Origin of the sequence: Bradyrhizobium macuxiense, assembly GCF_001542415.1 — a bacterium.
Lineage (GTDB): Bacteria > Pseudomonadota > Alphaproteobacteria > Rhizobiales > Xanthobacteraceae > Bradyrhizobium > Bradyrhizobium macuxiense.
In genome coordinates, this window is sequence record NZ_LNCU01000070.1 from 1 (window position 1) to 57671 (window position 57671).

Annotated in this window: 51 protein-coding genes, 1 tRNA gene and 4 pseudogenes; 19 read left to right on the forward strand and 37 right to left on the reverse strand. The window is 59.4% G+C overall.

Features of this window, described 5'->3' with window-relative positions; all coding sequences use genetic code 11:
* Positions 1-84: 84 nt before the first annotated feature.
* Positions 85-2814: a hybrid sensor histidine kinase/response regulator gene (locus tag AS156_RS19425; RefSeq protein WP_066507564.1), complete on the reverse strand. Its 2730-nt coding sequence runs from the start codon at positions 2812-2814 to the stop codon at positions 85-87.
* A gap of 191 nt (positions 2815-3005) precedes the next feature.
* Entirely contained in the window at positions 3006-3653 is a 648-nt protein-coding gene (gene chpT, locus AS156_RS19430) for a histidine phosphotransferase ChpT (RefSeq protein ID WP_066507643.1), read from the reverse strand.
* A 140-nt stretch (positions 3654-3793) separates the two neighbouring features.
* On the opposite strand from chpT, the gene cysQ reads away from it, so the two are divergent.
* Positions 3794-4621: a 3'(2'),5'-bisphosphate nucleotidase CysQ gene (gene cysQ / locus AS156_RS19435; protein ID WP_066507650.1), complete on the forward strand. Its 828-nt coding sequence runs from the start codon at positions 3794-3796 to the stop codon at positions 4619-4621.
* A 1-nt stretch (position 4622) separates the two neighbouring features.
* Here the strand turns inward: cysQ and AS156_RS19440 are convergent, their stop codons facing one another.
* A complete protein-coding gene (locus tag AS156_RS19440; protein ID WP_066507653.1) occupies positions 4623-5129 on the reverse strand; it encodes a YHS domain-containing (seleno)protein in 507 nt (168 codons plus the stop codon).
* A gap of 110 nt (positions 5130-5239) precedes the next feature.
* Between AS156_RS19440 and AS156_RS19445 the strand changes: the two genes are divergently transcribed.
* From AS156_RS19445 to AS156_RS19475, 6 genes are all read left to right on the forward strand, one after another.
* Positions 5240-5845 carry a DUF1134 domain-containing protein gene (locus AS156_RS19445; protein ID WP_066507655.1) on the forward strand — a complete coding sequence of 202 codons (606 nt, stop codon included), beginning with the start codon at positions 5240-5242 and terminating at the stop codon, positions 5843-5845.
* A gap of 138 nt (positions 5846-5983) precedes the next feature.
* A complete protein-coding gene (locus tag AS156_RS19450) occupies positions 5984-7267 on the forward strand; it encodes a coiled-coil domain-containing protein (RefSeq protein WP_066507658.1) in 1284 nt (427 codons plus the stop codon).
* Between the two features lie 143 nt (positions 7268-7410).
* Positions 7411-7485: transfer RNA gene (locus AS156_RS19455), tRNA-Val, on the forward strand.
* Between the two features lie 368 nt (positions 7486-7853).
* On the forward strand, positions 7854-8021 hold the full coding sequence (locus tag AS156_RS46060; RefSeq protein ID WP_082747605.1) for an IS3 family transposase: 168 nt from the start codon (positions 7854-7856) through the stop codon (positions 8019-8021).
* 458 nt (positions 8022-8479) lie between these two features.
* Positions 8480-8734 carry a helix-turn-helix domain-containing protein gene (locus AS156_RS19470; RefSeq protein WP_066507665.1) on the forward strand — a complete coding sequence of 85 codons (255 nt, stop codon included), beginning with the start codon at positions 8480-8482 and terminating at the stop codon, positions 8732-8734.
* On the forward strand, positions 8734-10044 hold the full coding sequence (locus AS156_RS19475) for a type II toxin-antitoxin system HipA family toxin (protein WP_066507668.1): 1311 nt from the start codon (positions 8734-8736) through the stop codon (positions 10042-10044). The genes AS156_RS19470 and AS156_RS19475 overlap by 1 nt, the downstream gene beginning before the upstream one ends.
* A 17-nt stretch (positions 10045-10061) precedes the next feature.
* Here the strand turns inward: AS156_RS19475 and AS156_RS19480 are convergent, their stop codons facing one another.
* The 5 genes from AS156_RS19480 to AS156_RS46070 form a co-directional block, all read right to left on the reverse strand.
* Entirely contained in the window at positions 10062-10697 is a 636-nt protein-coding gene (locus tag AS156_RS19480; protein ID WP_066507671.1) for a molybdopterin cofactor-binding domain-containing protein, read from the reverse strand.
* A gap of 79 nt (positions 10698-10776) precedes the next feature.
* Positions 10777-10962 (reverse strand): hypothetical protein, encoded by a 186-nt coding sequence (locus AS156_RS19485; RefSeq protein ID WP_066507674.1) that lies wholly within the window; start codon positions 10960-10962, stop codon positions 10777-10779.
* 127 nt (positions 10963-11089) lie between these two features.
* Entirely contained in the window at positions 11090-11341 is a 252-nt protein-coding gene (locus tag AS156_RS46065) for a PilZ domain-containing protein (RefSeq protein ID WP_136626312.1), read from the reverse strand.
* Between the two features lie 355 nt (positions 11342-11696).
* On the reverse strand, positions 11697-11900 hold the full coding sequence (locus tag AS156_RS19490; RefSeq protein ID WP_066507677.1) for a cold-shock protein: 204 nt from the start codon (positions 11898-11900) through the stop codon (positions 11697-11699).
* Between the two features lie 332 nt (positions 11901-12232).
* Entirely contained in the window at positions 12233-12670 is a 438-nt protein-coding gene (locus AS156_RS46070; RefSeq protein WP_082747606.1) for a DUF2934 domain-containing protein, read from the reverse strand.
* 79 nt (positions 12671-12749) lie between these two features.
* Between AS156_RS46070 and AS156_RS42925 the strand changes: the two genes are divergently transcribed.
* The 3 genes from AS156_RS42925 (at position 12750) to AS156_RS19510 (ending at position 15687) form a co-directional block, all read left to right on the forward strand.
* A complete protein-coding gene (locus AS156_RS42925; RefSeq protein ID WP_160331117.1) occupies positions 12750-13166 on the forward strand; it encodes a hypothetical protein in 417 nt (138 codons plus the stop codon).
* 466 nt (positions 13167-13632) lie between these two features.
* Positions 13633-14562, forward strand: coding sequence for a TauD/TfdA dioxygenase family protein (locus AS156_RS19505; protein WP_066507912.1), 930 nt, complete (start codon positions 13633-13635; stop codon positions 14560-14562).
* Positions 14563-15006: 444 nt separating this feature from the next.
* Positions 15007-15687, forward strand: a complete 681-nt coding sequence (locus AS156_RS19510) for a DUF938 domain-containing protein (RefSeq protein WP_066507684.1) — start codon at positions 15007-15009, stop codon at positions 15685-15687.
* 308 nt (positions 15688-15995) lie between these two features.
* On the opposite strand, the pseudogene cysN reads toward AS156_RS19510, so the two are convergent.
* The 15 genes and pseudogenes from cysN to AS156_RS19585 all read right to left on the reverse strand — a co-directional run bounded on the left by cysN (position 15996) and on the right by AS156_RS19585 (position 31509).
* Positions 15996-17874, reverse strand: a pseudogene (gene cysN, locus AS156_RS19515) (sulfate adenylyltransferase subunit CysN).
* Entirely contained in the window at positions 17874-18773 is a 900-nt protein-coding gene (gene cysD / locus AS156_RS19520; RefSeq protein WP_066507685.1) for a sulfate adenylyltransferase subunit CysD, read from the reverse strand. Before cysD ends, cysN begins: the two are co-directional and overlap by 1 nt.
* A gap of 290 nt (positions 18774-19063) precedes the next feature.
* Positions 19064-20227 (reverse strand): nodulation protein NoeE, encoded by a 1164-nt coding sequence (noeE, locus tag AS156_RS40915; RefSeq protein ID WP_082747607.1) that lies wholly within the window; start codon positions 20225-20227, stop codon positions 19064-19066.
* 517 nt (positions 20228-20744) lie between these two features.
* Positions 20745-21005: pseudogene (locus tag AS156_RS19530) on the reverse strand (transposase); the annotation flags it as partial.
* A gap of 1550 nt (positions 21006-22555) precedes the next feature.
* Positions 22556-22723: a cbb3-type cytochrome oxidase assembly protein CcoS gene (ccoS, locus tag AS156_RS19545; RefSeq protein WP_066507700.1), complete on the reverse strand. Its 168-nt coding sequence runs from the start codon at positions 22721-22723 to the stop codon at positions 22556-22558.
* Positions 22723-23451 (reverse strand): HAD-IC family P-type ATPase (locus AS156_RS44640; RefSeq protein WP_245312963.1); only part of this gene is annotated, 729 nt, incomplete at its 5' end. The genes ccoS (AS156_RS19545) and AS156_RS44640, both read right to left, overlap by 1 nt.
* A 1-nt stretch (position 23452) precedes the next feature.
* Positions 23453-24908: pseudogene (locus tag AS156_RS19550) on the reverse strand (heavy metal translocating P-type ATPase); the annotation flags it as partial.
* Positions 24909-24919: 11 nt separating this feature from the next.
* Positions 24920-25420, reverse strand: a complete 501-nt coding sequence (locus AS156_RS19555) for a FixH family protein (RefSeq protein ID WP_066507702.1) — start codon at positions 25418-25420, stop codon at positions 24920-24922.
* Positions 25421-25436: 16 nt separating this feature from the next.
* Positions 25437-26894 (reverse strand): cytochrome c oxidase accessory protein CcoG, encoded by a 1458-nt coding sequence (gene ccoG / locus AS156_RS19560; RefSeq protein WP_066507704.1) that lies wholly within the window; start codon positions 26892-26894, stop codon positions 25437-25439.
* 97 nt (positions 26895-26991) lie between these two features.
* Positions 26992-27864 (reverse strand): cytochrome-c oxidase, cbb3-type subunit III, encoded by an 873-nt coding sequence (ccoP, locus tag AS156_RS19565; RefSeq protein ID WP_066507707.1) that lies wholly within the window; start codon positions 27862-27864, stop codon positions 26992-26994.
* 6 nt (positions 27865-27870) lie between these two features.
* The gene (locus tag AS156_RS19570; RefSeq protein WP_066507917.1) at positions 27871-28035 is read right to left on the reverse strand and encodes a cbb3-type cytochrome c oxidase subunit 3; all 165 of its coding nucleotides are present in this window, start codon (positions 28033-28035) and stop codon (positions 27871-27873) included.
* A 10-nt stretch (positions 28036-28045) separates the two neighbouring features.
* Complete coding sequence (gene ccoO / locus AS156_RS19575) at positions 28046-28780, reverse strand: cytochrome-c oxidase, cbb3-type subunit II (RefSeq protein ID WP_066507709.1); 735 nt, start codon at positions 28778-28780, stop codon at positions 28046-28048.
* An 8-nt stretch (positions 28781-28788) separates the two neighbouring features.
* Entirely contained in the window at positions 28789-30441 is a 1653-nt protein-coding gene (ccoN, locus tag AS156_RS19580; RefSeq protein ID WP_066507712.1) for a cytochrome-c oxidase, cbb3-type subunit I, read from the reverse strand.
* Positions 30438-30680, reverse strand: coding sequence for a hypothetical protein (locus tag AS156_RS42200; RefSeq protein ID WP_136626314.1), 243 nt, complete (start codon positions 30678-30680; stop codon positions 30438-30440). The genes ccoN and AS156_RS42200 overlap by 4 nt, the downstream gene beginning before the upstream one ends.
* 505 nt (positions 30681-31185) lie before the next feature.
* Entirely contained in the window at positions 31186-31509 is a 324-nt protein-coding gene (locus AS156_RS19585) for a hypothetical protein (protein ID WP_245312965.1), read from the reverse strand.
* A gap of 354 nt (positions 31510-31863) precedes the next feature.
* Here AS156_RS19585 and AS156_RS19590 point away from each other — a divergent pair, with 354 nt between their 5' ends.
* Complete coding sequence (locus AS156_RS19590; RefSeq protein WP_066507717.1) at positions 31864-33294, forward strand: PAS domain S-box protein; 1431 nt, start codon at positions 31864-31866, stop codon at positions 33292-33294.
* Positions 33291-33899, forward strand: coding sequence for a response regulator FixJ (fixJ, locus tag AS156_RS19595; protein ID WP_066507718.1), 609 nt, complete (start codon positions 33291-33293; stop codon positions 33897-33899). Before AS156_RS19590 ends, fixJ begins: the two co-directional genes overlap by 4 nt.
* A 244-nt stretch (positions 33900-34143) precedes the next feature.
* Here fixJ and AS156_RS19600 read toward each other — a convergent pair whose 3' ends face one another.
* The 7 genes from AS156_RS19600 to AS156_RS46230 all read right to left on the reverse strand — a co-directional run bounded on the left by AS156_RS19600 (position 34144) and on the right by AS156_RS46230 (position 43580).
* Positions 34144-35379, reverse strand: a complete 1236-nt coding sequence (locus AS156_RS19600; RefSeq protein ID WP_245312967.1) for a glutamine synthetase family protein — start codon at positions 35377-35379, stop codon at positions 34144-34146.
* A gap of 95 nt (positions 35380-35474) precedes the next feature.
* Complete coding sequence (locus AS156_RS19605; RefSeq protein ID WP_066507722.1) at positions 35475-36761, reverse strand: ATP-grasp domain-containing protein; 1287 nt, start codon at positions 36759-36761, stop codon at positions 35475-35477.
* Entirely contained in the window at positions 36758-37684 is a 927-nt protein-coding gene (locus AS156_RS19610; RefSeq protein ID WP_082747609.1) for an EamA family transporter, read from the reverse strand. Before AS156_RS19610 ends, AS156_RS19605 begins: the two co-directional genes overlap by 4 nt.
* 97 nt (positions 37685-37781) lie before the next feature.
* Positions 37782-38594, reverse strand: a complete 813-nt coding sequence (locus AS156_RS19615) for a gamma-glutamyl-gamma-aminobutyrate hydrolase family protein (protein ID WP_066507724.1) — start codon at positions 38592-38594, stop codon at positions 37782-37784.
* Complete coding sequence (rtxC, locus tag AS156_RS19620; protein ID WP_066507726.1) at positions 38591-39649, reverse strand: dhydrorhizobitoxine desaturase; 1059 nt, start codon at positions 39647-39649, stop codon at positions 38591-38593. The genes AS156_RS19615 and rtxC overlap by 4 nt, the downstream gene beginning before the upstream one ends.
* A 30-nt stretch (positions 39650-39679) precedes the next feature.
* Positions 39680-42157, reverse strand: coding sequence for a 2-aminoethylphosphonate--pyruvate transaminase (locus AS156_RS40925; RefSeq protein ID WP_245312969.1), 2478 nt, complete (start codon positions 42155-42157; stop codon positions 39680-39682).
* 1012 nt (positions 42158-43169) lie between these two features.
* Positions 43170-43580, reverse strand: a complete 411-nt coding sequence (locus AS156_RS46230; RefSeq protein ID WP_488226048.1) for a DUF7146 domain-containing protein — start codon at positions 43578-43580, stop codon at positions 43170-43172.
* Positions 43581-44372: 792 nt separating this feature from the next.
* Between AS156_RS46230 and AS156_RS19635 the strand changes: the two genes are divergently transcribed.
* A complete protein-coding gene (locus AS156_RS19635) occupies positions 44373-44888 on the forward strand; it encodes a MarR family winged helix-turn-helix transcriptional regulator (RefSeq protein WP_066507730.1) in 516 nt (171 codons plus the stop codon).
* A gap of 852 nt (positions 44889-45740) precedes the next feature.
* Here AS156_RS19635 and AS156_RS40930 read toward each other — a convergent pair.
* From AS156_RS40930 to AS156_RS45805, 5 genes are all read right to left on the reverse strand, one after another.
* Positions 45741-45926 (reverse strand): hypothetical protein, encoded by a 186-nt coding sequence (locus tag AS156_RS40930; protein ID WP_082747610.1) that lies wholly within the window; start codon positions 45924-45926, stop codon positions 45741-45743.
* Positions 45927-47125: 1199 nt separating this feature from the next.
* Positions 47126-47356: a cbb3-type cytochrome oxidase assembly protein CcoS gene (gene ccoS, locus AS156_RS45800; RefSeq protein WP_347336637.1), complete on the reverse strand. Its 231-nt coding sequence runs from the start codon at positions 47354-47356 to the stop codon at positions 47126-47128.
* 245 nt (positions 47357-47601) lie between these two features.
* Positions 47602-48018, reverse strand: a complete 417-nt coding sequence (locus AS156_RS42210; RefSeq protein ID WP_136626315.1) for a hypothetical protein — start codon at positions 48016-48018, stop codon at positions 47602-47604.
* Between the two features lie 176 nt (positions 48019-48194).
* Entirely contained in the window at positions 48195-48458 is a 264-nt protein-coding gene (locus AS156_RS19640) for a hypothetical protein (protein ID WP_066507731.1), read from the reverse strand.
* Positions 48459-48941: 483 nt separating this feature from the next.
* A complete protein-coding gene (locus tag AS156_RS45805; RefSeq protein WP_201456069.1) occupies positions 48942-49145 on the reverse strand; it encodes a hypothetical protein in 204 nt (67 codons plus the stop codon).
* A gap of 60 nt (positions 49146-49205) precedes the next feature.
* On the opposite strand from AS156_RS45805, the pseudogene AS156_RS40940 reads away from it, so the two are divergent.
* Both AS156_RS40940 and AS156_RS19645 read left to right on the forward strand, forming a co-directional pair.
* Positions 49206-49407: pseudogene (locus AS156_RS40940) on the forward strand (ATP-binding protein); the annotation flags it as partial.
* A 12-nt stretch (positions 49408-49419) separates the two neighbouring features.
* Entirely contained in the window at positions 49420-49818 is a 399-nt protein-coding gene (locus AS156_RS19645) for a response regulator transcription factor (RefSeq protein WP_245312971.1), read from the forward strand.
* Positions 49819-49972: 154 nt separating this feature from the next.
* On the opposite strand, the gene AS156_RS43385 is transcribed toward AS156_RS19645, so the two are convergent.
* Positions 49973-50170 (reverse strand): hypothetical protein, encoded by a 198-nt coding sequence (locus AS156_RS43385; RefSeq protein WP_201456077.1) that lies wholly within the window; start codon positions 50168-50170, stop codon positions 49973-49975.
* 30 nt (positions 50171-50200) lie between these two features.
* On the opposite strand from AS156_RS43385, the gene AS156_RS19650 reads away from it, so the two are divergent.
* Positions 50201-50488, forward strand: a complete 288-nt coding sequence (locus AS156_RS19650) for a hypothetical protein (protein WP_347336639.1) — start codon at positions 50201-50203, stop codon at positions 50486-50488.
* A 656-nt stretch (positions 50489-51144) separates the two neighbouring features.
* Here the strand turns inward: AS156_RS19650 and AS156_RS19655 are convergent.
* Positions 51145-51501 (reverse strand): hypothetical protein, encoded by a 357-nt coding sequence (locus AS156_RS19655; RefSeq protein ID WP_082747640.1) that lies wholly within the window; start codon positions 51499-51501, stop codon positions 51145-51147.
* A 1698-nt stretch (positions 51502-53199) separates the two neighbouring features.
* Here AS156_RS19655 and AS156_RS19660 point away from each other — a divergent pair.
* The 3 genes from AS156_RS19660 to hemN all read left to right on the forward strand — a co-directional run bounded on the left by AS156_RS19660 (position 53200) and on the right by hemN (position 56256).
* The gene (locus AS156_RS19660) at positions 53200-53793 is read left to right on the forward strand and encodes a helix-turn-helix domain-containing protein (protein WP_066507922.1); all 594 of its coding nucleotides are present in this window, start codon (positions 53200-53202) and stop codon (positions 53791-53793) included.
* A 170-nt stretch (positions 53794-53963) separates the two neighbouring features.
* Positions 53964-54608, forward strand: coding sequence for a hemerythrin domain-containing protein (locus AS156_RS19665; RefSeq protein ID WP_066507923.1), 645 nt, complete (start codon positions 53964-53966; stop codon positions 54606-54608).
* A gap of 295 nt (positions 54609-54903) precedes the next feature.
* On the forward strand, positions 54904-56256 hold the full coding sequence (hemN, locus tag AS156_RS19670) for an oxygen-independent coproporphyrinogen III oxidase (protein WP_066507742.1): 1353 nt from the start codon (positions 54904-54906) through the stop codon (positions 56254-56256).
* The last annotated feature ends 1415 nt before the right edge of the window (positions 56257-57671 follow it).

The window sequence follows — 57671 nt, forward strand, 5'->3', positions numbered from 1 at the left end:
CAGCTGCCCGCCGATCACGGCGGTGACGTATTCGGCCATGGTGCCTTCGCCTGCTTCGGTCTTGCTGGTCATCGCATCTGTTCCTTACGCAGCGTTCCGCAGCTCGACGGTCTGCTCCTTCAGCGCCGCGATCAGCCCGGGACGGTCGAACTTGGCGACATAGTCGTGGAAGCCGGCCTGCCGGCCGCGCTCGATCGCCGCCGGCGACACCATCGCCGACAGCGCGATGATCGGCAGCCCGGTCAGGTTGCTGTCGCCGCGGATCACCTCGGCGAACTCGAAGCCGTTCATCTCGGGCATCTCGATGTCGGTCAGCACGACGTCGAAGGCCTGCCCCGAGCGCAGCACCGCGAGCCCCTCCTGCGCGGTCGGCGCGGTCCGCACCCGGTAGCCGGCGGCCTTCAGCACCGGCGCCAGCATGTTGCGGAAGAAGGCGCTGTCGTCCACGAGGAGCACGGACTGCGCATTGGCCGACGGCCGCATCTCCTTGCGCGAGAACCAGTCGGCAAACGCCATCGGCAGGAAGTGGCCGACGTCGATCACCTCGGTGGCCTGGCCCTTGATCACCGCCGAGCCCAGAATGCCGTCCTGCGAGCCCGCGACCTCAATGTTGAGCCGCTCCTCGACGATGTCGATGATCTCGTCGACCACGAGCCCCATCGAGCGGCCGTCGTCGGCGAACACCAGGATCGGCTGCGCGCCTTGCGTCTGCACCTCGACGCCAGCCATCTGCACCAGCGGCATCAGCTGCTCGCGGTACTGCACCATGTAGCGGCCGTTCGAGAGCTCGATCTTGTCGGTGGCGATCTCTTCCAGCCGGGTGACGAGGCCGAGCGGCACCGCCTTGGGCTGCGAGGTGCCGGCGCGGAACACCAGGAGCGAGGTCAGCTGCTCGCCGCTGGCGGCGTGCGCGGCGGCGCTGTCGTCGGCCATGTCATGGGCCGAGGCGCCGGAGGCGCCCAAGGCTTTGGCAATGCCGTTGGGGTCGATGATCATGATGACGGCGCCATCGCCCAGAATGGTGTTGCCGGAGAACATGTCGATGTGGCGCAGCTTGGTCGACATCGGCTTGACCACGATCTCCTCGGTGTGGAACACGCCGTCGACCACGATGCCGAAGGTCTGGCTGCCGACCTGCGTCACCACGATGAAGCCGTTCTCGGCCTCCGCGGTCGCGCCGTCGTCGATCTTCAGGAGCTTCTTGAGATGGATCAGCGGCAACAGCTTGTTGCGCAGCCTTAAGACCGCGGTGTCCTTGATGCGCTCGATGCGGTGCTCGGAGTTGGCGCGGGCCCGCACCAGCTCGACGACGGACAGTTGCGGGATCGCGAAGCGGTCGCCGCCGGCTTCCACGATCAGGGCGGAGACGATCGCAAGCGTCAGCGGGATCTTGATGGTGACGGAGGCGCCCTCGCCGGCCACGCTCTTGATGTCGATGGTGCCGCCGATCTGGTCGATATTGGTGCGCACCACGTCCATGCCGACGCCGCGGCCGGACACCGAGGTGACCTGGGCCGCCGTCGAGAAGCCCGGCGCGAAGATGAACTTGTGGATCTGGGCTTCGGTCATCTTCTCCAGTTCGGTCTCGGTGACGAGACCGCTCGAGAGTGCCTTGGCCTTGATCCGCTCGGTGTTGAGGCCGCGGCCATTGTCGGCGATGCAGATGATGATGTGGCCGCCCTCGTGATAGGCGCTTAGACGGATGGTGCCCTGCTCGCCCTTGCCGCTGGCTGCCCGCTCGGCCGGGGTCTCCAGCCCATGGTCGGCGGAGTTGCGCACCATGTGCGTCAACGGATCCTTGATCAGGTCGAGCACCTGGCGGTCGAGCTCGGTATCGGCGCCGTGCATTTCCAGTTCAATCTGCTTGCCGAGCTCGCCGGAGAGGTCGCGGACGATGCGCGGCAGCTTCTGCCAGGCATTGCCGATCGGCTGCATGCGCGTCTTCATGACGCCCTCCTGCAGCTCGGCGGTGACGTTGGAGAGCCGCTGCAGCGGCACCTTGAACTCGGTGTCCTCGTTGCGCCTGCTGATCTCGAGCAGCTGGTTGCGGGTCAGCACCAGCTCGGAGACCATCGTCATCAGGTGTTCGAGGGTGTCGACGTTGACCCGGATCGACTGGTTGGCGATCTTGTCGCCGCCCTCGGCCTCACCTTCCGCGGCGGCGGTCTTGCGGGCCGGCTTCCTGGCGGGCTCGGCGGCGTCAGCCGCGGGTGCTGCGGCTACAGGCTTGGCGACCGGCGCCGGCGCGACCACTTCGGTGGCGGTCTCGCGGAAGGCGCGCTCGAGCTCGTCGAGCGAGACCTCGCCCGGACGCAACGGGCGCTCCAGCGTCTGCGCCACCAGCGTGCCCTCGGCCATCGCCGGCTGCACTGACGGCGCCTCGACGACGGGCACGGATGCTTCATCAGCAGAAGTCTCGCCGGCGGCCATCATGGCCATGCCGTGTTCGACCATGGCTTCCAATCGATCGATCAGGTCGCGGTCATTGCCTTCGGGCTCGGCTTCGGTGGCCTCTAGCCCCGCCAAAATCTCCTTGATGCGGTCGATCGAGGACAGGATCAGCGTCACGGCCTCCGCCGTCACCGGCATGCCGTCGCGGAACTTGCCCATCAACGTCTCGCCGGCATGCGCCAAGGCTTCCAGCCGCGGCAGCCCGAGGAAGCCGCAGGTCCCCTTGATCGTGTGCACCAGGCGGAAAATGTTATCCAGGATCTTCGCGTTGTTCGGATCCTGCTCGAACTGCACCAGCTGGTTGTCGACCGTGTCCAGGCTCTCGCTGCTCTCCGTCAGGAACTCGCGCAACAGATCGTCCATGAAAACCAGCCTTTGAAAACGCGGTGGCGCGCGACATCGACGCGCCTTACGAAACCGGGCCAGCTTCCCTGCAAAGCGTTTAATATTGGTTGAGTAATTGCAAAAGAACGGGATCAACAAGGAGATAAGGCCGCGCGATTGAACGCGCGGCCCCTGGTAACCGTTGATTAACAGAGTGGCGGCGGCCGCGTTCAGGACGCGACGATAAGCACCTTGTCGCAGTCGAGCGTGAGCGTCACCTTGAGTCCGCAGGCCTCCGCCAGCAGCCGCGTGTAATGCGGCTGCACCGCATGCGCATCGACCGTGTTCGACGACGTTGCGTTGAGGAGATCGACGATGTTCTGCGGCACGCGGGCATTGAGACCGGCGGACGTGATGCGGAAGCTGATCGCCTCGCCCTCACCAACCGGATCCACGGTGAGCGTGCCGCCGCGTGGAATCGTCTGCTGTGCGATCACAAGCATGTTCAGCAGCAGCTTGACCCGGTTCTTGGGCAGCAACAGCCGCGGCAAATTCCACGTCAGCGTGACCTTACCGTCCTCGATATGCCCCTTCGCCATATTCTGGGCATCGCCGAGGTCGATCTGGGCGCCGGAGGAACCGGCCGCGCCGAACGCCAATCGGCAGAACTGCAGCCGTGCCGACGCGGTTTTTGCGCTCTTGCGGATCAGATCGAGCGCGAAATCGCGATCTTCAGGTTTGGGATTGTCGTCGAGGACCTCAAGCCCATTGACGATCGCGCCAACGGGACTGATGAGATCGTGACAGACTCGCGAGCACAACAGCGCCGCAAGTTCGAGTGCATCGGGAGCGGGACCGGGAGACGAAGTGCCAGACATAGATTGTTCCTGGAAAGCCGCACACCGCGGGAGGAGTGCGAATCACGCATGCCTGTCGGCTTGATACACTGCGAAGACGCATGCTGCCAGCTTGCGGCAGGATTGATAAGGGAAAGACGAACAGGATATGAGATCCGCCCATGAATGAGGCAAAATCGCCCGCAGTCGACTGCGATAAAGCCGCCACGCTGCTCGAATCACTGACCGAGTTGGTGATCCGGGCCGGCGACGCGATTCTCGCGGTCGATCGTCCCGCGATGAAGGTTACCGGCAAGGATGATGGTTCGCCGGTCACGGAGGCGGATCTCGCCGCCGACCGGATCATCGTCGAGGGGCTGGCGCGGCTGGCGCCGCGAATATCGTTGCTGTCCGAAGAGCGTGTTCATCTGGCGAAGCCACCCTACAAGGACAGTTTCTTCCTGATCGATCCACTCGACGGCACCAAGGAGTTCGTCGCCGGCCGCAACGAGTTCACGGTCAATGTAGCGCTGGTCACACACGGCGCACCGCTGCTCGGCATAGTCGGCGCACCTGCGCTCGGATTGATCTGGCGTGGCATCGTCGGCAAGGGCGCGGAGCGGCTGACGCTACGCGACAGCAAGGTTTCGCAGGCGGTCCCGATCAAGACGCGCCCGTGTCCACCGCGCGGCGCGCCGTGGACCGCCGCGGTCAGCCGATCGCATGGCGATGCACGCACCGAAGCCTTCATCGATGCGCGCGGCGGCGCCGAGCGCGCGGTGCTCGGCTCTGCGGTCAAATTCGGCCGTGTCGCCGAGGGGGCGGTTGATATCTATCCCCGCCTTTCGCCGACGTCCGAATGGGATGTCGCGGCCGGCGCTGCAGTCGTGGTCGCGGCTGGTGGAACGGTAACGGATTCGCACGGGAGCCCGCTGCATTTCGGGCTCGGCCGTGACGACTTCCTGGTGCCGGAATTCATTGCCTGGGGCGACCCGGCTGCGGCGTCCTGATCTATTGCGCCAGATTCTCTTCCAGCGCCGGCCAGCGCGCCGCAGCCTCCTTCAGGAAGTGCGCGGGATCGGCGGCGAAGGCGTCACGGCTCTTTTCCCGATTGAAAAGATAGAGCCTGTTCCCGGCAACCACCCAGAACCGCGGATTGCCCGCGCAGGTCACGCCGCGCACCAGGTCGGTCGGGTCATAACCACCAAACTGAGGACCATAGATTTCTGGATGTGCCACGAAGGAGGCGCGGTTGCCCTCGTTGCGGAAGCGCCAGACCGCACCGCCTTCGGCGGCCTCGAATTCGGCATGGCCCAAAGTCGGGGTGGCATCGGTGAAATAGGCGACGGGATCGAATCCCTCGATCGCGAGGCCGGAATAGCGGTTCGTCACCACCCGCTCGGTCGTGGTGGCTTGGGCGCCCAAGTCAGGCCAAGTGGCCGCCAAAATGCCCGCCAACAGGCCGAAAAAGGCCACTCCACGGCGCCAACCATTTCTTTCCTGCCGTTGTGCCGTCATAGTTGATACCGATAACATCCGAGTCGAGGGGACACTGGGCGCAACCTAGAGCCGTGCCTGTTGGCATCAGGTTAAGGGCAGCGCCCGGATTTCGATAGCAGGGGTTCTTAATGACTTTCGCATCACGCCTTGCCGCGGTGGCGTTCGCCGCGCTGATGTGCTGGACCGGACAGGCGTCCGCACAGCAGCCCCCGCCGCCGCAATATCCGCCGCCCCAGCGTGAACCGACCCCGTATACCTACGGGCCTGAGGAACTGGTCAACGCCGGGCACAAATTTTTCGGCAATGTTTCACGCGGACTTGCCTCGGTCATCGAGCGCGCGGTCAGCCAATGGGGGCTGCCCAACGGCTATGTACTCGGCGAGGAAGGCTCCGGCGCGTTCGTCGCGGGGCTGCGCTACGGCGAAGGCACGCTCTACACCAAGAATGCCGGCGACCTCAGGGTCTACTGGCAGGGGCCGTCGGTCGGCTTCGACTGGGGCGGCGATGGCGCGCGCACCATGACGCTGGTCTATAACCTGCCGTCCACCAATGCGATCTATCAGCGCTTCGTCGGCATCGACGGCTCGGCCTATATCGTCGGCGGTTTCGGCATGACCGCGCTGACCGCCAACAACATCGTGCTGGTACCGATTCGCTCCGGCATCGGATTGCGGCTCGGCGCCAATGTCGGCTATCTCAAATACACCCCACGCGCGACCTGGAACCCGTTCTAGTCGCCGTTTTCACGGGTGGTCGCCCCGGCCGGCTTTGGCCGCGATCTGCGATTCACGTTAACGCGGCAATGGGCTGGCCTTTGGCCGGCCTGCCGTGGCATTGTGATTAACGAATTCTTATCTGTGGAGTGACCCTTCATGATCGAACCGATCATGTACGGCGCGATCGGTTTCCTGATCTCGATGCTGTGCGGCCTGATGATCGTGCCGCTGGTGCATAACCGCGCGGTGCGGCTGACGACGCGCCGCATGGAAGCCGCCACCCCGCTCTCGATGGCCGAGATCCAGGCCGACAAGGACCAGCTCCGCGCGGAATTCGCGATGTCGGCGCGCCGGCTCGAGATGAGCGTCGACCAGCTCAAGAGCAAGACCACGAGCCAGCTCGCCGAGCTCGGCAAGAAGACCGACGCGATCAACCGCATGAAGATCGAGCTCGGCGAGAAGAACGCCGCGATCTTCGCGATGGAAGCACGCGAGAAGGCGATGAAGGATCAGCTTCGCGCCACCGAGGAGGAATTCTCCGCCAAGACCGAGCTGTTGCGCTCCGCCGAGCAGGCGCTGACCGACAAGCAGTCCGAACTCGGCAAGATCAATGCCGCGCTCAGCGACCGCTCCATGACGGCAGACAGCCGCCAGGTCGAGCTCGTCACGGTGCGGACGCAGGTGGAGGAGCTGAAGAGCCGCGTCGGCGATGCCGAGAAGGAATTCGCGGCGACCCAGGCCCGCCTCGCCCAGGAACGCAACCAGTCGGAAATCGCCACGCGCGACCTGACGGAAGCACGTGGCCGGGTCGAGAATCTCAGCCAGCGCGTCACCGATCTCGACCGGCAGCTCATCGTCCAGGTCAAGGAAGCCGAAATGCTCGGCAACCGCGTCAGCGACCTCGAGACGCGGCTCGCGACCCAGGGCAAGCTGCTCGCCGAGCGCGAATACGAGAACAGCCAGCTCAAGCAGGCCAACGCCGCCGCCGAGCGGACCGTGCAGGAGTTGCGCGAGGAGATCGCGGCGACCAGCGGCGGCAAGGCGCCGGCGCTCGAGAAGCTGCGCCAGGAGAAGGCCGCGGCCGAGGAGCAGCTGAGCGTCGCGCGCGACGAGCGCGCCAAGCTGCAACGCGACATCAACGCGATCCAGCAGCAGACCGAGAGCTCCTGGGCGACCGAGCGCATGGAGAACGCGTTGCTGCGCGAGCGCATCAACGACATCGCCGCCGAGGTCGCGAAGCTCGCGATCCAGCTCGAGGGCCCGAATTCGGCGATCGAGGCCATGCTGGCGGCCGAACCGACGGTGCCGGCCAAGACCGCCGCCAAGCCCGCCAATGGCGCCACGCCGGGCAGCGGGCTGCCCGAGGGCGGCGGCACGCTGGCCGAACGGATCCGGGCGCTGCAGTCGCACGCCTCCCGCGCCCGTCAGCAGGGGGCCTGATCGCGAGGGGGCCGGATCTCGAAGGTAGCGATCTTCGAAGGTCTTGGCTTGACACCCCTACCCCGCACTTCGTAAATCGCACCCTCTGACGAAGCGCTGTTGCGACCGGCCGCCGACCGGCGGCCTTTCGCACGTCATATCCCGGACGCATAGCTCAGCGGGAGAGCGTTCCCTTCACACGGGAGAGGTCCAAGGTTCGATCCCTTGTGCGTCCACCATTAAACCTTCAAAATCAACAATTTACAGACCAAATTCCTTTCGAATGTGCCCAGAGATAACTGGGGCACAGTCGGGGCATACATCAAATATTGGGGCCGCTTGCAAAAATTACTTTGCTTCCGTCCAGATCGACGATTGCGGCTTTTACCATTTCAGGATCCTCCGTGGCGGGACTGGATAGGTCTCTCATACCGATCGGCGTAGATTCTTCGCGAATCGGCGCCGAAGGTTATCCCGTGAAACGGATCGCAGAGACCCTCGGGGTTGCCCGCTCCAACCTGGTTGAGCGGGCGGGCGGCATGCGTCCAAAGCGCGGTCGCCAGACCCGTGCCGGGGAGGCGGAGCTTACTTCCGATATCCGCGCCTTGTGAATAGCCGCTCGAACTATGGATACCGGTGGATCGCTGCGCTCCTAAAACGCGAGCGGCGATCCGCCGGCCACGGTCCCGCCAATGCCAAGCGCGTCTATCGGCTGATGAAGAAGGCCGCTTGTTGCTGGTCCGGCATACGGGGCGCCGCGTGCCACGGGCCATGACGGAACGATCATGACGAGCCACTCCAATGAGCGGTGCTGTTCGGACGTGCTGGAGTTCCCCTGCTGGAACGCCGAGATCGCGGGCTGCCTTTGCCCTGGACAGCCGTGACTGCGAGGTCATTGGCTGGGTAGCCACGACGGCTGGGATCTCCGGCGAGATGGTCCGGGACATGATTGTGCACTGTGTCGAGCAGCGGTTCGGCGACATCCGGGCTCTACGCAAGGTGCAATGGCTGACTGACCTTAGGTCCATGTTCGCCGCCTATCGCACCCTTGAGATTCCCACGGCCTGAACCTTCGAACTGTCCTTCACGCCGGTCGTATGCGCAGCTCGGAGTTTATCCGCGATCGCGTATACCGGTGATTTATACGCGATCGCGTATGCAAAGAATTTATACGAGATCACGTATATTGACTTTTAATACGCGATCGCGTATATTTTATTCCGGAGGCGGACCATGACCCAGCAAATCGCGAGAACAGAAAAGCAGCTCGGCGCAATCCTGCGCCGAGCTCGTAAGAAAGCTGGCCTGACACAGTCCGACCTCGGGAAAAACATCCGTCTTCGGCAGGGAACTGTATCTCGGCTGGAAGGAGGGGCACCGGCTATGCAGCTTCACACCGTCATGGAGGCTTTGGCCGCGCTCGATCTCGAGCTCGTTGTTCGTCCGCGCAGCAAAGCCAGCGCTGCCGACATTGAGGATATCTTCTGATGGCCCGCTCGCGAGCCAATTCACCACTAAACGTGTTCGTGAACGGCCGTCACGCGGGGATGCTCAAGCGCGAGTCCAGTGGGGCAATCGATTTCCGGTACGATGCCAACTGGCTCGCCTGGAACTCCACGTTCCCGATTTCGCTCTCCTTGCCGCTTCGCGAGGATCGGTACATTGGCGCCCCTGTGATCAACGTCTTCGACAATCTCTTGCCCGATAGTGAGCCGATACGGAGGCGCGTCGCCGAGCGCGTCGGAGCAAATGGCACCGACGCCTACAGCATGCTTTCGGCAGTCGGCCACGACTGTGTCGGGGCGCTCCAATTCTTGCCGGAGGGCATCAACCCAGGACCAACGGGAAAGATCGACGGGAAACCGGTCAGCGACAAGGAAATTACGGACATCATTCAAAACCTCGCCGCTGCGCCACTTGGCATGGGCGAAGACGACGATTTTCGTATCTCGCTTGCCGGCGCTCAGGAAAAGACAGCTCTACTGCGCCTCGATAGCAAATGGTACAAGCCGTCCGGAACAACTGCGACCACCCACATTCTGAAACCACAAATTGGGCGCTTGCCTAACGGCGTCGACCTCTCAAACAGCGTCGAGAACGAGTATTTTTGTCTCAAGCTGATTGCAGCTCTTGGCGTGCCGGCCGCCAATGCCGAAATCGCGGACTTCGGCGGGCGTCGCACGCTTGTCGTTGAGCGATTTGACCGCCGCTGGACAAAAGACAAGCGTCTACTCCGGCTGCCACAAGAGGATTGCTGCCAAGCCCTATCGATTCCGCCTACGCGAAAATATCAATCGGATGGCGGTCCGGGCATGAAGGAAATTCTCGAGCTGCTTAAGGGCAGCGATGCCCCCGCTGATGATACCGCGATCTTCATGCGATCAGGTGTCGTGTTTTGGCTGATCGGTGCCACGGATGGCCATGCCAAGAACTTCAGCATCTTCCTCAACCCCGGAGGACGCTTCCGCCTCACGCCGCTTTATGATGTGCTAAGCGCGCAACCCAGTCTAGATGCAAAGCAAATTCAGCCCAAGTCGTTCAAGCTGGCCATGTCCGTCGGCAAGAGCCGCCACTACACGGTGAATGAGATCCTGCCGCGCCATTTCATCCAGACGGCCGAGATGTCGGGCATCGGCATTCCTGTCGTGCGCTCGATCTTTGATGATCTGAGCGCGACATTCGAGGCGAATTACGAGAAGGTCGCAAAAGCCTTGCCCAAAGGCTTCCCGAAAAACATCACGGAGTCGATACGGACCGCTGCTCTCCACCGCATCAAGCTCATCAACGAGTCAAACTAAGCTGGCTGACCGGGTGCCTATCCATCACGTGAGCCGGTGGGGCCGGCTAGTACCGCCACATGTTTTCTTCGCGCGAAAGGATGTCCGGCACGAAATTCGCGCCACTCAGGAAGTGCTACTGATTCGCCGTCGCTTGACGAATTAGGCCCGCGCAGCTTCGCCGGCGTCAATGGCAAGAAATCCGCCTTGACCCTGAAAGGCTTCAACGCGTCCTCGATTGCGCTGGCTATGGCGCCCATCCTGCCCCCCTCGCCACCGCCTTTAATCCCGTATTCGGTAAAGGGTGACGGCGTTACGACGTGGCCAACCCGGACATTCGGAGGCACTTCGTTGACACTGGGCAGGATATAGTCGGCGAAGTTTGCGTTCAGGAGTTGGCCATCGTCGGCGTACTTGTACTCTTCATAGATCGCTGAACCGATTCCCTGTGCCGTACCACCGCGAACATGGCCTACGAGTGTCATTGGGTTTACGATCGTGCCGCAATCATGGACGGCGACATAGTCGAGAAACTTGATCTTGCCGGTCTCAACATCAACCTCTACGACCGGCATGTGGCACATATGGCCCATGATCGGATAGAAGATGCCCAGATCCTTGCGGTCTTCCGATGGCATGGTTGTCAGCGGATGGTCGTAGGGTGAAGGAAGCATCTAGTCCCGTGTCGAATTCCGGCGTGTCCGGAAACGAGAGACGGAAGAAATGCGCGGATAGCGTGCTCACCGGTAACCGCTACCGGATCGACACGACGGCCGGATCGTTGACCCGCTTGCCGTCTTGATCGGCCTTTTCTGGTTGATCGACGCGTCGTTCGTAGTGAGCGGCCAGCTGTAACAGGCGCTTCTTGATGGTCGGGTCAGCTTGTTCAGCAAGCGCCCGCACGGTCCGCGCCCTTTCTCTGCAAAAGTCGTCGTCCATGGCGTCCCGCTGAAATCAAAGCGAGATTGTGTCAGCTAAGCGTTCGGTGCCCTTATGAAGCAGGTTACACTACCGCCACGGATTTTTTTTGCGCAATTCGCCGGCGCTTTAGAAGCAGGCGCTCCTGTCACCCGGTAGCGAACGCGACGCCAAGCCATGCGCCTTTTCGCCAAATGACGTTGCACGAGTGGGTCTTGTTCGGTGGAACTATAAGCGTGAACTGGTCAGGAAGCGACGATTTTGGATCTGCCTTCAACGCCGCACCATCCTCTGTGATGTCTCGCACGACACAGCATAGTGATAGGCCGCCAGCCCTGATCATGGCATTGTCTAGCGATGGATTGCGCACAGCACTTCGCCTGTCTGGAAACGCAATCATCTCCTAACCCATCATTATCTGATGAAAATCTGATCGATGCTGCGCGAGAAAGATTGCATTTCTACTAACGATTGGAGTGCACCGCACGCCGCGACCTACCAGACGCCAGCTCAAAGGTGGTGACGCGGCTTCACGCTGTACGCCGTTTGGATCGGTCTTAGCCGCGGCCTGCCGACGGTACTGAGGCGCATTTCCAAGCATAGCGATGACCAAGACTGGCCCGAGCGATGGTCGTCGCCCCACGGCCCGCATGTCGTTCCACGTCTGACGATGTGGCGCGAAAAACCGTCCCCGTAGAATAGGGACGCAAAAACCCGCCCGCGTGAATCGACGGGTTCACAATCCCGGACTGGCGTTAGCCGACCCGCAGATTTTCTGCGGAGGTCTTGCCGCGGTTTTCCCTCTCTTCGTAGCTTACTTTTGCGCCCTCATTCAGGCTGCTCAGTCCGGCTTTTTCGACGGCCGAAATATGTACGAAGACATCCTTGCCACCGTTGTCCGGTTGAATGAATCCATAACCCTTCGTCGGGTTAAACCACTTCACAGTACCCGTCGTCACAGATAGAACTCCTTTGAGCCAATGGTGGCAGCCTAAGTTGATAGGGCTGTGCCCCGCAAGGACAAATCAGCGCCGACCGTGCAGTTTCGATGTTGCTGGGAACTTTGATGTCCTGGCTCAGGAATGAACGTCCGGCCGCTCTGAAGCTGTGCGCAGATGGTCGAAATTGGACCAATGCCAAAGCAAGGAAGCCCCATGAAGCCGCTGATCGGAGTTATCGCAGTGCTCTTTACGACCAGCGCGTTCGCGCAAACTGCTCCACCGAGAGCGGCTAAAAGGCCAGTCCAGGCAAGGCCGCAGGGCACCGATCGGTTGCAAATTAGTTGGCATGGTCAGAGGCACCAATCTCTGGGCAGGTGACTGCGCGGCCGCGGCCGCAGCTGCTGCGCCAGAAACTCCGCCTCCGCCATCCCCGGCTGCACCGCCCCCCAGCGGCATCGGCACACCTGCAGAGAAGCAGTAATAGGCTCGGGCGACAGGAGCCAGTCGATCGTCTCATCGTCCGCCAGCTCACGCTCGGCTCGCAGCCAGAAATCTAAGTCGCAGCCCGGAGGGCGGCTGTAACAGCCAATGACGCGCAGCAGCTGTAGCGGGAGGTAGTGCACGGGTTCAAGCGCTGGCACGGTAACGGGCCTGCTCGTGTGGGAATACCTCGCCGGCCCGGGGAAGCTCGTCGAGCGCCGTACGTGCAGATCGATTAGTCTTGCGCTCTTTGGCTTGCGTCTCGGCCGCGCCGGACCAACGACTGCCGAGGGGATCGGCCCCCTCATTTTGGGTCTTTGTGGGCGGCACAACGGCTGCTGAGCGTCCCGGCGACCGGACCGCCGGTCTCCTTGTCGTTCCGCATATTTGCTCCAGCCTTTCTCTTTCAACCTGCTGCTGGGATCAGGTTTTCCGCTGTTGGCTGTCCCTGGGCTGGAGACTCAATCCTTTCCGCGCCGCAGCGCGCCTTCGAGCTACGCCTTTTTCGCGGACCTTTTGTTCGAGCGTCTCGATCTACTCCCCAAGGCCGAGGGCTGCGTCGTCATGCTTTTCGCGCGCGGCATCCAGCACGCGCTGGGCGTTGCCAACAGCCTCCTGCTACTGCTCGCGCGCCTTCTCACGGGCGGCCTCTTCGCGCGCGCTTGCGTCTCGCTGCGCCTGCTGCCTCTCCTAGGCGAGCGCGGCCTTACCGCTCTCCCGATGACCGCCTCGGGCAAAGTGCAACGCGTTCTTCGCCGAGATCGAGCGAAGCAGGAGCTAACCTTCGCTTCAGTAAAGGTCTAGCGAACGCCGAGTCCGCGCTTGAAGGTTCCCGCGCCGGTCGAACCAGCCAGCCGGCCGACGCCAATTGGCTGCACAAGCTGGTGGAATATCCATGCCGTTCCATCCCGGCCTCAATGCGACTGATCGAGTGTACTGACATCGGCATAAATGTCCTGTCGGGTTTAAAACACAGCACACAAAAAGCGCGAGATTTTTTTAAGCATAGTCAAACGCTTGGCGCGCCTAGCAGCACTGGCATGGTCATTGCTTTCGCGTTAGCAACAGCGATTTTGGGCTGAGCGGATGCAGCCGCACGAAACCATCAATGTTCAGCGCGATTCGTGCGCCCGGAAACTCATGCCTGGCGCGAAGCACCACCAACGAGCCGAGTGCAGCAGTTTTCGGCAATTTCAATCTGGCGCTCACCCATTCGCGTCAGCTGAATAACGTTCTTCGACTGAGAACCCCGAAGCTTGGAAGTGCCACCATGAGCGAAGCAGCTTTGATCGATAGTATCATTCCGTGTAGCGACGTGGTCAAACGCGCCGCGCGCATCGGTTCTGAAATCAGAAATATCAAGCTCTCGGGCGATTTGCCGAGCCACACGATTGCTGCGATCAACAGCTTGCTACTCGTCCACAAGGTGATCTTCTTCCGCGATCAGGAACAACTCGATGACGCGGAGCAGGAACGCTTTGCTATTCGTTTGGGAAAGCTTGTACCGCATCCGACGCTCGGTACCACAGAGGGAACGACGTCAATCATCGAGCTCGATTCAGCCCGCGGAGGTAGCCGAGCTGATGTGTGGCACGCCGATGGGACGTTCACCGCTGCCTATCCCAAAATTTCGGTGCTGCGAGCCATTGTGATCCCACCTTTTGGCGGCGATACGGTCTGGTCGAACACCGCAGCTGCTTACCTGGATCTGCCGCTGCCGCTGCAACGGCTTGCCGATGAACTCTGGGCAATCCACACCAACGCCTTCGATTACGCCGGAACGGCTCGTGTCCGCGAAGTCGACAAGAAGCATTTTGATGAGGTCTTTACCAGAACCATCTTTGAGACCGAGCATCCCGTCGTGCGCGTCCTTCCCGAGACCGGCGAGCGCGCGCTGGTGCTCGGCGATGTGGTGCAGCGCTTCGTTGACATCCCTAAGCGTGACGGCCAGCAGCTGTTCGATCTATTCCAGTCCCATATCACGGTACCGGAAAACACCGTGCGCTGGAACTGGAAGGAGGGCGATGTCGCGATCTGGGACAACCGCGCGACACAGCATTATGCGGTCAATGATTACGGCGACCAGCATCGCGTCATGCGTCGTGCCACGATCGATGGTGATGTGCCCGTAAGCGTCGACGGCCGGACCAGTGTGACGCGCCTCAAGGTCACCAAGCAGCCGCTCATGGAGGCCACCTAACCCCACTCGAATCCACGGAAAGTTCACCCGCGCAGATTCTACCTTGGCGCACGTTCGCTGCTTTCTAAATCCGCTGATCAAGCGGTCCGCACGGCGAAGCAAGATTCTACCTCAATCGCCGCCGCTCCCCGTCAGCCGCCTTGGACTAGCCAGCTTGGAACGGACTAAATTCCGCCGTGCCGGCGGAGCTTGGCGGCGCAGGAGCCCTTTTCGGAGTGGGAGTTTGGTCTGCCCAAGCTCAAGCAAGATCCGGTGCCATCAGCCGACGTGTGAACGTCGACCACCGGGAGGGGTCGTCTATCAGGACGATTCTGCTCTGCTCCATTGCGACACGCTTTCGCTCGCCGACGCCGATAAGGCTCCATAGATCCCCTCAGGCCGATCGTGGCGGGCAGGCCGAGTCTGGCACGCGCTCCAACTTGCCCTGAAAGGCGAGCCCCAGCCATGTCTTTCGCAATAGAAGAACGGAGTACGCGATTGTCCGACGACAAACCAAATATCGATCCGTATCCGCTCAGCCCTTATGTCGCCTGGGCGGGCAACCGCAATAAGGACGCGATCCTGAAATCGTTCGAAGAGCTCTTTCCTACGAAGGGTGACGCGCTCGAATTAGCGACGGGTGCAGGATTACATATCAACTACCTCGCGCCGCATTTTCCGAACGTACGATTTCAGCCTTCCGATTACAATCAAGACGTTTTCGAGACCATCAAATCGAAGCGCCTCGAAGGCGATAACAATAACATTTCTGATCCCATTCTGATCGATCTCACGGTCTCGTCAACCTGGCCGAATGCCGATGAGCAGCTCTACGACGTCATCTTCGTCATCAACATCTTCCATGTTGCCTCCCTCTCGATCGCCGCGGGCATTGCTGCGCTTGGCGCAAAGCTCCTGAAACCATCCGGCTTCATCGCAATCTATGGTCCCTTTAAGCTTGACGGGAAATACACCTCGCCGTCGAACGAGGCATTCGACAGGGAGATCCGAGCGGCCGGCGTGCCCGAATGGGGTCTCAAAGACGTGCGGGATATTGAAAGGGAGACCCGGAGGCATGGGCTAGCGCTCAAGCGGCAATTGGATTTGCCGGCCAGCAATTTCATTCTGCTCTTCGGTAGATCCTGAGCGGCGGCTCAGCCTCTTCAGTGTATGGTGCGGCGAGTTCCGCCATTTGGTACTCGTGGCGCCTTCCAGACCTACCGAACGCCAGACGCTTGGCTATGAGTGACTACCGGCTTAGAGTTCGCGATGAGCACAGGGCGTGCAAGGCTCGGGCGTGCCAATCGTGCCGACCAGGTTCACTACCCATGTGGCACGCTTCATTGGCAAGGGCCACCCAGCAGCTGTCCGGATCGGTTCAGAAAATCGCGGCGCCTTGGCGCAAGGCCTGAACGAGTGCGCCGCATGTTCCGGCAGACGGCAATTGACAGATGCTAGTGGCTTTCGATGACTCCACGGCCCATCAAGTCCTCGACCACAGCTTCCGCTAGTTGCTCCGGCGTCTTATCTGTTGTCCTGAGATGAATTTCGGGCGTTAGCGGTTTTTCGTAAGGCGCATCGATGCCGGTGACGTTCTTGATCTGTCCAGACCTCGCCTTGGAATAGAGACCCTTGGGATCGCGCCGCGTGCATTCTTCGATCGGCGTGTCAACAAAGATCTCGAGGAACTCCTCCTTAGCGACAAGATTGCGCACCATGTTTCGCTGGGTCGCGTAGGGCGAGATGAACGAGCAAATCACGATCAGACCGCTGTCCGCCATCAATTTGGCGACTTCACCGACCCGTCGAATATTTTCGACACGGTCGGGCTCCCTGAAGCCGAGATCCGCGCTTAGTCCGTGCCGCACGTTGTCGCCATCCAGCAGCATGGTGTGGTATGCCATAGTAGCTTTTGGTCGACGATGTTAGCGATTGTCGACTTTCCCGAGCCGGATAGGCCCGTAAACCAGATGATACAAGCCTTTTGATTCTTGAGTGCGGCCCGCTCATTCCTGCTCACTGAAAGGGGATGCCAAGCGATATTGGTGGCTCGCCGCAGGGGATATGCGATCATCCCGGCGCCGATCGTCCGATTCGTATATCGGTCGATGACGATGAACGATCCGGTCTCGCGAATGATCTCGTAAGGATCGAACGCCATCGGAAGCGCCGTCGAAATATGGCAGAAGCCGATCTCGTTCAAGGCAAGCGCTTTAGCTGGGAGATGCTCACGGCTGTTGACGTCGATCCGATGCTTGATTGCCGTTACGTTTGCTGCGGCAACAGTCTGCGTTCCAATGCGCAGGATGTAATTGCGTTCGGCAACGAGCGGGTCCTCGTCCATCCAGATCAGATGCGCGGCGAACTGGTCGGAGACCTGTGGCTGCTCGGTCGGGCGCGACAGGAGAGCGCCACGGCTGATATCGATCTCGTCTTCGAGCGAAATGGTGATGGCATGGCCCGCCTCAGCGCGGACGAGGTCGCCGTCATGGGTCACGATCTTCTTGATGCGTGTGGTTTGTCCAGATGTTGCGACAACGACCTCGTCCCCCGCCGAGATACTCCCGGTAACTACCGACCCGGCGTAGCCCCGGAAGTCCAAGTTGGGCCGGTTCACCCATTGGACCGGAAAGCGGAAAGGCTGCATGAGGGCGTTAGACTGAATATCGATCCTCTCCAAGTAATCGAGCACGCAGGGACCCTCATACCACTGAATGTTGCCAGAGCGGCTGGCGACGTTGTCGCCGTAGCGGGCGGAGATCGGAATCGGAACGATCGAGGTAAAGCGAAGGCCAGCAGCAAAGGCGATATAGTCCTCGACAATCCGGTCGAAAATCTCCCTCTTGTACTTGATGAGGTCGATCTTGTTCACAGCCAGCACGATATTGCTGATACCGAGCAGCGAACAAATGAAAGAGTGACGCTTTGTCTGCACCAGCACACCCTTGCGGGCGTCGACTAGGATGATGGCGAGCTGGGCGTTCGAGGCACCGGTTGCCATGTTACGGGTGTATTGCTCGTGGCCAGGTGTGTCGAGCACCATGAACGAGCGGCGCGGCGTGGCAAAGAAGCGATGGGCCACATCGATCGTGATGCCCTGCTCTCGTTCTGCCTCGAGCCCGTCGACTAGCAATGCAAAATCAACGCGTTCGTGCCGTGCTTGGCGCTATCGTGTGCCAGCGCCGACAGCTGATCCTCGTAAATCATTTTGCTGTCATGCAGCAGCCGGCCAATCAGCGTCGATTTTCCGTCGTCCACCGAACCGCAAGTGATGAAGCGGAGCTGGTCCTTTGTTCTGGCCTGGACAAGTTCAACAGCCGCTTTGGAGGCCATCAGAAGTAACCTTCCCGCTTCTTCTTCTCCATCGAAGCGGCTTCATCGTTATCAATCAAGCGTCCCTGGCGCTCAGATACCGTCGCAGTCTGCATCTCAACGACGATATCCTCGATCGTGGCCGCGTTGGAGTTGATGGCCCCGCTCAATGGATAGCATCCTAGCGTTCGAAAACGAATCATCCGCATCTGCGGCGTCTCGTCAGACTTGAGCGGCAGTCGCTTGTCGTCGACCATAATGGTTGCGCTGTTCCGGAGGACCACAGACCTCTGCTTTGCAAGGTAGAGTGGAACGACCGGGATCTCCTCGAGCATGATGTATTCCCAGACATCGAGCTCGCTCCAGTTCGACATAGCGGACACGCGCATGGTTTCGCCTTCGCGGATTCGCGTATTGAACAGATTCCATAGCTCCGGCCGCTGGTCCCGCGGATCCCACACATGTCCGGCCGAACGGAAGGAGAGGATCCGTTCTTTCGCACGGCTCTTTTCCTCGTCACGTCGTGCCCCGCCGAAGGCGGCATCGAACCGATAGAGGTCGAGCGCCTGTTTCAGAGCATCTGTCTTCATCACCTGAGTATGAAGGACTGAACCAGACTCGACTGGATTGATCCCGCGCTCGACGCCTTCCTTGTTCACGTGAACGATCAGGTCTACGTCGAGCCGCTTGGCTATTTCATCCCGGAAGCTGATCATCTCGCGGAACTTCCACGTCGTGTCGACGTGAAGCAAGGGAAAGGGCAACTTGGCCGGGAAGAACGCCTTCATTGCAATGTGCAGCATGACGCTTGAATCTTTTCCGATCGAATAGAGCATGACCGGCCTTCGAAACTCGGCGACGACCTCACGCATTATCGCGATCGATTCAGCTTCGAGGCGGCGCAGATGTTTGGGTAACATTTGGTTGTTCTTCGGTGCGGATTTTGTTTGAGTTCGTCACGAGCCGTTTGATCGGCGAAGTGACCGTTACGGTTTGAGGTTTGCCATGGCTTGTAAACGAACCAGACGCCTGCCGAGATCAGCACCGCATGAAAATGCGGCCAGCCCACAAGGATTGGCAGCAGCGTTCTGGCGGATGGCTCGACAAGCAGCTTGTAAGTGTCGCTCCCTCAAAGATAACGCTCGCGATTAATTGATGCATCGACGCTCTAGCAAAGGAAGATTCCGAAAGGTGCGGCACCTTGGCTGGCTCAGGTTGATGCCGCGTTCTCTTTCGCAACCCTCAACGCCTGCTCCAACTGCGCCGCCATGGAGTTCATCAAGCGCAAATGCTCTTCCGTCTTCTCAGCCAGCCGTTGCGCCTCGGAAACTGAGGAGCTCTCTCCAGCTTGCTGACCAACGCCATTTGGCTCACGCGCGTGAGTGGAGACGCCGAACGACGCGCCTCCCGTACCGCCGCGCAAATCCCAGCAGGTTCGAAACAGTTGACGATACGCCTCGGTTACTGCCGGGCCCCGATCAATAGTCCCGACTTGCTGTGCGTAGCGAAGATCCTGCTCATAGCCGAGCCCTATCAAGAGCTCGGTGCCGATCAGATCGGTTACCACCTGCATCTCTTCGGTGCTCAATGCGGTTCGCCAAGCCTGGACTGAGCGATCATCGATTGCCTTTTTCTCGAGGATCTTTCGATCCCCAAAGGCACTTGACCGAAAAATGTCGGCTTGCTCCACTGTGGCCGATGCCACGTCCGCAGGATCATGGCCTAGTCCAGCGATAACAAGCCGGATTTCCTCGTCGGGGCGCATCACCAGGAGCTCGTACTGCACCACTTGCGTCTGGCGGCGGCCACGCAGCGCAGCGAGCGTCGGCAGGCCCAGAACGAGATCAGCCAGGCAAGATACGGCAGCAGGCGTAGGCAAGCCCCGCGCGAGTTCGGTAAGACAGGATGCGATCGCAGACGGGCAGCTTGCGGATAGGAGCGGAATGTCCCACGTCGATTTCAGTGATGCAGCAATCGCGTAGGGATTACGTATTATGAGGATTCGCGGCGCTTCCGGGTAAAGCGAGTCTAAGAAATCGAGCACCATCCAATAGCGCGGAGTCTTGTCTATAAAGATGCGCTTGCCCGCAACCGCCAAATATTGGCCATAAGCCGCATCGGCAAGAGCTCGGCTAACGACGGCGCGATCTATCCGGTCCAGGAATTCGGAAGTACCGGCCCCGACCAGTGAGCTTCCCGCTGGGTGACGATGGTCCACCGTACCAAATGCCTCAAGTGCCAGTATCAGCCAAGGCTCAGGCGGGGACATAATATCTGGATGTCGCTGGAGCAGATGCGCCAGCAGCGTCGTCCCCGACCGAGGGAGGCCAAGAAGAAAGCCGACCGCAGGCGAATGGCTAAGATCCCTACTCATGATAAAAGGCCCCTTTGCCTGCACGAGTGATCAGCGATCCAAGGGACGTCACTCGAAGAAATGCGGCAGCGCCGTTCCTCCCGCCAATGGTCGCATGAAAAGCGCTTCACCCACACCTTGTGGCCGCACAATGAAATTCGATCCACTTGCTCACTGAAACCTTCGACGCGGCGGTCGGCGCTCCAGATCACACGTGAAGTTGAGGGGCGACTCAACTTGTACGAAGATAGGCGACCAATATAGAAAGGCTTGCGGATACTATACGAAGGTTTGCCGAAGCATACGTGATTAGCATTATAGGTGCACTTTCCGGTCGCCTTACGAGCCGATCGAGCCGCGGGGTTGAATGTCCTAACGAAGCAGCCGTCACGCAGAGGCACTTACTTGGGTTGCGCGCCAACCAATCAAACACTGACGCAAGGGTAATGGTCAAAGTCCGCCCTAACAACAACTACGATTGCGCCGCGAATGCAGCCACGAAAGCCGTCGAGCCGGTCCGCTTTCGCCGCAGTCACCATTTCTTTTCTAACAGGTCCTTCAGCGCCGCATACTCCAGCATGGCGTCGGCCAGCAGCCGCCTCAACCGCGTGTTCTCATCCTCCAGCCTCTTCAACTGCTTGGCTTCTGATATCTCCATCCCATTGAACTTCGCCTTCCATTTGTAAATGCAGGCATCGCTTACGCCGTGCTTGCGGCACAGATCAGCGACCGAAGCGCCGGCCTCGTGCTCCCTCAAAATCTCGAGGATCTGCTCTTGCGAAAAGCGGCTGCACTTCATGTTCTGGTGCTGTCTTGGGCCAGGACGAACCTCATACCGGGTCAAGCCCGCGTAAGGTCAGGTACCTTCTTTCCAGCGCGCTGGTCCTCGGATTGATAATCCGAGTACAGGTGAAATCATCAGCCTCTCCGCTGTAGACGCCAGCAATATGGTTTAGGTCGCCGTCGAGTTCGTAAGTCACACTCTGCTGTATCGGCAGGACAAATGACGAGAGAATGGCTTCCAGTCCAAAGTCTCCTCCCTGATTAGGAACTGCCGATAAGTCAGCGAAATTGGACCAGACGCTGGCAAGGAGCGCGGCTTGGTCACCCTCATACCCTGTAGTTGCATCCAGCCGCGGGTCTGGCGCGTGGCCGCGCGGCGGGTTCCTAACGCTTGACATTGAGATCCTTAGACGGTCCGCTCCACGGAGATCATGACGGACGCAAAGGTTAGCGGCTGCGTCACCTCTCGTCCCAAGCGAAAGCGATCAGCCAATCTGCTTAAATCTGGTCGGTCCTGCTCAGCCGGATGAAGGTCGCCAACGGTCTCCGGCAGGCCATCGCGTGTGAATACTGAGCCGATCGGCGGCTCCACAATATTCCCCAACGAGGCCACTCATCCTACTGAGCCTAAGACTTGGGACATTCGTACTCTTTTGTTGCTCGTTAGCCGCCGGTTCAAGAGCCTACAACCTGACGCTACGTGCGTTTCAACCCTTTCGAGACCTCTCGCACACATATTTCTAGATTCGCTTGTCACGTGAGGGGGGCGGACAGCTTCCTGACGCCCTAACATTGCCGAAAGTCCAGACCGGCTGGCGAGTTCCTTCATCTTGCCTTGCAAGATTGTCCTGGATGCCGGTACCCGTGAGCGCGATCTTTGGGTGTGGAGGCAGCATCACCTGAGCCTCGACACGGCACATCACGGCGAGAAGTCTCGCGAAGATCATAGCGGCACACCGCCGACGGGGCAGTAGGCGGACCGGCCCCTATACAGTCTAGGCCCGTTTGATTGTGCGCCGAGTTAAGCGGTTTCATTCATGTACGTCGGAACCTATGGTTTCGGCTACAGGCGATGGCATCCAAGTGGGCGCAAGGTTGAGCTACATCAACGGTGTCGATCTCCCTATATGCGACGATCGGTCCGTCGCTTATCAAGCAATCCGAACCGCATGCGTCCAGCATTCACCTCATGGCTTCGCCGGCTGACCCTATCGGGATGGCGGGACATCGCATCGGCGCCGTTCGACTGCGCGATCGAACTTGCCGTGATCGATGACAAACGACATCCGCTGGGCTTCCCCTGCGTTCGGCGCGCGGAGGGCTGGTTCGATTTGGGCACGATGCAACCCGTGGCGACGGCGCCGACACACTGGCGTTACTGGCAGCCAGACGTGCCGCCGATGAGCTGCTGCTGACCGTCGTGCGGCTTGCTTCCATCAGCAGGTTGGTCTCCGTCCTGATCCTGGGGCAGCGAGCCGCACGAAGACGGACCGACGCGACACTGGTGCTGGCGCTCGCCGGTACAGCGCTGACCATCGCATCTGCGGTTTCACTGGTGTATTTTCACTACTTGGACCGGCCGTAATCGCTGACTGGCTCGTCATCGGCGATGGCGCGCCAGGCTGCGCCGTCAAGGTCGTCATACTGTCCGCTCTTCAGCGACCAGAGGAAGCCGAGCAGGCCGACAAAGCCAAGCGCGAGCGCCAGCGGCACCAGAATGACCAGAGCTTCCATCAGACCGCCTCCCCGGCTCGCGCCCTCAACGCGTTGAGCATCACGATGACCGACGAACCCGACATGGCCGCTGCGGCGATGAGCGGGGTGACCAGGCCGGCGACCGCGATCGGCACGGCCAGCACGTTGTAGACCACGGCTAGCCATAGATTTTGTCGCATCAGCCGCCGCGCCTTGCGCGACATCTTGACCGCGGCCAGCACCGGAGCGAGACGCTCGCCGAGGAAAACCGCATCGGCAACCGCCTGGCTCATATGCGTGGCGGTAACGGGCGACATCGAGGCATGCGCCGCAGCCAACGCTGGCGCGTCGTTGAGACCGTCGCCGACCATCAGCACCTTGCAGCCTTGGAGCGCCAGTTCCTCGATCCGGGCAATCTTGTCGACGGGAGAGACCCCGGCACGCCATTCATGCACGCCAAGCTGCGCTGCGGCGAGCCGGACTGCGGGCTCTCGATCCCCTGACACGATCTCGACGGCAATGCCCATGCGCGCCAATCCTGCCACGACATCGGCGGCGTCCGGCCGCAGCCGCTGCCGAACCGCAAAGACGTATCTGCTCTCGCCATGGCTGAATGCGACGACCGAGGCTTCCGGATCGCGGCACAGGATCTCGTTGGCGAGGTCGGCGGCGCCGCAGAAGGACGGGCGGCCCAGGCGAATCGAGCGCCCCTCGTGCAGGCCGCAAACACCCTGCCCCGGCTCTTCCTCGATGTTCGGCAACGGCGANTCGCTCCCGCCTTGCGCGCGACTGCGGCAGCGACCGGGTGGCGGCTCGACAGCGCCAGCCGGCCCGCGAGCCTGACAACATCGTCCGGGATCTCTGCGAGGTTGGCGACATCGAGCTCGGGCAGCGTCAACGTACCCGTCTTGTCGAAAATCACACGGTCGATCTCGGCAATACGCTCGATCGCATCGCCGGCATTGAGCAGCACACCCGAACCAAACAGCGCGCCGGACCCAACGGTCTGCACCGCCGGAATGGCAAGCCCCAGCGCGCAGGGACAGGTGATGATCAGGACCGCAATCGCCGTCACGATCGAGTCATGAAAACTCGCGCCATAGGCCAGCCAGCCCAGCATCGTGAGCAATGCGGTCGCGTGTACGACTGGGGCATAGAGCCTTGATGCCCGCTCGGCGAGCCGCATATAGCGCGAGCGCGCCTGCAGTGCGTGATCGAGCAGCCGCGAAATCTCGTCGAGCAACGTACCGCCCGAGGCCGCAGACGCCCGGACACGCAACGTGCCGGACCGAACCAGCGTGCCGGCGAACACGGCGCTGCCGGGCGTGACCATTGCCGGCAAGGTTTCGCCCGTGATCAGGCTCTGGTCGACCTCCGAGCGGCCCTCGATCACATTGCCATCGACCGCGCAGCGCTCGCCGGGCCGCAGCAGCACGATGTCGCCGGGCCGGATCGCGGCTGCCGGGACGGTGCGGATCTCGGTTGGACTGATGAATTTCGTCGCGGTCTCCGCCTTCAAGGCCGCGAGATTGCCGGCAAAGGCGCGGGTGCGCCGCCGCATGTTCTGGTCGAGGTAACGGCCGGCGAGCAGGAACGCGATCAGCATGATGGCCGCATCGAAATAGGCGTGTTCGGCGTGATTGATCGTCTCGATCACCGAGGTCGCCAGCGCCAGCACGATACCGATGCTGATCGGTACATCCATGTTGACGCCGCGCGCCCGCAGCGCTGACAGCGCCGATGAGAAGAACGGTTGCGCCGAATAGGCCGCCGCCGGCAGCACGATCAGCGCCGACAGCCAATGAAAGAAGTCGCGCTGCTCCGGCAGCATGTCCGAGACATTGCCGGACCACACCGGGATCGACAGCATCATCACGTTCATCGCAGCGAAGGCGGCGACGCCCAGCCGGCGCAACAGGCCCTGCGCCCGCCGCGCTTCCAGCGTTTCGGCATCGTCCCGTTCGAACGGATAGGCCTTGTAACCGAGCTCGGCGAGCCGGCTCACGAACAGCGCCGGTTCGAGGGTGCCGGCCTTCCATTCCAGCGCCAGACGACTGTCGGTCAGGTTGACGCGGGCCGAGGTGACGTCGGGAATGTTCGAGAGGTCGCGCTCGATGTTGGCCATGCAGCCCGCGCAGTTGATGCCCTCGACCGCGAGATCGAGGTGGACGAGCCCGGCTCCGGCGTTCTTCAAATAATGCGAGAAATCGATATCCGCTTGCATGCAGGCCACCCTCAGTTCAGCAGAACGCGATTTCTGGACAGGAACATGCGGCGACCATCGGCGTCGCCTTCGATCACAAGGTCCCACTGCCCTGCAGCGACGCCGTCCACGCGGCCGCGATAGCTTCCAACGCCGGCTTCACTGACTTCGATCGCCCGGTCGGCGCGACGATCGATCGGCCGTTCGAGCCGTGCGAGGAAATTCATTCCCGTCAGGGGCGCACCGGCGTGATCGCGCACCTCGAGCAGAATCGCGGCCGCGCCGTCAGGCCGTCGATCAATGTGCGCCTGTACTTGCCAGTCACGCTCGTTTTGCTGCCGCGCCGCCACGATCTCGCGCTGATAGGCCAGGCTGGCGCTGTAGGCGCTATCGACCTCGGTGCCCGGCAGCGTCGTGATGGCAAAGCGGACCATGACCATGTTCACGCCGATGACGACGGCGAAGAACGCAATCGTTGTGACCAGGACAAAACGTCCGGTGATGGGTCGCGCGGTGCGAGTTGAGACTGCCATGTTGACGTTCCGTCGCTCATGGAAGGACGAAGTGATCGGTTGCGGAGGCGACTTCTCCGAGGCCGATGTCGGTGATCCGGAAGCTGACCGGCACCGACTTTTCCGCTTTTTCGTCGAACGGTGCGGTCACCAGCACGCGCGCTTCGGTGGTGGTGTCGCGGGCGAGGACGATCGTCGGCCGGTCCGGCGTCACGGTATCCGCGCCAATGACGTGCAGCTTCGCGCCGGCAGGACCGTCGACATCGATCGCGATCACACGTTCGAAGGCGCGCTTGTTGAGGAAGCGCAGCGTGTACCCGTTGCGGATCGCCCCGTCGCTGAGGCGCACGGCGACCGGGTTGCGGTCGTGCAGCACGTTAACGTCGAGCAGGGTCCGCGACATCAGAGCGTAGAGCATCACTGCGCAGACCGCGGCGATCATTCCGACATAGGCGACGGTGCGCGCGCGAACCGGTTTGAAGATCTCCTGCTTGCCAGCAATACGCCGCTGAACGTTGATGTCGTTGTCGTAGCCGATCAGGCCGGTCCTGCGGCTGACCTTGGTCATGACAGCGTCGCAGGCGTCGATGCACAGGCCGCACTGGATGCAGCCGAGCTGTGCGCCATCGCGGATGTCGATCCCGGTCGGACATACGGCGACGCACTGGTTGCAGTCGATACAATCGCCGGCATTTTCGCCCAGCGCACGAATGTCGAACGCCTTCTTCACGGAGCAACGCGGCTCGCCGCGATCATATTTGTAGGTGACGTTGAGCGCCCATTCGTCGGTGAGCGCCGCCTGGATCCGCGGCCACGGGCACATATAGACGCAAACCTGCTCGCGCATGTAGCCGGCCAGCAGATAGGTCGACGCGGTCAGGATCGCGATCCAGACATAGGCGATTGCCGGTGCTTGAAGCGTGGCGAGATCGCGCACCAGGGTCGGCGCGTCGGCGAAGTAGAGCACCCAGGCTCCGCCGGTCCACCACGCGATCAGAAACCAGATCGCATGCTTGAGCACGCGGCGACCGGCGCGCTTTGCCGTCATCGGCCCGGCATCGGCTTTCATCTGCGCCCGGCGGTCGCCTTCGACCAGGCGCTCGACCGCATAGAACAGGTCGGTCCAGACCGTCTGCGGGCAGAGATAACCGCACCAGATCCGGCCGCCCAGCGCGTTCATCAGGAACAAGGAGAGTGCCGCGAGCACCAGAAGGCCGGTGAAGTAGTAGATCTCCTGCGGCCACAGCTCGACGAAGAAGAAATAGAAGCGGTGGTTCGGGAAATCGATCAGCACTGCCTGATCAGGCGCGCCAAGGCCGCGATTCCAGCGCACGAAGGGCAGCAAGTAGTAGACGCCGAGGCACAGGACCATCAGCCGCCATTTGATCGAGCGAAACCGGCCGGAGACGCTCTGCGGGTATACCTTCTTGCGGGGCGCGTAGAGCGGCCCGTCTTCGTCGGTCATGAGGTCATCAGGAAACACGGGCTTGTTCATGGGCTGCTCGAATGAGGCTCTGGTCAAAGCCTACAATCCCACGCCCGGCGCGGGATTGACCTTGATCAACGATCCCGGACCAGGCCTGCGGCGGCAGTTACTTGCCGCCGCCTAGCGAGTGCACATAGACCGCCAGCGCCTTGACGGTGACGGGGTCCAGACGGCCGACCCAGGCCGGCATCACGCCGGCGCGGCCGTTGGTGATGGTCTCGATCAACGTCTCCTCGTCGGAGCCATAGAGCCAGATCTTGTCGGTCAGGTTCGGTGCACCGAGTTCCAGGTTGCCCTTGCCGGCGTCACCGTGGCAGCTCGTGCAGTTCTCGGTGAAGATCTTCTTCCCTGCGGCAGCATCGAACTTCGGCGCGGTGGAGAGGCCGGAGAGCGAACGCACATAATTGGCGACGGTCACGATCTCGTCCTTCTTGAGAATCCCGTCACGACCGAATGCCAGCATCTGCCCTTCATGGGTCTTTGCGTGTCCCGAGCGTGCGCCGAACTGGATCGTCTGCATGATCTGGTCGAGCGAACCGCCCCACAGCCAGTCGTCATCGTTCAGGTTCGGATAGCCCTTCGCGCCGGCGCCGCCACTGCCGTGGCAAGGTGCGCAATTGTCGGCGAACACGGTCTTGCCGCGCGCACGGGCCAGCGCCAGCAGGGCCGGATCCTTCTCGATATCGGCAAGCGACGCGTTGCCAAGCACCGCCATCTTCTCGCCGCGCAGCTTCTCCAGATCGGCGAGGTCGGTGACGACACTCGCACGGGTCGAATAGTGGAATAGCCCGGTGGTGTAGCCCGAGACCAGCGGCCAGGCCGGATAGACGACCCAGTAGCCGATCGCCCAGATGATCGTGGCATAGAACGACAGGACCCACCACCGCGGCAGCGGCGTATTCAGCTCCTTGATGCCGTCCCACTCATGACCGGTCGTGCTGCGGCCGGATACGCCGTCAATCTCGTTGTGCTCGCTCATGATTGGTCAGTCCTCCCGCAGCGGCATCCGGGCTGCGGCATCGAAGAGAGTCTTGTTGCAGGGCCAAAGCGCGTAGGCGACGATGGCGATGAAGATTCCGACGAAGACGGGGGTCCAGAGCGTGCTGAGCAAGCTCCAGGCCAGGCTCTCGATTTGAATGATCGCTTTCATCCGCATAACCTCAGCGCAGATTGGCTTTTTCGTTGTAGAGCTTGAAGTCGACGAGCGTGCCGAGCATCTGCAGATAAGCGATCAGCGCGTCGAGCTCGGTCGGATTGCCGGCCTTGCCGTCGAAGTTGCGCACCAAGGCCTTCGGGTACCGCTTCTGGAACGCATCGAGGCCGGGGTTGTCGGGATCGGTCTGCGCCTTCAGATCGGCGGCCGCGCTGGCGATCTGTTCGTCCGTATAGGGCACGCCGACCGCGCGGCTCGTCCGCAGATGAGCCGCGATGTCGGACGGATCGATCTCGGTCTTCGCGAGCACCGGATATCCGGGCATCACCGATTGCGGGACGATCGAACGTGGATCGATCAGATGAGTGACGTGCCAATCGTCGGAATACTTGCCGCCGACGCGCGCAAGATCGGGTCCGGTGCGCTTGGAGCCCCACTGGAACGGATGGTCATACATGCTCTCCGCAGCGAGCGAATAATGACCGGACCGTTCAACCTCGTCGCGAAGCGGCCGGATCATCTGCGAGTGGCAGAGATAGCAGCCCTCGCGAACATAGATGTTGCGGCCGGCGAGTTCCAGCGGCGTATAGGGCCGCACGCCATCGACCGCCTCGATCGTGCTCTTCAGATAGAACAGCGGCGCGATCTCGACGAGCCCGCCAATCGCAATGACGACGAGAATGCCGACGATCAGGACGATCGAGTTCTTCTCAAAGATCTTGTGTCGATTCCAGAGAGACATTGCGTGACCTATTCGGCAGGCTGAAGGATGTCGGCGCCCTCGGTTTCATTGGCTTGACCTGCGTTGACTGTCATCCAGAGATTGACAGCCATGATCAGGGCGCCGATCAGGAACAGCGCACCGCCGGCCGCACGGATGATGTAGAAGGGATGCATGGCCTCGACGGACTCGATGAAGGAGTATTCGAGGAAGCCGAGCGAGGTGTAGGCACGCCACATCAGACCTTGCAGGATTCCCGAAACCCACATCGCGGAGATGTAGAGCACGATGCCGATGGTCGAGATCCAGAAGTGCCAGTTGACAAGCTTCAAGCTGTAAAGCTGGCGATTCCACAGCCAGGGGACCAGGCAGTAGAGCGCGCCGAACGAGACAAAGCCGACCCAGCCGAGCGCACCGGAATGCACATGGCCAATGGTCCAGTCAGTGTAGTGGCTCAGCGAATTGACCACTTTGATCGACATCATCGGCCCCTCGAAGGTCGACATGCCGTAGAAGGCCACCGACACCACCATCATACGGAGCACCGGATCGGTGCGCAGCTTGTCCCAGGCTCCCGACAGCGTCATCAGGCCGTTGATCATGCCGCCCCAGGACGGCATCCAGAGCATGATCGAGAACGTCATGCCGAGCGTCTGGGCCCAGTCCGGCAGCGCCGTGTAATGCAGGTGGTGCGGGCCGGCCCAGATGTAGAGGAAGATCAGCGCCCAGAAATGGATGATCGAAAGCCGGTACGAATAGACCGGACGCTCGGCCCGCTTCGGAATGAAGTAGTACATGATCGCCAGGAAGCCGGCGGTCAGGAAGAAGCCGACCGCGTTATGGCCGTACCACCACTGAAACATCGCGTCCTGCACCCCGCCCCAGGCGATGTAGGACTTCGAGCCGAGGAAGGAGACCGGCAGCGCGGGATTGTTGCCCAGATGAAGCACCGCGATCGTGATGATGAACGCCAGATAGAACCAGTTGGCGACGAAGATATGCGGCTCCTTGCGCTTCACCAGCGTCATCAGAAACACGATCAGATACGTCACCCAGACGATCGTCAGCCAGAGGTCGGCGTACCATTCCGGTTCGGCGTATTCCTTCGATTGCGTGACGCCCAACAGATAGCCGGTGCCGGCAATCAGGATGAAGAAGTTGTAGCCCACCACCACGAACCAGGGCGCGAGGTCGCCGGCAAGTCGCGTGCGGCAGGTCTTCTGCACGACGTAGAACGAACTCGCGATCAGGACATTGCCACCGAACGCGAAAATCACGGCCGACGTATGCAGCGGTCGCAACCGGCCGAATGTCGTCCAGGGCAGATCGAAGTTCAGCGCCGGCCACGCCAACTGCATCGCGATGATCAGACCCACGGTGAAGCCGGCGATACCCCAGAACATCGCCATGGCGGAAGCGAATTTGATCGGTCCGAAGTAGTAATTGGGGCGCCCGTCAATTTCCGCCGGAGGCAGCGCCGCTGGACGGTCGAGGTAGCGGTTGCCGATCACGACTACGGCGATCAGGCTTGCGGCGCAACCAAGCGCCGCGTGAAACGAGAACGCCGAATCGTGCCCCATGGCAACCGCTAGAAAGCAAACGAAGGCAGAGACTGCGAATCCTGACGTTAAGCCGGCTTCGCCCATCGTCATCGACTTTGTAACAGTAGATGGACTTGTCATGTGGAGGCCTTCTCTGGGTGCGATGACGTCATGGAAACCACAATTTCGCTGTCAGCCGCTTGATCGACATCAAATCCCGCGCCTTGCCGCTTGGCACCGGCGCCGCGGCCCAGCGCGGTCAGGGTCAATTCGCTCGAACAATATCTGGCTGGATTGGCCCGCCGTTCGCGCGTCAGGTCGGCGGAACAGAAAGTCTTCTCGCGGCACAGCCCAAAAATCCGCTGTAGATCGCGCAGCACATCACTATGGGACGAAGCGAGTGCATTCTTCTAACAAGGCTGTGTGTCCGAGGCGCTTGTTCAGCAATTCAGGCGAGCCCCGCCCCAGGCGGCTAGCACTCGACGATCCGACCTAGGAAGATTGAGCTACTGAGCGATCTCATCGACCTCCCGAGCGGAGATCAGATCAAATTCGTGTCGGCCCGCTAGAAATGCTCGCAGGCGTGGGACAAGGCTCACGAATTGCGGTGAGCTATCGCTGTCTGCTCGATTTTGCGATTTCCAGCCCCCTTGGGCCTTTCATTAACCATGTCGCGGATGCTATTTGATCTTCGTCAAGACATGCTGACGACCACGCCGGCGGAACGACACCTTACACGCCAAGGCTCGATAGCTGGGCTCTCCGAGCCAGCATGGAAAATGTCGGGGCGCAACCAGCGACGTGAGTTCTGCGACTTCGAGATCGGGTCTGTCCGGGTACGTTGAGCCCGGCGCCGCGGACAGCAAATGCGGGTCACATGCTGTCCTAGCCGCCCCAGGCCGGCGGCAGAGCCGGAGGCATCCGAAGCTCCATTGAATCGGCAAAAATCGTCCAGTCCCGCACGCCTTTTTGCCTGCAGAAGTCGGCCTCCGCCAGCTGCGCGGCCGTGGTAAGCGAGTTGGCATCGACCTTGAACGCCGCCTGACAGGCCCGATGTTCGTGGCCGCTATCGTCGCAAACCGTCTTGATGAAACGGACGTTGAATGATGGCATTGCACCCTCTGGTGGGCTGATTCGTTGCTTGCACATATCGCCCAATCCTGGGGCGCCCACTTTGATCTGACGCAACACAACGGCAAATAGGCTCACGACTATCGCGGCCGATGGTCCAAGCCCGCCGCTGCGAAAGCCAAGCCGACAATCACACAGATTGTGACCAACGTTGCGAGCAAACCAATCTCCAGAGCCTCGGCGGTGATCGCGGCTACCGCAATGAGCAACGGCAGACCGAGCAGCAGCCGTCAGCCCGTCGTGCTGTCGGCGGCTAGGTGAAGGCGGCGTCCCCTGAGCGCATCGCGGTGCAGCCGACCCATTGGCGCATCTGGGTCGTTAACGCGGCTTGGCATGCCTTTGAACTCAACCGGCATATGCTCAACGACCGGTAGCTCGGTGCGCCCGAACGTTGTACTCTTGGAGAAATGTGAGGCTTGCCCCCAGGAAAGAATGCCCGGACACATCTGGTACCGCTATGGCACTGCCGCGGCAGCAGCCGCGCTTGTCTTTATGTTGCGCGCCGCACTGGACCGTTACCTCGAAGACCGGACATTCACGATTATCTACGTTCCGGTTGTGCTCTTCGCCGCTTTCGCCGGCGGCCGCGGCCCCGCGCTTCTTGCCACCCTGCTCTGTCTCGGCATCAGTGCCAAATCCCTTGGATGGGACCTTGTTACCGATCCCGCAAACATGATCGATATCGCATGCTTCGCGATACTTGGCCCCATGCTTGGCTTCATAGGCGATCGGCTGCTGCGCGAATCCAAGCAGGCCGGTGACCGTCAGGCCCATTTGCAGTCGATCCTGGATACCGTGCCCGACGCCATGATCGTGATTGACGATCGCGGCGTTATTCGTTCGTTCAGCGCCACAGCCGAACGCCTGTTTGGGTGGTCGCCCGACCAGATTGTCGGAAAGAACGTGTCGAGCCTAATGCCGCAGCCCTATCGTGGCGAGCATGACCGGTACCTCGAACGCTATCTGACCACCGGGGAGCGTCGCATCATCGGCATCGGCCGGATCGTGGTCGGTGAACGGAGCGACGGCTCGACCTTCCCGATGGAGCTCGCTGTTGGCGAGGCCAGAGCGCGCGGCGAGCGTTTCTTCACCGGATTTGTGCGGGATCTAACTGAGCGGCGCGCACAGGAGCGCCGGCTGCAGGATCTGCAATCCGAGCTCGTGCATGTATCGCGATTGACCGCGATGGGCGAAATGGCGTCCTCGATCGCCCATGAGATCAACCAGCCGCTGTCGGCCATCACGAACTACATGCGTGGCGCAAAGACGCTGATGGCGGCGGAGACGTTCGATACTACGCGAGTGCGCGATGCTCTCGATCGCGCCGGTAAGCAGGCGCTGAGAGCCGGCGATATCATCAAGCGTCTTCGCGAGTTCGTCGCCAAGGGCGAAACACAGCAATCGCCGGAAAATCCGGTCACACTGCTCGAAGAAGCGGTCGCACTCGCATTGCTCGGCGCCAAGGAGCAGGGCGTCCGAGTGGCCATAAGCAGCGACCGCGACATCCCCTCGATCGTCGTTGACAAGATTCAGATCCAGCAGGTCGTGCTGAACCTGGTCCGCAATGCGATCGAGGCGATGGCCAGCAGCGCGCGTCGCGAACTGACCGTCGGCGTCACCAAGGCCGATGGGGCCGCGATATTCACCATTGCCGACACCGGGCCTGGCATCAGTGACGCTATCGCCGACCGCCTGTTCCAGCCTTTTGTCACGACCAAAGAGCATGGCATGGGCGTCGGCCTGTCGATCTGCCGGACCATCGTCAAATCCCACGGCGGCAATATCGAGGCCTTGCCTAACCCTGGCGGCGGCACCGTGTTTCAGTTTACCATTCCCTTTGCGGAGGCCGGAGAAGAGGCATGACTGCGCGACGCACTATCCTTGTCATCGACGATGATCCCGCAATGCGGGATTCGCTCCCCTTTCTCCTCGACGTCAACGGCTTTGACGTGGCGACCTTTGAGACGGCAAACGATCTGCTTCATCATTTCGCCGAAGACGCCGTCGACTGTATCGTGTCCGACATCCGCATGCCCGGCATGAGCGGCCTCGAACTGGTCCGCAAGCTCAAGGCTGACGCGATAATCTGCCCTGTCATCCTGATCACCGGTCACGGCGACGTCGCGCTTGCGGTGGAAGCGATGAAGGCGGGCGCGGTCGACTTCATCGAAAAACCCTTCGAGGACGAGGCGCTGCTGCGCGCAATTCGAGGAGCCTTGCAAGCACAGTCGGAAACGCAGGCCGATGGTGTGGCCAGACGTTCCGCCGAAGGCCGCCTGGCAGACCTCTCGCCACGTGAATGTGACGTTCTACGGGGGTTGGTGGCCGGCAAGATCAACAAGGTGATTGCCCACGAGCTTGGCATCAGCCCGCGCACGGTCGAGGTCTACCGCGCAAATCTGATGGCTAAGACCAACGTGCGCAGCATGTCGGAGCTGATGCGGATTGCGATCGCCGCCGGGCTCTAGAACCTGGCTGAGAGCGATTCATTCGGGTTTTGCGACGAAACCGCGGCTCCGGATGAGGTGGATCAAAACAGCCGTCGCCGCACCTTGCATTGATGGAGGAACTCCAGCGGGCTTGCCGGTCCGTATGAAAACGGCGCACCGCCTCCGACGGCGACTTTCTACGCTGCGGGGAGATCGGCATCGGACGCAGGAGGGTCCGGCTTGAGGTCTTCGTCCACGAGCGCAGCCGTAGAGGTTGCATACGCTAGATTATCTCGAAGTACCGTTGGCGCTCAAAGTCAGTGACTCGATGTTGAACGGCTTCCCACTCCCAGCGGCGAGAGCACGAGAAGGCTTCGACAAACCTATCTCCAAAAAGATCGATGGCCTTTTGAGATCGCGCAAACCGACTTGTCGCCTCCAATAAATGTTGGGGAAGCGGCTCGACGGAACGCTCATTTTCCTCGCTCGCATCACCAACAAACGGAACTGGCAAGTCGGCATCCTCTTCAATTCCCAGAATGCCGGAGCCGAGGGCGCACGCGAGGGCGAGATATGGATTCACATCTGCGCCACTCAGTCTATACTCAAGGTGGTGCGCATCCGGGCCTCCCGGGATGACTCGCACGGCACAGGAGCGATTGTCGACCCCCCAGCTTGGGCAGATTGGAGCCCAATAGCCGGCCACCAGTCTCTTGTAGCTATTCACGTTCGGCGCAGCCAGCACACAAAAGTCCGTCATGTACTTCAGCTGTCCGCCAATGAATTGGCCCATAGTTTCTGAGATGCTCCACCTTGTCTCGCTGTCGTAGAATGCATTCTTGCCATCAGCCGACATTGAGATGTGAATATGCCCCGACTGCCCCGGCCATTCTTCAGACACTTTGGCCATAAAGGTGGCCGTCATCCCTCGCGTCTGCGCCCACGATTTTATCATCGACTTGAATATGACGGCTCGATCAGCAGCATCCAGAGCATCACAATGATGCAGCGAGGCTTCAATCACTCCGGGCCCGGTTTCAAAGTGGAGCCCGCTGAGGGGTGTACTAGCGTTTTCGCACAATGCTAGGATCTCGTCGAACAGCTCTTCATTCGCAATGGTCCGCGTCAGTGAATACCCGAATGGTCCATGCGTCAAAGGCGTCCATTGATCAAAGGGCTTATTGATGGCAGTCTCGGCGCTCTCCTTGAAAAGCATAAACTCGAACTCGAACGCAGCAGTACAGCTGTATCCAATGTCAGATGCTCTTGCTAGGACCTTACGCAAAACACCGCGCGGGCAGATGCTCTCATGGACACCCGCAAACTCAGCCAGGTAGAGATCTCGCCGATTAGACACTTGACGACCGGTGCTCGATAGAATGCGCAGGTCGGCATCTCCGAACGCCGATGGCCGCTTCTTGGTAAAACTGGCTGGTATCACTCGGTCCGAACAATCCCAGGCAAGCACGGCTTCAGAGAATCTGACGATTTTGTCTCCATTCGAAAGATCATCAGCCATGACATGCTTCCCTCGTAGGACGCCGTCAAAGTCGCACACTCCAACCACCGTCTCGCGAGCGGCATTCGCGCCAGTCATCCCGATTGCGCTTGGCATTAATTCTGATCCACGTTCGCCAGATCGAACACCTGGTCCATCCGTATTGCTCGCAACTTGCGATAGTCACCCTCAAGCTGGGTCAAGTCATTATGCACGAGGTACACGATCCCTGGTGTTGACGCTAAATCGGTCGTCGGAACCAAGTTTTGGCCCACTGGAACGAATGCAATTGCATCTGCGAAGCTTGGGAGCTTGCGAATTGCTTCAAGTCCCGGATAACCGTTCACGAGACCGCCAATGTCAGAGATGAGCGAGACGCACAGCGCGTGAGCCCGTCGACTGTAAGGGCCGCGCTGCCTCATATATCCAACAAAGCCAGCCGGATCTGCATAGCGCCGTGCCGTTAGGGTCATGTGATTGTGCCCCAACGCCATCGTCCGGGCTTTTCTGGACATTGTCCCTTGAAGCCTCGCTCCGAAGTCCACCAGAACCGGCCCCGTCTCGTCGACGATGATCTCCGCATGAGCGGGCCCATTGACAATCTCGAGCGCTTGCAATGCACGCATCAAATAGTTGGACAGCTGTTCCACGACTGGATCCTTGCCATCCAGCAAGCGCTCGAGCGAGCAGACCGATGCTGCGCCCTTTACGGGAATGGTGTCATAGGTCCAGACCTCCGTGACGAACGATTCCCCGTCGATCGAGACAGCATTTACAGTGTATTGTTGTCCTCTTATCTTCTCCTGCCCAAGAGCAAAATGATTCAAGGCGCCCACACGATTTGTCTTTCCGACAATTGCACTCGTAGCCCGGTGCACGTCAGCATCAGTCGAGCAGAAGAACACATCCTCCGTACCGGTGCTATTCAGCGGCTTTATTACGATTTCGTCGAAGTTTCCTTGACCCTTCCAGCTTGTGAAGTCTTCAGCATTATCTGACACCACCTGCCTGATCGATCGCACCCCTGCCGCGGACAACGCCTCAGACAAGCGCGATTTGTCACGTCTCGCAGCTGAACGGCTGGTTCCATTCGAAGGCAAGCCAAGCCGCTCGGACAACGAATCCGCCAGCTCAACTCCGCTCTCGCATCCGGCTATGATGAACTCCATCTCTCGGCATCGAAGCGCCGCCAGGTGATATTCGACGATCTCCTCCTCGCTCATGTGCTCGTTTGGACGTATCAATTCATCATATGAGGCAGCGTCGAAATGCGAACGAAAGATCGGCGGCACTTGCGCAGCCGACATCACATGCACTGTTCCAATTCCGTAACGACTGAACTCCTCCGGCAGGTAGCGGCCTGTCGAGTACGCATCGACTATTGCGCAATGGCGTTTGTTCATCTGGACCTCCGATACTGGGCATAAATGGCGCAAAGGGCGACAGCCGTAATGAGAACATTTCCAATGAACGTATATGAAGAGGGCACAATACGAGCATCGCAGTACTGAAACAGAAACGAAATGATCGGAGCCGCGGACAGGACCAAGTTTACCGTCATTGGCTCTACGCGGCGGATGCCCTCCTGAATCAGGAGCAATGGAACAATGATAGTCGACAATGCAACGATCGCGATCACGCACCAACGTTGCGAAATCTCAAGGACGATTGAGGAGCGATCGACAAGAAGCAGCAGCAGAAAAATCGTCCCATAGAAGCGATGAGCCAGCACTTGTCGACCCGACAATCCACGGTCGAACAGCAATTTCATGAGGACATTGGTTAGGGCGAGCGACAGACCGGCCACGATGGCCACAAAAATGCCGAAGGACGATCGAGGCCCCCATTCGACGCCGGCATTGCCGCTTGCCGAAATCCAAATCATGTAGCCCCCGATAAGCGCGACCAAGGCACTTACGGCAATGTCCGATTTCGGGGGAAGGCCCTGTTTTCTGATCAGGGCGTTCAGCCACACCGTCGCAGAAGGTCCCAATGCCACCATGAATGTGACGATGATAGCGGGTTCGGCGTATTTCAGTCCGATGAATAGCCCAATCCAGCTGATTGCGGTGACGACGTTGAGCGACGCAAAGGCTATGAGCGAGGACTTCGTGATCCTTGGCCGACCGCTTTCGCGCCGAGCCAAAAGGTTGAACGTCAGGCATACCAGGGCAAAAGACAGCAAGAGGGTGCTGTAAATGTCTGCCTGCTGAAAATACGATGCCGCATAGATGTCACCTGCCGCGCTAACGATGACATAGAGGACGACAAACAGAACTCCCACGGCGAAGCGATGCGTCGCTGTTTGTTCCGTCTGCACGCGCATGGAATGGAGCGAAACAAGAGCCGTTCTCGAATCCGATTCGAGAGCCCCTTTTTTCGATTTGCAACGAGGACATTTCGCTCGGAGTTTCACAATATCCCTATCGCTCATTTCTCTGGCAGTGGGCGACACAAGCCTCTCCGAATGCTTTGAAGAGTCGCTTGCTCAAAAGATCGGTAGCCACGTGCCACTCCGGATGCCATTGCACGCCAATCTGCAGGGTCGTCGCGCCAATTACGGACGCGGCTTCGACCAGGCCGTCGGACGTCCATGCCTCGGGCTTCAGCGGAGCGGCAATTTTTTCTATGCCTTGGTTATGCAACGAGTTGACTTGCGCCTCTGTCGCACCCGCTATCGGGAAGAGCACACCATCAGACCGTATCGTTACGCCGTGCGTCACATCGTACTGACGATCTCTTGGGAGATATGGCTTCTCGGCATGCATCGCTCCACTTTCTGGCCTCCATTCCGACAGCGACGCATGGAGCGTGCCGCCGAAATAGACGTTGAGCTCTTGGAGGCCACGGCAAATACCCAATATGGGCATCCCGAATGCAACGGCCGCCCCGATGGCTGTCGCGGACAGCCTGTCCCTTGGACGGTCGCGGATGCCAACTTCAATATCCTGCTGGCTCGTCTGTGTAGTGGAAGCAGGCGACGTTAGCGTGGCAGCATCAATATTCGATTCATCTCCCGTCAGAACCAAACCGTCTAGCCTGGACATGATTGGAAGAACGCTATCGACGTCATCGGCATCGATGGTCGGGAGTATCACGCTCGTTACCCCCGCGTAACGAACCAGGGCATGCACGTATTTGCGCCGCAACCAATCGCGGTGCACACCATCAGTCAAAAGACGATTTGAGGTGATACCAACCACAGCTCGGACCGATTCTGCCTGTTGCGAGATCAAGCCAACTTCTCCCGCGCATTTGCGCCGGCCAGAGACTGCTCATACAAGCGTCGATTTCGTTCCTTCAACTGGCTGATTACGCTCGGCTGACCTTGAGGCCCTTTGACGAAGAGCCCTCCCCAAGTTGAGGCAACACTTGCGTACTGAGGATCCTGCATTCGAATTTTCTGAGCTTTGCGCAAGAGCCAGAAAGGGATGCCGGGCGACAGATGATGCTCGAGGTGGTATTCATCCAAATTCTGCCCGAAGATCGCTCTCTCCAGAAGATTCCCCTTTCTGTTGCGAGTTAGACAGACGTTCTTGGTTTCGGTCTCGCACATGGGCGAGTGCTCGGCGAGCTCGATAAACCAGCCGAGGACCTGAAACGTGGTGAGATAAGGCACAATCCAGAACAGGATGACGAGGTGGAGCAGACCAAGGAGATATGATCCGCCCAGTATGGCGACCCAGAACAGGTAGAAGCCATACTTATCGACCAGTATGCCCGACCGATCCTGGTCATCGCGATCTGCTATTGAAAATCGATTCGTCCAAAGATACTTCAGATAGTTGACGGTCGCGCCACCCAGTATCGGCTTCCAGATGATATTGAAGGCGTACCGCCCCGGAGGCTGGACGTCGTATACACCGCTGGCCAAGAAGAACTTCAGATCAGGATCCTTCTCCGGATCGCCGAGAAAAGGATGGTGCAGATAGACGTGTGAGATCCGGTATGCCCAATGGCGCTGGAACAAGGGATAGGCCGCGAACAGAATCCCCAGGGCATAATTCCAAGTGGTGTTCCTCGCCAGGGTGCGATGGGCCGCATCGTGAGAGATTGTCGTCAATCCACGTTGATAGGCACCGATCAGTAATACCGCGAGTGGATAGAGCCACCACGAGACGGAGATCGTTGCGAGCACGCAGGCTGCGATTACCGCGTAATCTTTCGCGATATAAACAGCTCCGGTTATATTATCCGGCCTCAGCTCGGAGAGCTGCTTGTTGATCTCTCGACTGAATTGAACCGCCTCATAACGTGATAACCTCAGTTTCCAAGCATCGGCCTGCTTCATGAGAACCCCTTCCTGACGGCTTTCAGGTTGTCAGATTGCGGAAAGCGCCTTGTCCAAATCCTTGATGATGTCGTTGACATCTTCGATGCCGACGCAGAGCCGGATCGAGCCACCAAATATGCCGGCGGCTTCGCGCTTTTCCCGTGGGACGGTGGTGTGGGTCGTCGAAACGGGGTGTGTCACCAGCGTGCGGGCATCCCCTACGTTTGACACGTGATACATCAAGTCGACGTTCTGGATGAACTTGCGTCCGGCCTGTTCGTTCTCTACCTCGAACATGACCATCGCCCCGTGCCCGTACTCGGCGTTCAGTGTCTGATCGATGGTTTCTCGATCAGCCCCTTCAAATAGGCCCGGGTAGAAGACGCGGCGCACTTTTGGATGTTCGTTAAGAACGCTCGCTACGACCTTTGCGTTCGCGCAGTGCTGCTTCATGCGAAGATGCAGCGTTTCAAGCCCTTGGATCAGTTGAAAGCTTGCAAAGGGAGCGATGGCCGCTCCAGTATCCCGCAGCCAAGTCATCCGGGCTTTTAAGAGGAATTCGCTCTGAGCAAGGTCGTCGATATCCTGCAACGCGTTGCGCCAGATGATGCCACCGTGGGCATCGTCAGGGTTGTTGAACAGCGGAAAGCGTGAGCTTTCCCCATAATCGAATGCGCCGTTGTCAACGATTAGTCCGCCCAGGGTCGTGCCATGGCCGCAGATATATTTGGTCGCGGAGTACGTCGTAATCGCGGCACCGAGCGCTGATGGACGGCACACGAGCGGGGTTGTCGTATTATCTACGACCAAGGGCACGCCGTGCCGTCTGCCGATTTCTGCCAGTTGCTTGACGGGAAGCGGAATCAGACGGGGATTCGAAATCATCTCTCCGAATAGGCAAATTGTGCGATCGTCGATGGCACGTTCGAAGGTCTCTGGGAGTCGAGGGTCTGCGGTCCTAACACTGATACCGAGACGCCTCAGCGTGTTGTGGAGCAGGTTCCACGTATTGCCATATAGGTACGGAGATGCGACGACATTGTCCCCCACTTCGCCACTCGATAGGTTGACGATCGCAAGGAACGTTGCCGCTTGGCCCGATGCAACAGCGAGCGAGTCGTTTCCCATATCGACGGCGGCATACCTTCTTTCCAGCGCACGGGTCGTCGGATTGATAATCCGAGTATAGGTGAAACCATCGGCCTTTACGTTGTAAACGTTAGCAATATGGTTCAGATCACCGTCGAGTTCGTAAGCCGTATTCTGGTAGATTGGCACTGCCACAGCCTTAGTTGTGGGGTCGCGACGAAATCCCGCGTGCAGAACAGCAGTTTCGGTGGAAAATGGGTACCGCGAAGCGGTCGCGATTGAATGCGATGTGTCGGCACGACTTTCGCAAGTCTCTCGGGCTGACGTCCGTCCTGCAAGCCCGGTGCGACCAGACCGAAAATAGGTGCGAAAGGCGCATCCCAGCTGCTCGATCCAACTGGATTGGATTTCTCCAATACAGCCAATCCGAAAGCTCCGGGTCGGAAGATGAAGCTTCGAGTAGACGTAAAGATTATGCGCTGCCAAGTGACAGTATAGCTGATCGAACGCAACCTGGTCCGAGATGCCGGCTGGCGCAGCAAACGCCACGCATATTGGAGACTGCAAGTTGGCCGCGAGAAGCGGGGTCGTCACACCGTCGAGTTCTTTTATGATGCGGTCTTTTATTTTCTCATACCTGCGGCGCCTAACGTCGATGCCTTCGTCCGCCAGAATCTCGAGCGCCTTCGTGGCGGCCTGAACGATATGCGTGGGAGGCGTCGACCGCCATTCACCTGTGCGCTCGAGCGAACGCCATTGATCTCTAACGTCGAGCACAAATGATCTTGGTTCTTGAACCGCATTCTCCAGCAGTTCATGCGACGCAAAGACATAAGCGACCCCAGGGGGGCCCTCTATGCACTTGTTGCTCGACGTGACCAAGACGTCTGGTCCGCCACGACTTAGGTCGATGTCGATGGCGCCAAACGAACTCATTCCGTCAACGATTGTCTTTACGCCTCGCCGCCTTGCGCCGTCCACTACTTGCTCGAGCGGATTGACGATTCCTGTCGTGGTCTCGCAATGAACAAAGCATAAGTGAGTGATGCCTGGATCTTGGCTCAGACACCCGGCAATTTCCTCGGGGTCCAAAGCCTCGGTGGCCCGCTTGACAAGCTGAACGGCTTGAACACCCCACAGCCGGAGAATCTTGAGAATGCGCTCACCATAGATGCCGTTTATGCAAACGAGCGGTCGGTCGCCCTGTGACACAAATGACGAGAGCGCAGCTTCCATTGCAAAGGAACCACCTCCCTGAATAGGAACAACCGAGTAGTCTTTTGGACTTCCCGACAGATTGAGCATCGACCGCCTCATACGGGCGGTCACTTCCTTGAACTCCAAATCACGCGATGCAAGATCAAACTGCATCTGCGTTTTTACCGCCGGCGCGAGTGAAATTGGACCAGGCGTCAACAAAGAACGCTGCCTTGTCACCCCATTCTCCCTTATAGTTGCATCCATCCGCGACTCTGGTGCATGGCTGCGCGAGGGCGCCTGGCTCCTCCTGGCACTTGACATCGAGATCCTTGAGGCGATCACCGCCGCGGAGATCATGACGGATGCACAGGCTAAGACGGCGCCATCATCTCGCGTCGAGTGCGAGACAAGTCAGCCAATCTGCTTGGGTCTGCCCGCGCCCGTTCAGTCAAATGTGGAAGTTCGCCAACGGTCTCCGTCGGACCATCGCGTCAGGGGACTGCGCCAGCCAGCGAACCCACAACGGCCGCTGCTGACTGCACTCATCTTACAAGAGCCTAAGAGCTGGGACATTCGCACTCTTTGTCACTCGTTAACCGGCTATGTTTTAAATCGTACAACTTGACGCCACGTGCGATTCAACCCCCTTCGGAACTCGTCGAGCAAATATTTCCGAATTTGCATTGTGGGGAGCGAGCGGACGCTGCTCTAGCTCGCGCCTATCTTTGCCAAAGTCGGCCAGCATGGACATCGTTGCGATTAAACGGAGCGGCGTTGGCATGCTGGTCCAGCCGGGTTTGATTGCAATTTGCGGCACCTTGCGATTGCTGGTCCGTCTTCGGCGTCAAATCAGGGTCGTAGCGCTGGCGGAGGACGGCAAAGGTGCAGCCGATTTTCTTCACGATGCAAGCCGCGGGGCACAGGCCAATGGAAAGACAATGGCCGCGACCTATTCCGTACCGGGCCACTGGCGACTTGCCCTCCAATGGCTCCTAAAGGCCATCTCCATCCGCGAGCCTCGCCCCCTGGAACCGGTCGCGAGGGCATCCGAACCGCTTGAATTCACGCGGGCTCGGCTCCAGCCTCCGCGGGACATTCGGTAAAGGCCACCACCGCACCGGCCGCCAATCGGGCATCGTGCGCGATGTAGAGTCGGCGCAGCGGCGGAAGCTGTAGAGTGCAAGATGGTTGACGGAAGGCGCTGCGCCATTGGCAACCTTGGAGCTACGCAGCGGATCGAGAGCAAGCTCTAGATGCCCTCGCCCGGCGCGGGCACCTCGCCGATCGTGCCGGATCGAGCCGCGTCATCGAGAACGGCATCCGGTCGTCGCGGTGTGTCTACTCGCTTCTTGCCGGGACGCACGGGGACCGAAACCGTTACGATCGAGTCAGGTGCGATGCACCCCAGCGATGAGCTTCTCCCATCCATTACACAGGCGATCGATGCCGGCCAGATGTCAGTCTGCATGTCGTCATCGGGACGGTAGCGGCAACGCGGGGAGAAGCAGCGCATAATCGCGCAAATAGAAATGCCGCGATTGCACCAGCGGCGCTGGGCGAGTGTCCCGGCAAACGGCCGCGACATCGTGAAGAGCCGGCCGGCGCGATCTCCGGCCAAGCGTCTGTCTTTCGACCTTGGGCGATGGCTCGAGACTCGCACTAGGCAGCCGGCGAAAGCGTGGTGCCTCGTCTGCTAAGTCGCACAATCAAGAAGTCCACGGCCTTCGCGGATGGCGGCGAGCAAGTCGCGTATTCGCCGATGTGGCATCAATCCACGTCCTGGCCGATCCTTTGCGCGCCCCTTTAATCAGAGAAACGTTGAGCGAGCCAGTGAGTTGCGCGCGGGACCGTGCGCCAACTCAGCAGTCTTCCGTGGCATCACGCGGCCTCTCGTTCACTGTCGTTCTTCCCCGGATAACCCCGCAGCACCATCGCGAGGCGCTTTTGCGTCAGGCTCGATAACCCTGCCGCGCCGCGCAGTCGCCTGGTGGAGTTCGCTCCGAACTCGCTGCGAGTTGCTGGATCGAGAAGCGCGCCATGCGACGGACTTTGCACTGGCTCAGCCCTAGCTGCTGGAGGGTGTAGTAGCCAACGGCGGCAGGTTGATCTTCTGCACGGCCTTTGTGATTTCGTTCTCCACGACGGGCGACCAAGAGTTTCTCTCTCAGCCTAGCCGCGCTCCTCGCTGGCGACGATTCTGCGCCTCGATCGGATGTCTCGATAATGCAGCTCTCGTCGATGCGTGCGCAATGGCCGCCGCGGTGTTCTATGCAGCTCCGCACGTGACGCATCACTGCGCATAGAGCGGGTCTAGATTTCCGTTGCTGCAACACTAGGGTGGCCCGTTCGTCCGAAGCGTACCAAGTATTCGACCGGTTTACTCGGATGAGATTGTCCACATTCTTGATTCGCGCTAAGGCGAAACAACCAAGGATGGAAGCCCTGACACGCGATGTCGCCAGATTTGTCCAGTCCAGCAAGAGCGGTGGATCGTAGTTTTGCCGATGGGCAGGAGACGGTCTGCCGTTTCACGATGGAGATCAGATCCATCAATGCGCATTTGGAGGAACTTCGGCAATTCCGGGCCAATATGCTTGGCATTACTGGGCCACAATGGATGATCTTGACCGCCTTGGCCGATTTGGACAGGAAAGACGGAGCTCCAGTCAATGTGGTGTCAAAGTTGATGCACGTCGACGCTTCATTCGTGACGACCCAATCAAAGCTGCTGGAGAAAAAGGGATTGCTGCGGCGCAGATCCTCCACGAGCGATGCTCGGGTCGTGCAATTGTCGCTAACAGACAAGGCTTACAAGCATCTCACGACCGTCGCTACAAAACTGGAAGCACTAAATGAGTTCGTTTTTGGCGAGTTCGGCATTCCGGAATCCCTAGAGCTGGTTAGCAAGTTGGCTGCAGTCAGGCATCGCCTGGAGAGCGCATGCTTAAAAGCCGCGCTGGAATTCTGAGGAGCAAGGCGCGGTCCTCGGAAAAGACGCTGGGCTGCGGCGATGTCTGATCTGCCAACCTTCGAGGTTTTATTGAAGCAGCGTGGGCGAAGGTGGTTGTGGTCGGTATGCGCGACCGACGGCACCGTGGTTATGGCGGGCTCGGGAAGTAGCCGATCCGCCGCCAGCTATGGTGCCAACAGGGCGCTTTTTCTGTTGCTGCTGAGCGCACCATATCGCTCGGGACTTTCGACTGGAACGAGCCTGAGCTAATCCGCAGGCTCGTTTCAACGCTCGCTTCACCCAAGCTCTAACGCTAGCACGATCTGCGGCGAATAACTGATCGTAAGTCGTTCCCGTCGGAGGACTGCGGGATGGCCAGCGTTCCGGCGCTTGTCAGAGGCCCCCCAGCACGCCAGGCCGGGTCGCTTCGAGCAGGGCAGCAGACCGGCTCATTGTAAGACAAGAGCCGACGCCAAATCTGCGTCGACATTTCCATAACACGCCCCGTTCACCACAGAGGGCTGTTTCGTCGATTAGAGAACGTCGACGCGTTGCGACGCTTCGGGCCTCAAGAACGTGTACGGCGGGTTCGGTTTAGGCGCCGTTGAGCGACTGGCGAGACAAACGAATCTCGCCGTGACTGAGGGGCGGTTACGATAACCGCCCCATACCCGCTCCATATCCAAGCGGATCAGAGTTGCTGGCAAGGGGACAGAGCCTGACATCACTACGCTTAAACGATGATTGTGCAGGACCTGGCAGAATTGGAGTCGTGGATCATCTCACCGGCAATCGGCAAAGCTGATCGCAGCGATCAAGGACGGCCTGTCAGCCGCCCTACTCTGCCAGTTTCGGTGCAGCTCTAGTAAGCTATCGCTGATGACCGAGTCCGATCCCGAGATGTAAGGCCTTCTGACGCAGCGCACCGATAGTGCGTTTGGTCATTTTTGATATTTTTATGACTGGAGTCCGGGCCTTCGAATGGGCCTTGAGTTCTTTGATATCGTCTTTGGTCCACTCGCGCCGCTTGATGCGTTTCTTTGTTACTTTCTTCACCCTGAATGCTCCTTGTGAGACGGCGGCTTGTAACACAGTTTTTTCAGAGCGACGACCGTTAAAAGTGCCACTCACAGGAACCCGCATAGACGTACAAGTTCGGTGACGTGTTCAGAAACAGCCTCCAATTACTGATCGCGGCTGTGTGCTTGAGTAAGTGACTCTGGCCCGCCTCGCTATGAAGTTATCGAACGTAAGAATCGAGCGTACTATCGGCAACCATACGTGCGTACGGCTTGGCGTTGAGCGAGGGCCGCTTTCGGCGAGCCTGTGTCACGCTTGAAAAATTGATGCGACGTCGTCACTTATATTCGTTCTAACCCTATCCAAGGATATTTGCTCGACCCTAAATCTACCGCAGAGATTGGCGCTGACGATGACAAATCACGGTAGAACCAGATGAGACCGATCCAATCGCACTACCGTTTCGCACCGGGGCCGCGCCATGACCGATAGACTCGGCCTATGTATCCATGAAGCCGCACATGTTTCTAAATTTTGCGGATGATTAGATTGCAAATATACATCAGATAATCAATGCAGCTTTGTTTGACATATTTTCCGTACGGCGGACTGACAAGGTGTTCACCATGCAAAAGCTGGCGAAATGCGACACATCATGCCATGGCTGCTCGCATTTGAGCAACGATTGGGAAGAGAACGCTCGCGCCAACGTAAACCGGGCGAAACCGTAAGCGAGAAGTTGCAGCATCGACGATAATCTGCTCGACGGTCTACGATGGAGCGGATCTCTGCGAGGTCACGAGAAGAGCTTACGCGCATCTTGACGAAGTCATGCATCGCGAATTATGCAGGCGGCTCATTGAGTGACGTCAATCGCGCTCAGCGATGCTGACGTGCGATGGTGAGCCTCGCCAATCCCAAGTGACTTGCCACATGCGTCGAACATTCACCTCGTTATTTCGCCAGCTACTCCTTTGGACGGCGAGAATATTTCTGTGTCCCCTTCGACTGCGCGATCTGACTTGCGGTGACCGACAACGAGCGGAATTGTGTCGGCTTTTCATCCGCCATGGCGACGTGTTGCTCGATGCCGCGACTATGGAGCCGGTTTTTCTGTCACAATGCAGTGACGCTACCGGCAACCTGAACGAGCTCCAGATGAACTGTTGGCGACCGTAGCGGCTTGCTATCATCAACGACAGCCCGATCATTCGTCGGGCTAGGTCCCGCGCCACCTAAACCGAAGCGGCACCGACCGGACGGCCGCCTTGGCGCTCGCCGACGAAGCGTTGACGATCGGGTCCGCGGTCGTACCGGTTCATTTTCACTATTTGGATCGAAATTGACCGTGTCCGGGCTCGTCGGCGGCGACGGCACGCCATGGCCGCGCCATCGAGATCGTCATATTGGCCGCTCGTCAGTGACCATAGAATGCTGGTAGCCCGATGGATCCGGCGCAATTTCAAGCGGAGGCAGATGGATTAGGCTTCCAACGGACTGCCTCGCTTCTCGGCGCTCGCAGCCCATTGAACATGAAGGCGCGCCGAACTGGACCGTCTGTAGGATCTGGCCGAGCGGGCCGATGCCCCAACCGAGGTCGTAATTCGGTCGGTTGATCTACGTCTTTGAGGGGCGGCCCATCATGGTACCGGTTGAGGATCACGGAGGCCGCGGGCTGCGCTGTTGCCAACGGCGCGTGGAATGAGCGGGATCAATCGAGGAAGCGCTGTGCGTGGCTGGCGGCTTCACGATCGAGCGCACGCAGCGTTTGTTCGTTCGGACACCATTTTGGAGGGCCTGCATGCTTCTCTTGATTGAGCTCAGCGGCACAGCGGCGTTTGGACTGACATAGGCCGCACACCCGCTGCAGATCGTGTAATACGTCGCCATGGTGCGCGGCGAACGCTTGCTCCGAGAGCCCTGCAAGAGCGAGGCGCTTACTTAAAAGCTCGGGGACCCCGGAGCCTTGCGCCAATGCTCGAAACTCGGACGCGGAGAGTCTGAGCTCACGCGCGATTGCGTCGATATCCTGACGGCTCAAACAAGCCAGCTCGGACTGTCGAGACAGAATCGTCCGTAACCGGCTGAAGAGCCAAAAACTACCGGTGTGTTCGGGTCGAGTAACCATGTATCATATCCATCTGGCCACCCTTAGCTCATAGAGACAGGTCGGCTTTTGATGTGCATCAAATAGGACCGGCGCTGCGATGAGCCTGAAGGCCACGGCTTCAGCGCCAAGACTGGTTGCTGGGCCAGCGCCGGCGACAATCCGAGACAGCCAGCCGCTCCCGCGCCGCGCGGCGATCACAACGCAACAGGCCGTTTTAGACGCGCGCCGGCTTTTTTGACCAGCATCAATACGTCGGTTGCGGCCTGCCGATAGAGATCATTTTCCCAGTCAAGGTCAGGTACATGGCAGACAGAAAAACTTGGCGCCCCATCATCTTTTCGTGCCCAAATACGGGCGATCGAGTCCAGGGCCTCCTGCCCGACGACCCCCCCGAGTTTGGAACCGACGACCTGCACCCTGTAACGTGCGCCGCCTGCGACGGAGTCCACTTCATCCATCTGCGGACCGGCGCGATGATCGGGGAGCGCCGCTAGGCCCGATTGACGTGCGGGCGCCCCCTTCTGGAACTCGCTTCGGTAATGCGAAGCTCTGGAACGCGCTCAGTGGAGGAAAATCAGTCAGCCAATAAGCGCCTCACGATAACAGTGTTAAGAAGACACCAACCAACGGAAGACGTTGTACATGACAGCGATAGCCAGCGCTGGCGCCGGAGCGCAAGCTGCGTCAAGGCAGCGTCGGGGATGCTAACCGACACGGACTTGAGCTGGTCGGGATCGATCTGACTGAAGCTTGGCAGTTGTTCCGCAGCCATGATGTGAACTGCCGAGTAGAGCCTGCCCCCTCACGGCAGTGGCGTCACGGCGGGCGGCAACCGGCAGACCACTTGCATGATCGAGACCGCGGGCAGATTGGACGCTGAACCTGCTCGCGCGGCAGACCGGCGATCTCGTCAGGCCTGTTCAAAAGGATGCGTGAACTTGTCAATCTGCAACTATGAACAGCATTCCGGAGCTAACGATCAGATTACCTGGGAACGGATCGAAACTGCCCCCTTTAATCGCGACCTGGAAATTGCCGTGATCGAGGGCAGCACCATTCACCGGTTGGTCTTCCCCTGCCGCCGCATCTTCGGCGGCTGGATCAGGACGAAGACCGGAGAGCGCGTCGCTGTACGGCCCACCCATTGGCGCGTCTGGCCCAGATAGTACTGCCTCTCCTGTATTGTGTTGCTATCGATACTGTCCGGTACCAGCCCTGACATCATCGATCTCCTCTTTCAGCCCTTTGCCACGACGAAAGAGCATAGCGTTGGTGTCGGGCTATCGATCTGCCGGACGATCATCGAATCGCATGGCGGTCACATCGTCGCGCTGGAAGCTCCGTGGCGCCCCACCCTTTCAGTTCACACCGCCGTTTGCGGAGGTTGGAAGAGGCCTGACTGAATGACGCATTTTTCTTGTGATCGATGACGGCATCCCATCAGATATTCGCGTGCCAAGGATGAGCGGGCAGGAAACGGTCCGCAAGCTCACGCCGTTGCCCTGTCCGGTCATCCTGATGGCCAGCGATGGCAGCGTAGCACTCGCGGTTAAAGCGATGAAGGCGGGCGCGGCCGACTTCATCGAAAAGCCTCGAGGACGAAGTGCAGCTGCGCGCAATCGATGGCGCCTTGGAAGGCGGCCGCAAAGCCCGCCGATGACGCGGCGAAAGTTCCAGGCTGAAGCCCGCCTCGCCAACCTCTCGCCGCGCGGGCGCGACGTCCTGCGGGGGTTATTGGCGGGCAAGCTCAACAACCTGATAGCCCGCGACCTTGGCATCAGCCCTCGCAAGGTCGAGGTGCACAAGGCAGGCTCATAGCCAGCCCGGCTCTGCAGGATGACGGAGTTGATGAGGAGCGTGATCGCCCCTCGGCTTAAGAGTATCGCGAGCCGGCGAGTAAATGGCTTACCGGCCGCACTGCCTAAACGAAGAGCTTGCCTGTGAGCGCGCCACTCTGGTCGAAGGCGGTATTCTACAAGGTGCGTTTGACACACATCAACGACGAGGTGGAGCGCACGGCTAGCATTGACGCCGCCCAGCCGGAAATCACTAGGTTAAAGGCGCTCAGGAGTTTTCCATGAACCGCGCTGCTTTCAAGCCGCTCCAAAACACGTCGTTGCCGCACTCGTTTAGGTACATCCGGCTCGAGCGCGCGCGTGATCCCGATCATCCCGAGGGCTCCTCCGCTATCGCCTACGTCATGGTCGCGCCGCTGGACACGGTGTCTCGGATCGACATCCAGGCCTGGAAGACCAATCGCGATGCCTGCCGCATCGTCCGTCAACGCCCCGATCAAGCGGATCAACTCGGCCATCTCGTGCGAGATCCGGGCGGCGGCTGGCATTTTCACTACGACGTGACAGGCATCTTGGAGGACGAAGCCGGATATCACCTTGGCGATGAACGCTTCCGGCTCGGCGAATATGTTTCCGTCCGCGAGGCGGATGGCACGCATCCTTATCACGTCGTCGCCGTCGCGCCGCTTTGATACGGCCAGGGCTGCCGGTGATGTCCAACGACGATGGGGCGTGAATTGCTAGCAAACCCGCTGCAGATTCTTGCCCAAATCGACCGCAATCACGTCACATGACAAGATTACGTCAACCCGGTTCGAACGTCATAGTGGGGCAATGCTGCCGGAAGCTGACAGAGTTGCGCCGTGCTACTCCGCTTGGTGGTAACACCGCTCGGCAACTCGAAACTCTCGCAAGTGGCACTCGAGCGCCGGTTTTCAGCGCCGACTCGGAGCCAGTTGCAGAAATCAATATCGGCACATCGCTATTTGGCATGAGCAAGGTACGCGTTTGCTCGACGCGCGCATTCTAAAGAGCTTGATTATGGCCAGAGTGTCTCCGTTTCATTCCACTGCAGCCGCCTAGCCTCACTCACCTTCATTCCACTACAGCCGCCTAGCCTCACTCACCAGAAGCCGTGGTGCGGAAATTGCCTCCCACCGCGGCCTTCTTGCGGGCCATTTTCCATCTCTGCGACTCCCTTCGATCGTTGCATCGCCTTGCCATCAGCGCTTTACCACAAGCAAATGGCAAGAACTAAATCAAACCGGCGAGCGCTTCTTGGAGAGCCGGTCGATTGCTTCGCTGCACTCAAGCAACGTGCTCAGTTGTTGCACGTTCCCGCCCCTCTTCAATCAAGGTGGAAGCGCTTTCGCCCCAGCGCAACGATTTCTCGCTCGGTAGGATGATCGCTGGATTCGGCGTGCACAGTAAGCGTTGGCCTGTTCGTTTTCAGAAAGTGTTCCAGCTTGGTTTTCTCGATGCCCGGCCCGATGATGAGCAGATCGGTGCAATTACCGAGGGCGTCACTTACCCTGGCGAGGAACGTCGAGTCGACCTCCGTATTCGCTTTGCGATGAGGAGATAGCGAATGCGCGCGCACGGCCGAGGCGCTCACGCCCGTCAGCCCCACGGAGAAGATTTTGGCAACGCTGTGATCAATCCAAATAACGGCGTGCGCTTGCGTTTGAACTTTCCTCTTGGTCATGAATTGGCTCTGTCCTTCTTTCGTCGTCTCATTTCTCAATCATAATGTCACCGCAGCAAGCAATTCACTGCGACCGACGATGCCAATCAGGCTCCGGCACAGACGGGACCGGGATCTGAGATGTTGTAGACGTCTATCTTCGCGACAACTTCAGCCAGTGACACATCATGACCCACGGCCATTAGTGAGGAGCTCGTGAGAGCATCGGCTCCAGACGTGTGCATGTTCACGTTCCCTGAGCCGCTTCAACCAATTTCCATGTTCAGTTGCTCCTGATGATGGAAATCACCCTCCGAAACAATATCGACGATATCGCCATGGTAGTCGATCACCGGCAAGCCCCGCTGATCGGTTTCCCCGATTGGATGGCTTCGAACGCTAGCCCTTTCGGCTTGATTGTGGCGAACGAGCGGTACATCTGACAGCGCGGCACGATCCCTCTGCTTTCGCCTGTTAGAAATACGACGCGCATCATACAGATGCCTCTCTAGTTGGAATTAGACCATTGCGCCAAGCGAGCCGCGGCCGGATTGATCTCGCTCAAAAATACAATCAACGAAGACGCATTAGGCAAGTCACGTTGCATCGCGCAGTCCCGTACTGCGATGGGCACGAGTATCTTGCCTTGGAGACCTGCATTGTTGGTGAACGACCTGGCCTATCGGCGCGGCAGTCGCCGCGATCTACGGACGCCGAGCGCGCGGGCACTCGAACGGGTCGAAGCGGCACTGCGTGTCTTTAAGCTAGGGGCGAGGAACACAACATTTAATACGCGACACACACCTGAGTACGCCCCGACTGATAGGGCGGGATTGTCTAGCGTGCGGCTAGACGATCAGACTATCATTACGAGGCCGCAGCCCACTCATCGTAGGTACGACCACGTCATTCCCCATAGATCGCATTTCCAGGCCGCCGGCCAGTTCTCGGTGCTGGCTTGCTTCGTACTAGCGTGTTGCGCTTTCGACAACGTGTCGGACTCGGACGACGCGAGATGACCGCTGGCAGACGAAATGGCCACGCTTGCATTCCGTCACTCTGGCGGCACGAACCGAGTCGTTCACGGCCTGGTACGGCGCTTATTAGAGGAAGCCGCAATGGCGTGTCGTCACCGTGGCGGCTCAATACGTTCGCCGCTACGAGCGCACGTTAAATCGTCACAGGTTTCCCGCCTTGCAGCGAGTTGTCATCAACAAGTCTTTGATGACGCCAATGATCGGCGATCAGCGATCTCAGTTTTGTTGCCTCACCCGTCGGCCGAGCCGCTCGTACTTCAAATCGTGGCTCGCGGTACCTTACTCCCGGCACTCCGGGACTTCGTCTCGACCCGGTACAATGTTGGCTTGGCCATGCACCCTCGGCGATACGCATTAACAAGCTACGACCTTCTGTGGTCGTGAGCCTATCACTTACAGGGTTCGATTCTTAGCTCAAGCGCGGCGACGGGGGCACCAAACAAGGCATAGCGCGCGTCCTTAGCAAGGCCCTCCGGGCAAGACCTACGTACAAATACCTAGTGGTTTCTACTTAGGGGAAACATCCAAATGTCCCGCTTCGTCCGTAGCAGCCAATCTGCGTCCGTCGATCTTCTTACGATGGGGTGCCGACATGCAGATTCAGGCTGCCATTTCTGTCCAGACGAGGCGTCATCCGAGCGGCGCCTTGCGAGACCCAGCTCGCGCTGAGGGACCGTTCGGCATGATCGGGACGCCTATGCGTTTCGCCCGCAATTCCGAGATCTACGGCGAGGAAGAGGCAGCAGAGCACCTTTATCAAGTGAAGTGCGGTGCCGTACGAACTTACAAGATCCTGGAGGACGGCCGTCGCCAGATCGGCGCGTTCTACCTATCCGGAGATATCTTCGGCTTCGAAGCCGGCGATACCCATATCGCTTCGGCCGAGGCGATCTGCGAATCACAGGTGTTGGTCGTCAGGCGCAGCGCGCTCATGATCCGCGCAATCCATGAAAAGGACCTGGCGCGGCAGCTCTGGGACGCGACTGCGCTGGAGCTACACCGCTTTCAAGACCATGTGATGCTGCTGATCAGCAGCGCTGAACGGAGGGTCATGGGCTTCCTGCGCGATATGGCTCGCCGCGCCCCGGAGAACGCAGCAATCGAACTTCCCATGTCACGACAGGATATCGCCGACTACCTTGGCCTGACAATCGAGACAGTATCGCGAACCTTCACCCAACTTGAGCAGAAGGGCATCATCTCGCTGCCCACCTCACGCCGCGTCGAGGTGCGCGACCACATATTGTTCCACGGCTTTGCGCGGAACCTGGGCTGATTTGATGCGCGCAAAGCTCAAGCAACTCACGCGCGATCAGCTAGCGGGGCTTGCGCCCGCAGAAGCAGCATCGCCGGTATTTCGCGCGTGCAATGATGGGGCGCCGGGGTCTGCTCAGCTTGGTTGACGCTAGCTCTTTCGCCTTATTTTTTCACTCAAGGGGCTCCTCCATGGATCAGCGCTTGATCGTCGATCTTTTGCGTCGAGAGCATCGCAGTATGGAACTGCTTCTCGCGGTACTTCAGCGTGAGCTGGAGATTTTTGAGCGTGGCGAACGTCCTGATTACGAGGTAATTCGCGCGGTTATCTGCTATTTCCAGGTTTACCCAGAGGTGTACCACCATCCGCAGGAAGACTTGATCTTCTCCAAGCTAAGGATTCGCGATCCGGATGCAGCTGCAAGCCTGGGAGATATCACACGTGAGCACCACGAAGGCGCCGATCGTTTGCGTCACTTCGCCCAAGCAATCGATGCCGTCCTCGCGGATCGCGATATCCTGCGGCAGGAGGTTGGCAGCATCGTGCGCAACTTCATCGTGCGCGAACGAGATCACATGGTGTGGGAAGAGCAAGAGTTCTTCCCCACGGCTCTGAAGGCTCTGTTTCCTCAGGACTGGATGGAAATCGGCTCGGCTCTCACCGATCGTAAGGATCCGCTTTTCAGCGAGGCAGGCGAAGCGACTTCTGACGCCGTGAAAGCGCACATTCTGCAATTGGCGCAAGAGGCTGAAGCCGAACGTCACTCTCCGACGTTTTCATCAGCGATAGCGGCCGTCAAGCCAGGTGGCGCTAAGACGGACGGCCCGTCGTTTTGACCACGGGCCCATCTGCTGAAGACAACCAGACGTCATACCCATTCTGACTTGCCCGATGATGGATGCGCCCGAACTCCAAGAATTGCGTGTTTCTGCGTCATGGACGAGCGGCCATTGCCCATTCAAGACCATTCATCGACGATTTCAATTCCCGATGTATGCGTCGCGAGCATCCCCTCCCAATTTCGGCTTCACAGTCGTCGTTTAGCAGCCAGTCACATCAGAGATTTTGAGGCAGCGCAAAGCGTATCCGCCGTGAATCCAATAGTCGCCGTAGAGAGTGAGAGGATTCCGCATGCGATCGGACTTGGCAAAATCCTACGGGCAGGATCGCCTGCCGCGTTATACCAGCTATCCGACAGCTCCGCATTTCTCATCGTCAGTGCGCGAAACGGACTACCGAACATGGCTTAAGTCTTTGCGGGTCGAGCAGCGCGCCTCGATCTACCTTCACGTGCCGTTTTGTCGGTCCCTGTGTTGGCACTGCGGTTGCCACACGTCTGTCACGAAGCGCAACGAACCGATCGCGATCTACGCCGCAGGACTGCGTACAGAGGCTTACCTCGTCGGAGAGACCATTGGTCAACGACTATCGATCTCTCATATCCACTTCGGCGGCGGAACTCCTACGGTCATGACACCCGAAACGTTCGCTGATCTCGTCGGCACGTTACGTTATTCGTTCCTAGTGCGGCCTGATGCCGAACTCGCCGTCGAGATCGATCCACGCACGTTGACCGAGCCGATGGCGGAGGCGCTTGGCTATTGCGGCGTCAACCGAGTGAGCCTTGGCATCCAGAGCTTCGATTCTGCTGTCCAGCGCGCCATCAATCGTCCGCAGAGCTTCGAACAGACGGCGACTTCGGTCGAGCGGCTGCGGCGCGCCGGAGTCGGGAGGATCAATTTCGACCTGATTTACGGCCTGCCCCTGCAGACGGCCGCTTCGTGTCTGGACACGGTAGCTAAATGCGTCCAGCTCCGTCCCGACCGTCTTTCGGTATTCGGCTACGCCCATATTCCTTCATTCAAAAAACATCAGCGCAAGATCGACTCAGCCTCGCTACCCAATAGCGTCGAGCGATACCTCCAATCCGAAACGATCGCCGAAGCCTTGATTGATGCGGGATACGTGCGTATCGGCCTCGATCACTTCGCCCTCCCGGACGATGCCCTGGCCTTAGCAAGCCAGGAAGGCACGTTGAGGCGTAACTTCCAAGGTTATACGAACGATTCTGCGGATGCCCTCGTCGGTCTCGGCGCCAGTGCCATTGGCCGAATGCCCCAAGGATTCGTCCAGAACGCTGTCGCGACAAAGGACTACCTCGCGCGCATCACCGATGACCGGTTCGCCACCGTCAAGGGTTACTTGCTTAGGGAGGACGATCGCTTCCGAGCCGAGATCATCGAGCGTCTCATGTGCGACATGACCGTCGATCTTGCCCACATATCGCGCCGTCACGGCAGGGATCCGACACTGGCCATCGTCGATCGCTCTCGGATCGACAGCCTTATTGCGGACGGCGTCGTGACCATGGACGATGAGCGGCTTTACGTAAGCGATGACGCTCGGTTTCTGGTCCGGAGCGTCGCCTCGGCGTTCGACGCTCATCTTGCGCGGTCCAAGGCTACACACAGTCGGGCGGTTTGAACCGGCTCAGTGAGATGGAGAGCATTGCATAGGCAAAAGTAAGGTGATGATGAATGGAGTTGTTGTATCCTGAGGATTCGGGCCTTTCGGTATCAGGAAACAAAATCAACGGACGGACCTATGCTCGCGCGTAGCACAATCACGACCATTAAGCTGCAAGCCGTTTTGGCATCCCGTTGCGATCCCGCCAAACGTCCCCACGCTCTCTTTATCGAGCCTGCGCGGATGTTTCGAACAGAGGCTTCCGAGTAACGCGTCGGATCAGCTCAAGTTCTGCGAAGAAACGCGCTCCAGCGCAGTATTTAATCGCCAGCAAGGCGCACTTTGCATCAATCAGCACGAAAACATCGGTATGATACGCAATCTCGGTGAAGCAGTCCTGATGGGCGACAATTCGCCGAGGAAGCGCACATAAGAATCAAGTTTTCTGCGCCCTGTGCCCTTATATGCCACAGTTTAGCAGCGTCGGCGTCGCATATCATGCGCGTGCGTGATGCCGCGCCAACGAAAATGCAAGGGAATGCCACTAGTGCCGACAGGAGGCAAGACATGCGCAATAGCGACCATCAATCAAACCACGGTTCCGCAAGGTGCTGCGCAGTATGCGGAGGACGGTTCGGGTTGATCCGTCATTACTATTGGCGAACAGCCTTTTGCTCGAAGAAATGCGTCGAGCGTTTCAAGACGCGGCGCGAAGCCGACCATAAATGGCTTCGATTGGCGACCGGCTTGAGATGCCAGCGATTAGCACACCGAGTTTGAAGGGAGTGCAGCAGGTCAAAAGGGGCTGTTAATCAACGTTCCCAGTCCCGAATGTTCACAGGTATCCATACTGTAGATGCCTCTGCATCAAGACAATCGATTTTACCAACCCGCGGAGCGTCAGATAAGAAGTACATCCATTTCAGAGCTTGCGGCGAATGTCCTCGCCGCAATCGAACCGTTGGCAGCCTCTCCTTCTGCCAATGGAGGTCGGTGCGATGCGAAGTAGCGTCGCTCCTCCCGGACTGACTTCCGCCCGGCCGCCAAAAGGAGGCCGGGCTTCTTTTTGCGCCCCCATTGAACAACGACGTGATCCCGTTAAGACGCGCATTCGTGCGCCATTGCCGCGCCATGCTCGGTCGGTAAACAGCGAAACACGCACCGTTCCCGCTTCTCCGTGCATTCGGAATTCGAAAGTAGGCGCCCGCCGGAGGCATGGGGTCCCGAGGGCGTGGGTGCCAGGGTGTCGTTGGAGGCGCGGCGCGTTGAACCGAGGCTTACGGGAGACATGCGAGGACGCATGCCAAATCGGGATCAAACCAGCTGTCCAGGTTAGCCAGGGGTAAAGATCAGATAGAGCAGGATCACGGCTGCGACAGCCGTCCAACCGACCAACTTGGCGTAAAGTGTGACTTGCATCGGCATTGGACGGA

Excerpts from the sequence above, each read along its gene's own strand:
- AS156_RS19505 (WP_066507912.1), top strand. The coding sequence starts at position 13,633 with ATGAGCGAAGCAGCTTTGATCGATAGTATCATTCCGTGTAGCGACGTG.
- AS156_RS19600 (WP_245312967.1), bottom strand. The coding sequence starts at position 35,379 with ATGGCTGATGATCTTTCGAATGGAGACAAAATCGTCAGATTCTCTGAA.
- AS156_RS45805 (WP_201456069.1), bottom strand. The coding sequence starts at position 49,145 with ATGGGTGGGCCGTACAGCGACGCGCTCTCCGGTCTTCGTCCTGATCCA.
- AS156_RS19445 (WP_066507655.1), top strand. The coding sequence starts at position 5,240 with ATGACTTTCGCATCACGCCTTGCCGCGGTGGCGTTCGCCGCGCTGATG.
- AS156_RS19655 (WP_082747640.1), bottom strand. The coding sequence starts at position 51,501 with ATGACCAAGAGGAAAGTTCAAACGCAAGCGCACGCCGTTATTTGGATT.
- AS156_RS19480 (WP_066507671.1), bottom strand. The coding sequence starts at position 10,697 with ATGCTTCCTTCACCCTACGACCATCCGCTGACAACCATGCCATCGGAA.
- AS156_RS46065 (WP_136626312.1), bottom strand. The coding sequence starts at position 11,341 with ATGATTGCGTTTCCAGACAGGCGAAGTGCTGTGCGCAATCCATCGCTA.
- AS156_RS42210 (WP_136626315.1), bottom strand. The coding sequence starts at position 48,018 with ATGGTTACTCGACCCGAACACACCGGTAGTTTTTGGCTCTTCAGCCGG.
- cysQ (WP_066507650.1), top strand. The coding sequence starts at position 3,794 with ATGAATGAGGCAAAATCGCCCGCAGTCGACTGCGATAAAGCCGCCACG.
- ccoN (WP_066507712.1), bottom strand. The coding sequence starts at position 30,441 with ATGACAAGTCCATCTACTGTTACAAAGTCGATGACGATGGGCGAAGCC.
- AS156_RS19610 (WP_082747609.1), bottom strand. The coding sequence starts at position 37,684 with ATGCGCGTGCAGACGGAACAAACAGCGACGCATCGCTTCGCCGTGGGA.
- AS156_RS19590 (WP_066507717.1), top strand. The coding sequence starts at position 31,864 with ATGCCCGGACACATCTGGTACCGCTATGGCACTGCCGCGGCAGCAGCC.
- AS156_RS46070 (WP_082747606.1), bottom strand. The coding sequence starts at position 12,670 with ATGAGGGGGCCGATCCCCTCGGCAGTCGTTGGTCCGGCGCGGCCGAGA.
- AS156_RS19665 (WP_066507923.1), top strand. The coding sequence starts at position 53,964 with ATGGATCAGCGCTTGATCGTCGATCTTTTGCGTCGAGAGCATCGCAGT.
- AS156_RS19650 (WP_347336639.1), top strand. The coding sequence starts at position 50,201 with ATGGTCGCGCCGCTGGACACGGTGTCTCGGATCGACATCCAGGCCTGG.
- ccoP (WP_066507707.1), bottom strand. The coding sequence starts at position 27,864 with ATGAGCGAGCACAACGAGATTGACGGCGTATCCGGCCGCAGCACGACC.
- ccoO (WP_066507709.1), bottom strand. The coding sequence starts at position 28,780 with ATGTCTCTCTGGAATCGACACAAGATCTTTGAGAAGAACTCGATCGTC.
- hemN (WP_066507742.1), top strand. The coding sequence starts at position 54,904 with ATGCGATCGGACTTGGCAAAATCCTACGGGCAGGATCGCCTGCCGCGT.
- AS156_RS19425 (WP_066507564.1), bottom strand. The coding sequence starts at position 2,814 with ATGGACGATCTGTTGCGCGAGTTCCTGACGGAGAGCAGCGAGAGCCTG.
- AS156_RS19485 (WP_066507674.1), bottom strand. The coding sequence starts at position 10,962 with ATGGACGACGACTTTTGCAGAGAAAGGGCGCGGACCGTGCGGGCGCTT.
- AS156_RS19510 (WP_066507684.1), top strand. The coding sequence starts at position 15,007 with ATGTCTTTCGCAATAGAAGAACGGAGTACGCGATTGTCCGACGACAAA.
- AS156_RS19475 (WP_066507668.1), top strand. The coding sequence starts at position 8,734 with ATGGCCCGCTCGCGAGCCAATTCACCACTAAACGTGTTCGTGAACGGC.
- chpT (WP_066507643.1), bottom strand. The coding sequence starts at position 3,653 with ATGTCTGGCACTTCGTCTCCCGGTCCCGCTCCCGATGCACTCGAACTT.
- AS156_RS19570 (WP_066507917.1), bottom strand. The coding sequence starts at position 28,035 with ATGAAAGCGATCATTCAAATCGAGAGCCTGGCCTGGAGCTTGCTCAGC.
- AS156_RS19605 (WP_066507722.1), bottom strand. The coding sequence starts at position 36,761 with ATGAACAAACGCCATTGCGCAATAGTCGATGCGTACTCGACAGGCCGC.
- AS156_RS19660 (WP_066507922.1), top strand. The coding sequence starts at position 53,200 with ATGATCGGGACGCCTATGCGTTTCGCCCGCAATTCCGAGATCTACGGC.
- cysD (WP_066507685.1), bottom strand. The coding sequence starts at position 18,773 with ATGTTACCCAAACATCTGCGCCGCCTCGAAGCTGAATCGATCGCGATA.
- ccoG (WP_066507704.1), bottom strand. The coding sequence starts at position 26,894 with ATGAACAAGCCCGTGTTTCCTGATGACCTCATGACCGACGAAGACGGG.
- AS156_RS43385 (WP_201456077.1), bottom strand. The coding sequence starts at position 50,170 with ATGATCGGGATCACGCGCGCGCTCGAGCCGGATGTACCTAAACGAGTG.
- AS156_RS19635 (WP_066507730.1), top strand. The coding sequence starts at position 44,373 with ATGTCGCCAGATTTGTCCAGTCCAGCAAGAGCGGTGGATCGTAGTTTT.
- AS156_RS19470 (WP_066507665.1), top strand. The coding sequence starts at position 8,480 with ATGACCCAGCAAATCGCGAGAACAGAAAAGCAGCTCGGCGCAATCCTG.
- noeE (WP_082747607.1), bottom strand. The coding sequence starts at position 20,227 with ATGAGTAGGGATCTTAGCCATTCGCCTGCGGTCGGCTTTCTTCTTGGC.
- AS156_RS19440 (WP_066507653.1), bottom strand. The coding sequence starts at position 5,129 with ATGACGGCACAACGGCAGGAAAGAAATGGTTGGCGCCGTGGAGTGGCC.
- ccoS (WP_066507700.1), bottom strand. The coding sequence starts at position 22,723 with ATGGAAGCTCTGGTCATTCTGGTGCCGCTGGCGCTCGCGCTTGGCTTT.
- AS156_RS19450 (WP_066507658.1), top strand. The coding sequence starts at position 5,984 with ATGATCGAACCGATCATGTACGGCGCGATCGGTTTCCTGATCTCGATG.
- AS156_RS19555 (WP_066507702.1), bottom strand. The coding sequence starts at position 25,420 with ATGGCAGTCTCAACTCGCACCGCGCGACCCATCACCGGACGTTTTGTC.
- AS156_RS19640 (WP_066507731.1), bottom strand. The coding sequence starts at position 48,458 with ATGGATGAAGTGGACTCCGTCGCAGGCGGCGCACGTTACAGGGTGCAG.
- rtxC (WP_066507726.1), bottom strand. The coding sequence starts at position 39,649 with ATGAAGCAGGCCGATGCTTGGAAACTGAGGTTATCACGTTATGAGGCG.
- fixJ (WP_066507718.1), top strand. The coding sequence starts at position 33,291 with ATGACTGCGCGACGCACTATCCTTGTCATCGACGATGATCCCGCAATG.